Below are 57,671 nucleotides of genomic sequence, written 5' to 3'. Positions count from 1 at the left end.
CATTACGATAAGGACGATGCATCCCGCGGCCGCAGCGGCCCGCGCCGGCATGCACGACCCTCAACCGGAACTCCCCGATGACGATCACGACCCGCCTGCTCGACGCGGCCGACGCCGCCCGTTTCCAGACCGTTCGCCTGCGTGCAGTCGACACCGCGCCCACCTCTTTCCTGCCGACGCTCGACGAAGAATCGCAGGTGCCGGTCGACGAATTCGCGACGCGCATCACGCCGACCCATGAACGTGCCGTGTTCGGCGCGTTCGACGGCGACACGCTCGTCGGCATCACCGGCGTGCGCCGCGATGCGCGCGTGAAGATCGCGCACAAGGCGACGATCTGGGGCGTGTTCGTCGATCCCGCGTATCGCGGGCAAGGCATCGCGCAAACGCTGCTCGAAAGCGCGACCGCGCATGCGGCGCAAGCGTGGCAATGCAAGCAGCTGATGCTGTGCGTGAACGAGGTCAACGCCACCGCGGAGCGGCTGTATGCGTCGCAAGGGTTCGTCCGGTTCGGTACGGAGCCGCGCTCGATGTTCTTCGATGGCCGCTTTTATGACGAGCACCACATGGTCAAGACGCTCGGGTAACGCTAACCAGCGGCGAACGGGCATCGTGAGACGCAGCCAGACGCGTCCTTGTGCCCGCTTCGTCCGCACCGGATCCGATGCCAACGATGTGAGCGCCCACCAACTTTTCATGCAATAAAACAGGCCGGGCCGACCCTCGCCGGTTTATGCGCAAAAACTTTTAGAAAAAATATCTGCGCGTCGGCCCCGCCCCACGTTGCCGCACCCACGCCAACCCGCCTCCGTAATTCCGCCCCTGTTCATCCCCCCTGCGCCCGCGCTATCGTTTCCGTACCTTCACAGCCCAGGAGCTGCCTTTGCCTTCCCGCCACGGAGTCGACCTCATCCGCGCCCGCGCGCTGTTCGATCGCGAGCGCCGCGCATTCAGCGAAGCGATGCCTGAATCCCGCGCGCTGTCCGCGGAAGCATCCGAGCACTTGCTGTTCGGCGTGCCGTTGCACTGGATGCAGGACTGGTCGACGCCGTTCTCGCTGTATGTGAAAGAGGCGCGCGGCGCGACGTTCACCGACGTCGACGGCCACCGCTACGCCGACTTCTGCCTCGGCGACACCGGTGCGATGTTCGGCCATGCGCCTGAACCCGTCGCGCGGGCACTCATCGAGCAGGCCACCCGCGGCTACACGACGATGCTGCCGAGCGAGGATGCCGCGTGGGTGTCGCGCGAACTTGCGCGCCGCTTCCGGTTGCCGGTCTGGCAGTTCGCGCTGAGCGCGAGCGACGCGAACCGCTTCGTGCTGCGCTGGGCGCGCGCGGCCACCGGCCGCAACGCGATCGTCGTGTTCAACGGCTGCTATCACGGCACGGTCGATGACGTATTCGTCGATCTCGTCGACGGCCGCCCGGTGCAGCGCGACAGCCTGCTTGGGCAGTCCTACGACCTGCTCGCGAACACCCGCGTCGTCGAATTCAACGACCTGGCCGCGCTCGAAGCGGCGCTGAAAGGCGGCGACGTCGCCTGCGTGCTCGCGGAACCGGCGATGACGAACATCGGGATGGTGCTGCCCGATCCGGGCTTCTGGGAAGCAGCGCGCGAACTGACGCGCCGCTACGGCACGCTGCTCGTGATCGACGAAACGCACACGATCAGCAGCGGCCCGGGCGGTTACGCGGTCGCGCACGATCTCGAGCCGGACATGCTGGTGGTCGGCAAGCCGATCGCAGGCGGCGTGCCGTGCGCGGTGTACGGATTCAGCGCCGAATTCGCGGAACGCGCGAAGCAGGCGAAGCTGAACGCGCCGCCCGGCCATTCGGGAATCGGCACGACGCTCACCGCGAACATGCTCGCGATGCATGCAATGCGCGCGACGCTGGCCGAAGTCGCGACCGACGCGGCCTACGCGCACATGTTCGAACTCGCCGCGCGGCTCGCCGGCGGGCTCGAACAGGCGATCGCGAAACGCGGGTTGCCGTGGTGCGTGACGCGCATCGGCGCGCGCACCGAGTTCCAGTTCGCGCCCACGCCGCCGCGCAACGGCACGCTCGCCGGCGCGCAGCTCGACAGCGAACTCGAGCACATCGTGCACCTGTACCTGCTGAATCGTGGCGTGCTGATCACGCCGTTCCACAACATGATGCTCGTGTGCCCGCAGACGACGGCCGACGACGTCGATCGCCTCGTCGCGCAGTTCGACGCGTGCCTGGGCGAACTGGTCTGACGCCACACGCGCCCGGCTCGCGATCGCGCGGGCCGGGCGCATTCGCCGCCAAGCACCACCTCCCGCCTGCTTTGGCAGATCCGTCGGATCGATCTCCGTACCCGGCACGCCTTCGGCGCGCGCGCTCAACGCGAGTTCGCCATGCAGCACTGAGCGCGTCTCGATGGAAGCCCACACGGACGCACCACCATCCAGCCTACTTCGGCAGATCGGTCGGATCGACCTGCGTGCCCGGCACGCCTTCGGTTCGCGCGCTCAGCGCCAGTTCGTCGTGCAGCACCGCGCGCGTTTCGACGGTAGCCGGCCCCGCCGCGCCGCCGTCGAGCGCCGGCAGGATATAGCCATTCACCATCCGGCGGAACAGCTTCACGTTCTCCGCGTCGCGCAGGCCGCCGTCCACCGGCAGCACGCCCGTCATCACGATCACCGTATTGCGCTTGGGCAGCACCGTGATGAACTGCCCCTTGAAGCCCATCGCGTCGAACTCGGGCTCGCTGTCGACGATGTTGTTGATCCACCAGTAGTAGCCGAAATGCGGCGACACGGCTGGCTGCGTCATCTGCGCGATCCATGCGCGCGGCACGACTTGCCGCCCCTGCCAGCGGCCGCCGTCCAGCACGAGCATGCCGATCTTCGCCATGTCGATCGCGCGCAGCCGCAGCCCCCAGCCGGCCGACACGAGCCCCGTGCGGTCCGCGCGCTCCCACGCCGCGTGCTTCATGCCCAGCGGGCCGAACAGCCGCGCCTGCGCCACGCGCTCGACCGGCTCCCCCGCGGCCGCGCTCAACATCGCAGACGCCAGGATCGGATTGACGTCGGTGTACTCGAACTCGGTGCCCGGCGCGACCTTCGGCTGCGCCGACGCGGCGAGCTTCAGCCGGTCCGGCGCGGTGTAGTAGATCGGATCGTCCTTCGGGCTGAAGTCGTAGTGCAATCCACTCGACATCGACAGCACATGCTTCAGCTGGATATCGCGCTTGTCCGCGAGCGCGCCGCCGAGGTCGGGACGCCACGCGGCAAGCCGCGCGGCGACCGGATCGTCGAGATGCACCGCGCGCTGATCGACGAGGATGCCCGCGACGAGCGACGTCACGGCCTTCGTGACCGAGTACAGCTCGTAGGTCGCGTCACGCGACGCATTGGCGCCGTAGCGCTCGAAGATCAGCTTGCCGTCCTTCACGATCAGCAGGCTGTACACGTCGAGCTTCTGCTCGCGGATCCAGCGCGACAGATCGACGAGCCGCCGCGAATCGACGCCGACCTCCTCCGGCGCGGCGGCGGCGATGCCGGTTTCATGCAGCGGCAGCGACGCATCGGCCGCCTGTGCGGCAGAAAGCGCGGGCGCGAACGCACCGCCGCCGATCAGCAGCGCCGCGAGCCGCGCGAGCAGCCGTCGCATGAAAGGCACGGCGCGCGAGGCGGGCCGCCGCACGTCGGGCCACGCAGCCGAGCCGGCCATCATGTTCGTCATCCTCATCAAATCTCCGGTGCGTCGTTGAACGCGGTGGCGGTACCGGGCACGCCCTTCGTCTGCCGACTGCGCGCGAGTTCGTCGCGCAGCGCCTGCGTCGTCTCGGCACGCTCGACCGGCGGCTGCGCCGGCGTCAGCGCGGGCAGGATGTAGTCGCCGACCATCTTGCGATACAGGTTCAGATAGGTCGCATCGCGCAGCCCGCCGTCGGTCGGCAGCAGGCTCGTCATTACGACGACCGCGCGCTGCGCGGGCAGCACCGTGATGAACTGCCCCTTGAAGCCCATCGCGCCGAACTCGGGCGTGCCGTGCTCGACCACATGGTGAATCCAGCAGTAGTAGCCGTAATCCGCCGCAGCCGGCGACGGCGTGGTCATCTGCCGGACCCAATCGGCCGGCACGACCTGCTGGCCGTTCCAGCGGCCCTGATCGAGCAGCAGCATGCCGAGCTTCGCCATGTCGACGGCACGCAGACGCAAGCCCCAGCCGCCGGCCACCGCGCCCGTGCCATCGGCGCCGCTCCAGCGGTAGTGCGCGAAGCCGAGCGGCTCGAACAGCCGCTTGCGCGCGAATGCGTCCTCGCGCTCGCGCGCGGCGATCGACACGGCCGTGCCGACCAGCACGGGGTTCACGTCGATATAGTCGAACTGCTTGCCGGGCGGCTGCGCCGCGCGGCTCGTCACCGCGACGCGCAACCGGTCCGGCGCGTCGTAGTACAGCGGATCGGTGCCCTCGCGCGTCGTGTAGCGCAGCCCGCTCGACATCGCCATCAGGTGCCGCAGCTCGATGTCCTGCTTGTCCGCGAGTTCAGCCGCGAGATCGGGCCGCGCGGCTGCGATCAACGGCGCGACCTTCGTCGCCGGGCCGAGCTTGCCCTCGCCGTCGAGGATGCCGGCGAGCAGCGCGGTGACCGTCTTCGTCACCGAATACAGCTCATAGTTGTTGTCGCGCGTGAGGCCATCGCCGTAGCGCTCGAACACGATCCTGCCGTCCTTCACGACGACGAGGCTGCGCACGTCCATCCGGTCGCGGCGCAGCCATTCGGACAGCCGCACGAGCGGCGCCGAATCCACGCCGACCGATTCGGGCACGACGCTCGGCATGTCCTGCGGCGCATTGCCGGCGGCCAGCGCCGGGCCGCCGCACGAACCGGCGACGACGGTCGCCGCCACGAGGCGCCGCATTGCGTGGGAAACGCTCATGTCCGCTCCTTCAAAATCGTTTGATACGGATGACGCCCGCGCGTCGCGCGGGCGCTCCTCGTTCCGTCGCATCGAACGTCAATCCAGGCACGGCTTGCCGGCCGGCAGGAAGCGTCCGCGCCCCGGCTCGGCCGAGAGCAGCCGGCCGTCCTCGACGAGCAGCTCGCCGCGCGACAGGCAATGACGCGGCCAGCCCGTCACCTCGATCCCTTCGTACGGCGTGTAGTCGACCGCGTGATGCAGCGACGCGTTCGCGATCCGCACGCGCTTGTCCGGATCCCACACGACGATGTCCGCATCGGCGCCGATCGCGATCGTCCCCTTGCGCGGATACAGCCCGTACAGCTTCGCGGGCCGCAGCGACGTCAGCTCGACGAACTCGTGCAGCGACAGCCGCCCTTCGCGCACGCCGTTGAACAGCAGCGGCAGCCGCGTCTCGAGCCCCGGGATGCCGTTCGGGATATGGTCGAACGACACCGGATGCCCGCCCGGATGCTTGCCGCACGGATCGTCGTAGTTGAACGGCGCGTGATCGGACGAGAACACCGAGAACACGCCCTGCTTCAGCGCCTTCCACACGGCCTGCTGGTTCGCCGGATCGCGCGGCGGCGGGCTGCACACGCACTTCGCGCCTTCGTAGCCGTCGTGGCCATCGTGACCGAGATCGGCGGCGGTCAGATACAGGTATTGCGGGCAGGTTTCGGCGAGGATCGGCAGCCCGCGCGACTGCCCCCAGCGGATCTGCTCGATCGCCTCCGCGCCCGACACGTGCACGATCAGGATCGGCACGTCGACGAGTTCCGCGAACGCGATCGCGCGATGGGTCGCCTCGCGCTCGACCACGGCCGGCCGCGCGTGCGCATGGAAATGCGGCGCGACGTGGCCGTCGCCGAGCAGCCGTTCGGTCAGCCAGCCGATGCAGTCGGAATTCTCCGCATGCACCATCACCAGCGCGCCGTGCTCGCGCGCGACCGACAGCACGTCGAGCATCTGCCGGTCGTTCAGCTTCAGGTCGTCGTAGGTCATGTACACCTTGAACGACGTATAGCCGTTCGCGATCAGCCGCGGCAGCTCTTCCGCCAGCACGTGCGGCGTCGGATCGGCGACGATCAGGTGGAAGCCATAGTCGACCAGCGCGCGCCCTTCCGCACGCCGGTGATAGTCGTCGACGGCCGCCTGCAGCGACTGGCCCTTCGCCTGCGCGGCGAACGGGATCACGGTGGTCGTGCCGCCGCACAGCGCCGAGCGCGTGCCGGACAGGAAGTCGTCGGCCATCCGCAGCCCGTCGGGCATCGGCTGGTCGAGGTGGCAGTGCGCATCGACGCCGCCCGGCATCACGAGCATCCCGCTCGCATCGAGCTCGCGCGGCGCGCGCGGCAGCCCGTGGCCGAGCATGGCCACGCGCCCCGCGCGAACGCCGATGTCGCACGAGAACCGGTCCGCCGCCGTCACGACGTCCGCGTGACGGATCACGAAATCGAGATCGTTCGACATGGCGCGCGCCTCAGATCACGTCGCTGAAGAGCCGCCCCCAGCCCTTCACCTGCCGCGTGTCGTAATCGGCGAGCTGCAGCGATTTCCACACGACGGTCGAGATCGTGTCGTAGATCGGGATGCCCGTCTCCTCTTCGAGCGCCGGCACGAGATGCGCGGCGTTCAGGTTCGTGCAGAAGATCGAGATCGCGCGCGGGCCGGCCTTCGCGACTTCGCGCACCATGTCGCCGATCGTGTCGCCCGCCACTTCGGAGAACGAGAAATTGACCTTCAGGTTCAGGTGGCGCTCGGCGATGCAGTTCAGGCCCGAGCGGCGGTAGTTGTCGACGATCTTCGTCTGCACGTCGTCGAGATACGGCGTGACGAGGCCGAACTCGTGCGCGTTCGTCTTCTTCAGGATCTCGTTGAGCGCGAGCACCGACGTGGTGGCCGGAATGCCGGTCGCCGCGGTGATGCGCTCGCACAGCCGCTCGTCGGCCTCGAAGCCGAGCCAGCCCGACGACGTGCCGTTCCACGCGATCACGTCGACCTTCGCATCGGCGAGCAGCATCGCGGCCTGGATGATCTTGTCGTCGTCGAACTGGCCGAGCGCCTGGCCCGTCAGCGAGATCTCGGTGACCGGGAAGCGCGCGAAGTGCGCGGACACGCCCGGCAGGCCGGCGACCATCGCGCTCGTCAGCGGTTCGAGCGAGGTGTTGGAAGACGGCGTGAGCATGCCGAGCAGCGTACGTTTTTTCATGATGGGTTTCTCTCTACCAGTGAAAAGGGTCGGTCAGACCGGGAGCTTGCTTTCGTAGTCGATCGCGCTGGAGCACACGAGCAGGCCGACGCCGGCCGCCGCGAACACCATCAGCGCAAGGAAATAGGAACCGGTGAACTGCACGATCGCGCCGACGACGATCGGCACGGTGACGCCGCCGATGTTGCCGCCGAGGTTCATCAGGCCGCCGAGGAAGCCGATCTTGTTGCGCGTGCCGAGCGACGACGGGATGCACCAGTACAGCCCGCACCAGCGCAGGAAGAACAGCGTCGACGACAGCAGCGCGACGCACACGATCGGGTCCTTCACGTACGCGACGGAGAAGATCGACACGGTGGCGATCACCGCGGCGATACCGAACAGCGTGCGCATCACGACGTTCGGACGGCCGCCCGCGGCCTTCCACTTGTCGGCGATCCAGCCGCCGAGCAGTTCGCCGACGAAGCCGCTGAAAAAGATGATGAAGGTCGAGCCGCCCATCTGCTTGATGTCGAAGCCGTGCACCTTGTGCAGGTAGTTCGGCATCCACGTAAGCAGCCCGTAGAACACGCTGTTGAAGCACATCCAGCCGAAGAACATGCACCACACCGAGCGGTACTTGAAGAAGTCGCGCGAACGGCCCGACGCGCCGGCCGGCTCCGCCGCGAGATCGCTCGCGTGCGACGCCTCGATGTAGTCGGCTTCGAGATCGTTGACGCCCGGATGCTCGCGCGGCGTGTTGCGGATGTAGTACCACGCGACCACGCCGGCCAGCACCGTGCCGACGCCGGCCACCGCGAACGCGAGCCGCCACGAACCGAGCAGCGCGATCAGCCCGGCGATCAGCACCGCGCCCAGTGCCGCGCCGAGCGGTGCGCCGCCGTCGAGCAGCGTGGCGCCGCGGCCGCGCTCGGTCTGCGTCATCCAGATCGCGTTGAGCTTGCCGCCGGCCGGATAGATCGGCGCTTCGGCCGCGCCGAGGCCGAGGCGCGTGAGCAGCAGCGACGGCGCGTTCGTGCACAGCGCCGCGATCGCCTGGAAGAAGCCCCAGAACACGGTGGCCGTCGCGATCACGATGCGCGGCTTGAAGCGGTCGGCGAGCATCCCGCCCGGGATCTGCATCACCGCGTAGGTCCAGAAGAACGAGCTGAGGATCAGACCCTCCATCGCAGGCCCGATGTTGAACTCCTGCGAGATGTAAGGCATGGCGACGGACAGCGACGCGCGATCGACGTAGTTGATCGCGATCAGGCTCAGCATGACGACGAATATCTTCCAGCGGACGGCGGACTTGCCGACCGTCAAGGCGGCGACACCGGAGGTTGAAGACATGGACGGACTCCAGGATTGAACGAGGATGGTCGGAACGTCGCGCAACGTGGAGCCGAGTATAGGATTAGAAATTTATAATTACACATGGTGTAAACGATTGGTTTTATTGGAATTGTGTTTACGTTATCGGCGAGCTTGGCCTGCACCGGGATCGTGATAAGCTTGCACCATCATGAGCCAGACACCCCGCAATCCCCTGCTTCTGCGCACCCGCGGCATGGCCGCGGAGATCGCCGCGCGCCTGCGCGTGATGATCGACGAGGGCGAGCTGCCGCCCGGCGCGCGGATCGACGAGAAGGAGCTCAGCCTCGCGTTCGACGTGTCGAAGACGCCGCTGCGCGAAGCGCTGAAGGTGCTCGTCGCGGAAGGGGCCGTCACGCACCGCCAGTACATCGGCTATCGCGTCGCGTCGATCGACCTCGACGACCTGATCTCGACCTTCGAGCTGCTGCACGGCCTGGAAGCGATGGCCGGCGAGCTGTTGCGCCGGCGGATCGGCGCGGCGACGCTCGCCGCGCTGCAGGCGAAGCACCGGCGGATGGTCGAATGCCACGAGGCCGGCAAGCGCGTCGAGTATTTCCGGCTGAACCAGCAGATTCATCAGATGATCGTCGACGCGGCCGGCAACCCCGTGCTGTCGGGCATCTACGCGTCGTTGATGTCGAAGGTGCATCGCGCGCGCGGCGCGGCGAACGCGGATACCTTGCGCTGGGCCGAGTCGCTGCACGAGCACGACGAAATCATGGCCGCGCTCGCCGACCCCGACCATGCGGTGCTGCCGCAGGTACTGCGCAGCCATTCGGAGAACACCGCGCGCGAAGTGCTCGCCATCCTCGACCGGACGACGGGCACGGCCGACCCGCAGGGCAAGCGCGCGGCCGAAGCATGACGGCCTCGCCACGCGAGCGCGTGGCGGCCTGAATTGTCGCCCGTTACGCGGCGCGCAGCGCCCGCCGCGCCACTTCCGCGAAATACCGCGCGCCCACCGGCAGGATCTCGTCGTTGAAATCGTAGCCCGCGTTGTGCAGCGGCACGCCGCCGCGCCCGGCCGCCTCGCCGTTGCCGATGAACACGAAATTGCCGGGCACGGCCTGCAGGAACGCGCCGAAATCCTCCGAGATCATCATCGGCTGCACGTCGGCGTTCACCGCGTCCGCGCCCGCGACCTGCGCCGCGGCCTGCACGGCCGTGTCGACCCATTCCGGGGAATTCACCGTCGGCGCGAACTCGTGCGTGTAGTCGAACGTGCACGCCGCGCCGTGCGTGCGGCAGATCCCTTCGCTGATCTCGCGCATCCGCGTGGCCAGCAGCGCCTGCACGTCGCGCGAATAGCTGCGCGTGTCGCCCTTGATCGTCACGGTCGACGGCAGCACGTTGCGCAGCCCGTCGGTGATGAACTCCGTACACGAGATCACGGCCTGCTGGCCCGGATCGAGATTGCGCGACACGATCGTCTGCAGCGCGAGCACGACCTGCGCGCCGATCACGATCGGATCGATGCCCATGTGCGGGCGCGCCGCATGCGTGCCGCGTCCGTCGATCCGGATCACGAAGTTGTCTTCGCTCGCCATGATGCCGCCCGCGCGCGTCGAGAAGGTGCCCGCACGCATCCCCGGCATGTTGTGCGCGCCGAAGATCGCATCGACCGGAAAGCGCTCGAACAGCCCGTCGGCCATCATCGCCTTCGCGCCGCGGCCATGCTCCTCGGCCGGCTGGAAAATGAAACGCACGGTGCCGTCGAAATCCTTGCGCTCGGCCAGCAGCTGCGCGGCGCCGAGCACCATCGACATGTGGCCGTCGTGCCCGCACGCATGCATCTTGCCGGCCGTGCACGATGCGTATTCGCGGCCCGGCGCGTGCTCGGCGATGTTCAGCGCATCCATGTCCGCGCGGATGCCGATCGCGCGTTTGCCGGTGCCGGCCGTCAGGTTCGCGACGAGCCCCGTGCCGCCGATCCCGCGATGCACGTCGAGCCCGAGCGTCGTCAGGATGCGCGCGACGTAGTCCGACGTGTTCACTTCTTCGAAACCCGTCTCCGGATGCTGGTGCAGATGGCGGCGCCAGGTCTTCAATTGCCCCTGCAGCGTGCTTTCTTCGATTGCGTCCATGGCGTTTGCCTCGTCAGTCGTAGTCGGTCGGAATCGGTCGGGATGTCGTTCAGGCCGCGACCGCCGCGCGGTCCAGCCAGGCGCGCTGCCGCGCGAGCACCGCGTCGGCCGTCTCGCCGACGCACTGCCGATACACGGACGGCGCCGTCGCGCCTTCCGTATTGATCGCCAGCACGCGCGAATGCGCGTCGAGCCCCACCTGCCGCGCGAGCACCGGGTCGCGCATCAGCACCTCGAGCCCCGCGACGCCGGCCGCGCCCGATTCGCCGGCCACGAGCGGCACGTCGCGTTCGCTGCCGGCCGCGAGGCCGCGCATCGCCTGCACTGCGTCCTCGTCGTCGATCAGCATGAAGTAGTCGACGCACATCTCGAGGAAATCCCACGCAAGCGGCGACGCCTCGCCGCACGCGAGCCCGGCCATCACCGAATCGACGCTGCCGCTCGCCTTGGTCGCGCGCCCGGCCAGTGCGCTCTGGTACAGGCAGTCGGCCTGGCGCGGCTCGACCACGATGAAGTGCGGCCGCTGCACGCCGTCGCGCTCCCACAGATAACTCGCGACGCCCGCGGCGAGGCCGCCCACGCCGCCCTGCAGCAGCACATGCGTGAACGGCCGCCCGTCGTCCTGCGCCGCCTGCGCGGCGGCCTCGGCCGCGATCACGCCATAGCCCTGCATCACGTCGCGCGGAATCGCTTCGTAGCCGTCGTACGACGTATCCGATACGACATACCAGCCATTCTCCTGCGCGAGCTGCGCCGCGCAGATGACCGACTCGTCGTAGTTCCCCTCGATGCGCACGATCCGCGCGCCGTACGCCGAGATCGCGCGCTCGCGCTCGGCTTCGACGTTTGCGTGCAGCACGATCACGCACGCGCAGCCGATCGCGCGCGCGGCGGCGGCGAGCGCACGGCCGTGATTGCCGTCGGTCGCGCTGATCACCGTCAGGTCGGCCAGTTCCGCCGCGTAGCGGCCGGTGACGAGCCCTTGCGGATCGAGATCCTGCGTGCGCCGCAGGCGCTTCACGAGCCGCACCAGCGCGATCGGCGCGCCGAGCGCCTTGAAGCTGCCGAGCGGCGAGCGGCACGACTCGTCCTTCACGCTGACGCTCGCGACGCCGAGCCGCGCAGCGAGATCCGACAGCGCGCGCAGCGGCGTGCGCGCGTTGCCGACGAGCGGCCAGTGCGACAGCCACGCGCCGCTTTCGTCGGCCGAGGCGATGTTCATCACGCGGCGCAGCGCGTGGGGATAGGCGGCGCGCGATGCGCGGGGGTTGGCGATCAGCATGGCGGGCAGCACTCCGTGAGTCGGTTCGGGTCGGGCGCGCACGGGTTGCACGCGCCGCCGGTTCGAAAAATAATATTGCGCACGCGGGTCAATAAAATCGCCAATTCGGCGGCCGTCACGCAAAAAATTCTCATTCTTTCGAGGCTTCACGCGCCATCATGACCACCCCACTCGATGCGTTCGATCGCAAGCTGCTGATGGAACTCCAGCGCGACGCGCAGACGCCGCAAAGCGAACTCGGCGCGCGCGTCAACCTGTCGACCGCCGCCGTGAACCGGCGCCTGAAGCGTCTCGCGGACGACGGCGTGATCGAGCGCTACACGGCCATCGTCGCACCGGACAAGGTCGATCATCCGCTGACGATCGTCGTCAACGTCGAAGTCGAAAGCGAGCAGATCGACCAGCTCGACGCGATGAAGCGGACCTTCGAGCGCTGCCCGCAGATCCAGCAGTGCTACTACGTGACCGGGGAATGGGATTTCGTGCTGATCCTCGCCGTGCGCAACATGGATCAGTACAACGCGCTCACGCGTGAACTGTTCTTCGCGAACAACAACGTGAAGCGGTTCAAGACGCTGGTGAGCATGAGCCGCGTGAAGGTCGGGCTCGAGGTGCCGGTCGAACCGGGCGAGTAAGTGAGCGGTTGCACACATGAGGCGACCGGCGCTTGCATGCGCCGGTCGCCTCCCATCGACGGCTACGTCAGCGACAGCTGAAGCTGGCCGCCGAATTCACGTCGCCCGACCCGTTGTAGCGCGCCACCTGCGGATACGGGCACAACGGCCGCGTGCGTCCCGCGCCCCAGGACGCGGGCACGTCCGCATTCGGCACCGCGTTCGTCGCATCGCGCGCGGTAGCGACCACCGCGCCGGGCGCCTGCCCCTGCTCGACCCACGCGACGAGCGGCGTCAGCAGGTCGAACTGGTCGGCTGCCGGCCCGCCCGAGCAGTGGTTCATCCCCGGCACCGGATAGAAGCGCGCGAAATCCGACGCATCGCCGCCGTTCGCCTGCGCGACCCGCGCGTACCAGTCGCGCGTGTCGTCGAACGAGAACACCGGGTCGCCGGTGCCGTGATAGACGAGCAGCTTCGCTCCGCGCGCCTTCAGCGCGGACAGGTTGGTCTCGTCGGGCGGCGTCATGAACGACCACGCGGATTCCGTGTACACGCCGCTGGTCGCGAAGATCGCCGGCGCGTCGTTGTCCATGTCGAAGGCGAGCGCGAAACCGGGCAGGTTCGCGAGCGTCGCGGCGGTTTTCGGCGGCGTCATGAACGTGAACGCCATCGCGGCCGGGTCGAGCGTGATCGAATTCGACTGCTTCCACGCAGCCCAGCCGCTGCCGGCGATGCCCGGATCGTACGGAAAGCCCGCGTAGAGCGCCGTGCCCGCGCTGTTGCGTGCGCCCGTGAACACGTTCTCGAGCGCAGTCTTTTGCGCGGTCGTCAGGCAGGCACCGGTGCGCGTGCCGTTCGCGCAGGTCGGGATGTCCGACTCGACGCTGAAGTGCGCCTGGCACGCGGCGACGTCCTGCACCATCCCGTCGGCCGCGCCGTCGAGCGCATCGCATTTCTCGAGGATCTTCGCGCCGACGAACTGCCGCTCCGCGTCGGTGAAGCCGCTGCGGATATCGGGCAGCCCGTTCGATCCGGTCGCCGATGCGATCTTCGCGAACTGCTGCGCACCAACCATCTCGCCGATCGCCGCCTTCGGCAGATGAAAGCCCGGATCGCCCGCGATGATGCCGTCGTAGTCGGCCGGGTTACGCACCGCCGTGACCATCGCGTGACGGCCGCCGTTCGAGCAGCCGTCGAAATAGCTGCGGTCGGGCGCCTTGCCGTACGCGAGCCGGATCACCTGCTTCGCCATCGGCGTCAGCGCATCGACCGCGCCGTAGCCGTAGTCGATGCGCGCCTGCGGATCGATGCCGAACAGCGGATTCTGCGCGGCGCTGTGCCCGGAATCCGAGCTGATCACCGCGAAGCCCTGGTTCAGCGCGTCGGTCAGCGGCCCGCCGCCGCCGATCTCGCCGGTCGCGGTCACGACGTTGCCGTCGAGCCCGCCGTTCGCCTGGTAGAAGAAGCGGCCGTTCCACGCCTTCGGCAAGCGCATCTCGAAGCCGATCGCATAGGTCTTGCCGTCGACCGCGCTCACGCGCTCGTTCATCTTCCCTTCGATCACGCAGTGCTCGGCGATCGGCTTGCCGGCCACCGTGAGCGCGCCGGCGGCCGCGGTCGTCACCGACGTGAACGACGTGTTCGCATACGCGAGCGTCGCGGCGAGCACGTCGCAGGTCTGCGCCATCGCGGCCGGTGTCGCAGCGCTCAGGTGCGTCGGGGCGGCATTCACCGAATCGTCGCCGCCGCAACCAGCGAGCATCGCAGCGGCGATTGGCGCAATGCAGAGGAATGCAGAATGTCTGTTCAAGATAGCTCCCGTTCGTCAGGCAGTCGACTCAGAACATGTGCTTGATGCCGACCATCGCGCCGAGCTGCCCCATTCCTTCGCCGGGCGTCGTACCCGCGCCGCCGCCGCTGACCGCGTAGCGTGCATGCGCGCTGTTCCACAGATACGAGCTTTGCGCGTAGACGGACGTGCGCTTCGTCAGCAGATAAGTCGCGCGCAGCGTGGCCATCGTCGCGCGTGTGTCGTGTGCGCTGTTGACGATCCGGTAGCCTTCGCCGTCGACGACGAAATCCGGCTTGACCGCATACGACGCCCCGACGAAGAACAGGTCGGAATGCGCACCGGCCGCGGCCGGCGAACCGGTCGATACGCGCCGCCCGATCCAGCCCGCGCCGATCCGCGCGCCGGCCGCCTGCGCGTACGCGCTCACGTGCGTGCGCGCGTCCTTGCCGCCGCTGCTGGTGAAAGCGACCGGCGCGATGCCGTCGAAAAAGTTCGCGGCCGCGCCGGTGCCGCCGCGCTGTTCCTCGTACGAGGCCGCCGCACCGAAATACGCGCTGTCGTACTTGAGCATCACCGACCAGTTGCGACACTGGACGGCGTCGCCCGGCACTTGCCCCGCGCACGTGCCCTGCCCCGGAGAGTTGCCGGTGCCCGCGCCGTCGCGGCCGAACGAATACGCCGCGCCGAGCGTCACGCCGCGGTACGTGCCTATGTAGGTCACTGCGTTGTCGGCGCGCCCGTTCGGCACGTACGCATCGAGCGAACCAAGCCCGTAGATGTCGGGGCCGATGATGTCCGCGCCCTGCAGCGCGAGGTAGGTCATCGTGTACTGGCGGCCGAACGCGAGCGTGCCAAAGCCGCCCTTCAGCCCGACGAACGCCTGCCGCCCGAACAACCGCCCGCCCTGGCCGAGATCGCCGCCGCGCACGTTGAAGCCGCTTTCCAGCGTGAATACCGCCTGATAGCCGCCGCCGAGATCCTCCGCGCCGCGCAGCCCCCAGCGCGACGGCAACTCGCCCGTCACGGCCGGCATGCGCACCACGTGGTCGCCCGCCGCGTTCGCGTGCGACACGAATTCGACGCCCGTATCGATGATGCCGTACAGCGTCACGCTCGACTGCGCGTGTGCCGCCGGCGCGGCCAGCGCGCAGCAGGCGCCGGCGGCCAGCAGGCCGTTCCTGGTGCTCTTGTTCATGTCGTTGTGTCTCCAGACCTTGAGTAATCGCGCGCTCTGACGGCACGCATTGAAAAAACGGAAAACGATGTCAGTCGCCGGCCCGCGGGCGGCGGATCAGCAGCAGCGCGGCGACGGCCGCGACGAGCGTGACGGGGATGCTCGCGCCGATCACGACCGGCGCGCTGCGGCCGGCGGCCAGCAGTGTCGCGGCCGCGAGCGGCCCGACGACGGAACCGAGCCGGCCGACGGCCACCGCCGCGCCGACACCCGTGCCGCGCATCGCGGTCGGGTAGTAGATCGCCGCGAGCGCATACAGCACCGACTGCCCGCCGACCACGAACATCCCGGCCGCGAACGCGGCCGCCGCGAGCGATGCGAAACCGGGCGCGGCCGCCAGCGCGGCCAGCGACAGCACGATCCCGACGTACATGCCGCCGACCACGCGCGACGCGCGCATCCGGTCGAGTGCCGCGCCGATACCGAGCGCGCCGAGCCCGCCGCCGACGTTGAATGCGATCTGCACGAAACCGACATGCTCGCGATCGAGCCCGCGCGCGGCCATCAGCGACGGCAGCCAGTTCAGCAGGAAGTACAGGACGATCAGCGTGCAGAAATAGCTGATCCACAGTGCGAGCGTTGAAATCGTGCGGCCGTCGCCGAACAGCGTGCGGGCGACGCTCGTACGCGCGGCCGACGTGCCGGCGATGTCGAGATACGCGCGCGATTCCGGCAGCAGCATCGCCAGCAGCGGCACGAGCAGCAGCGGCCCCGCGCCGCCGACGTAGAAGATGTGGCGCCACTCGGTATCGCCGGCGAGCAGCACGCCGATCAGCGACGCGATCACGCCGCCGAACGGGATGCCGCAATACATCGTCGCCACCGCGCTGCTGCGCGAGCGCGGCTCGACCGCTTCCGACGACAACGCGATCAGGTTCGGCATCGCGCCGCCGAGGCCGATGCCGGTCAGCACGCGCACGACGACGAGCATCGCGAAGCTCGACGCCTGCGCGGTGGCGATCGACAGCAGCCCGAACAGCGCGACCGACGCGATCAGCACGCGCTTGCGCCCGATCCGGTCGGCGAGCCGCCCGCCGAGCATCGCGCCCGGCAGCAGCCCGAAGGTGCCCGCGCTGAACGCAATCCCCATTTGCGACACGCTCAGCCCGAATTCGCGTGCCATGCGCGGCGCGGCCACGCCGACCGACTGCAGGTCGAGCCCTTCGAGCAACGCGATCGCGAAGCACAGCGCGAGTGTCGTCGCGACCGCCGGTCTTTCGGCAACGTAGGTGTTCATCGTGTCTCCAATCCTTGTCGTGTTGTCGTCGGCGTGCCTCGCAGGGCCGCTCGCAGCGCGCGCCGCCGCCGGCCAGGGGCGGGCAGGCGCGCAATGGGTCGGTCGAACGGCCGCCCTTTTTATCAGGCAGCCTGATTCACTGGCCGTAAAAAAGCCTGCCGGTCGCGTGGCCGGCAGGTCGTTACGTGTACCGATGCATATCGCTAGGCCGATGCGTGAATCACGTCGGGATCGCGGCGCGCCGGGTCATACAGCGCGTCGATCGTCGCCGCGCGATGCTGCTGCACGGCCGCCTGGTTCAGCGAACCCTTGTCGGTCGCTTCGCCGAGATCGAGCGACGGCGGCGTGTCCATCAACCGGATACGCGCGACGAACGTCGAGCCGCCGCTCGCATGCCGGTTCAGCGCGGCGAGCCAGGTCTCGAACACCGTGCGCACGGCCGGCGCACGCAGCACGTCGGCCACCGAGGCCTCGGCGGCAAGCGCCGCCAACGCACGGCACGCGTCGACGCGCGGAAACACCAGCAGCCCGATGTCGTCTCGATTGATCCCGGTGACGACCACGTCCTGCACGTACGGCGCGCCACTCGACACCGCGTTCGCGCGCAGCGGCCCGACGCTGACGAAGGTGCCGCTGCTCAGCTTGAAATCCTCGGTCAGCCGCCCGTCGAACAGCAGCCCGAGCTCCGGCCGCTCCGGATCGGCAAAGACGCCCGCGTCGCCGCTGCGGTAATACCCTTCGTCGTCGAACACGTCGCGCGGATCGACGTCCGCGTGCCAGTAGCCGCGCATCACGTTCGGCCCCTTGAAACGCAATTCGAGCTTGCCGCCGCTCGGCACGAGCTTCGCGTCGCAGCCGGGTGCGGGCAACCCGATATAGCCGGCGCGCATCAGCGGCCCCGTCGTGAACAGGCACGACGGCGACGCCTCCGTCATCCCGAGGCCGGCCATGATCCGGATGCGCTCGCCGCAATGCGCATGGGTCACGCGGTCGAGCCGGTCCCACGCGGCTTGCGACAAGCCCGCGCCGCCGAAGAAATACAGCTTCACGCGCGAGAAGAACGTGTCGCGCAGCACGGCATCGCGTTCGAGCGCGGCCGTCAGTTCCTCCCAGCCCTTCGGCACATTGAAGTAGATCGTCGGCGCGATCTCGCGCAGGTTGCGCACGGTTTCGTCGAAGCGGCCCGGCACCGGACGGCCGTCGTCGATATAAAGCGTGCCGCCGTTGTACAGCGCGATGCCGAGGTTGTGACTGCCGCCGAACGTGTGATTCCACGGCAGCCAGTCGACCAGCACCGGCGGTTCGCGCGTCAGTTCGGGCATCGTCTGGCGCAGCATCTGCTGGTTGCTGCACAGCATCCGGTGCGTGGTCGGCACGGCCTTCGGCTGCTTCGTCGAGCCGGACGTGAACAGGATCTTCGCGAGATGGTCGGGGCCGACCGCCGCATGGATCGCGTCGATCGTGCGCGGGACGGCGGCGAGCAAGTGCGAGAGCGGCACCACCCGGCCCTGCGCATCGGCATCGCGCGCGACGATCAGGGTCGTATCGGCCGGCAACACGGCGTCGAGCGCACGCGCAAACGGCGCGCGCTCGGCGACGAATACGGCACCCGGCCGCAGCACGCCGAGCGTGTGACGCAGCTTGCCGTAGTCGGTCGACACCAGCGAATACGCAGGCGAGATCGGCGAATACGGCACGCCGGCCAGCATCGCCGCGAACATCAGTTGCAGATGCTCGAGATCGTTGCCGGACAGCACCGCGAGCGGACGCTCGACCGACAGCCCGAGATCGACGAGGCCCTGGCCGAGCGCGCGGGCGCGTTCGAGCATCTGCGCGTAAGTGACCTCGATCCAGCGGCCATCGGCGCCGCGCTTCGCGGCCAGCACGCGATCGGGATGCGCTTGCGCACCGTTCACGAGGCAGTCGGTCAGGCGCGTCGGGTAGTCGCCGAGCGGCTCGCGCGAGCGCAGGTACCACGCACCGTTTTCCACGCGACGAATCTCGGCCGCGCCTACGGCGACGGCCGCCGCGCGATAACGCACGCCGTCCGTGTCGTTCACCGGCCCGCTGGCGAGCGTTGCATCATTCATCGTCGGCTCGCTCATATCGGGTAGTGACGCGGCGTGGTCTGCACGGTAATCCAGCGCAGCTCAGTGAATTCGGCGATCGACGCACGGCTGCCGAAGCGGCCATAGCCGCTCGCCTTCGTGCCGCCGAACGGCATCTGCGCCTCGTCGTGCACGGTCGGCCCGTTGATGTGGCAGATCCCCGATTCGATCCGTCGCGCAACCGCCATCGCACGCGCGACATCGCGGCTGAACACGCTCGCCGACAGCCCGAACTCGCTGTCGTTCGCGAGCGCGACTGCTTCGTCGTCGCTGTCCGCACGCAGGATCGCAACGACCGGCGCGAACGATTCCTCGCGATACAGGCGCATGTCGCGCGTGACGCCATCGACGATCGCCGGCTGCATCGTCGCGCCTTCGATGCGGCAGCCGAGCGGCAGCTGCGCGCCGTGCGCACGCGCATCCTCGACGAGCGACGCCGCACGCGCGGCAGCCGCCGCGTCGACCATCGTGCCGAGCGGATGGCCGGCCAGCGGATCGCCCGCGACCAGCGTGCGCGCCTTCGCGGCGAGGCGTTCGACGAGCGCATCGGCAAGCGGCCGCGCGACGATCACGCGCTCGGTCGACATGCAGATCTGCCCCTGGTTGAAGAACGCGCCGAACGCGATCGCGTCGACGGCCGCATCGAGATCGGCATCGTCCAGCACGAGCACGGGCGCCTTGCCGCCGAGTTCGAGCAGCACCGGTTTCAGGTGGGCGGCCGCGTGGCGCGCGATGATGCGCCCGACATGCGTCGATCCGGTGAAGTTGATGCGCTTCACATGCGGATGCGCGATCAGCCGCTCGACGAGTTCGGGTGCGTCGGCCGCCGCGTGCGTGATCACGTTGACCACACCCGCGCCGAGCCCCGCTTCGTCCAGCACCGCGCCGATCAGCACATGCACGCCAGGGCACGCCTCGGACGCCTTCAACACGACCGTGTTGCCGCACGCGAGCGGCATCGCCAGCGCCCGCGTGCCGAGGATCACCGGCGCGTTCCACGGCGCGATGCCGAGCACGACGCCGCACGGCACGCGCATCGCGAGTGCGAGGTTGCCGGGCACGTCGGACGGGATCACGTCGCCGGCGATCTGCGTCGTCATCGACGCGGCTTCGCGCAGCATGTTCGCCGCAAGCGTCACGTTGAAGCCGATCCAGCCCGGCGTCGCGCCGGTTTCGGCCACGCCGGTCGCGATGAACGCGTCGATCCGCGCGTCCATCAGGTCGGCCGCCTTCAGCAGCAGCCGGCGGCGCTCGGTCGGCGCCAGTGCCGACCATGCGGGAAACGCGCGGTGCGCGGCATCGATCGCTGCGTCGGCGTCGCCCAGGCCGGCCGCCGGCGCGCGCGACGCCAGCGCGCCCGTCGCGGGATTGAATCGGTCGAAGGTGCGCCCGTCGCGGGCGACGCACCACTCGCCGGCGATCAGCATCCGTCTATCGGTCATGTTGTCTCCTGCCATGCGTGTCTCTCGTCCGGTTGCGTCAGCGCTTGTAGGCCTGCAGGCCCGGCTTGATCGTCTTGTCGTCGAGGAACTGCTTGAGCCCTTGTTCGCGGCCGTGTTCCGGATCGCGCAGCTGCGCCTGGTCGAGCTTCGCGTACAGATAATCCTCGCACTGCTCCCACGTGAGCTCGCGCGAGCGCTTGAAGCCGTGCTTCGCCGCGCGCAGCACGACCGGGTTCTTGTCCATCAGCCGCGCGGCGAGCGCGATCGTTGCGTCGCGCAGCCCGGCGAGCGGCACGCTGCTGTTCACGAGGCCCATCTCGGCGGCTTCCACGCCGGTGAACGTGTCGCCGGTCATGATGTAGTGCAGCGCGCGGCGGTGCCCGACCGTGTCCGCCATCGCCTTGCTGACGAGGTTGCCGGGCGGGATGCCCCAGTTGATCTCCGACAGCCCGAACACCGCCTCTTCAGCCGCGATCGCGAGGTCGCACGCGACGAGCGGCGAGAAACCGCCGCCGAAGCACCAGCCGTTCACCATTGCGATGGTCGGCTTGTTGTACATCCGAAGCCGGCGCCACTGCCATTCGGACGCATCGCGCCGCACTTTTTCCTGCATCGCGTCGGAGCCGCCGTCGATCTCGCGGAAGTATTCCTTCAGGTCCATGCCGGCCGTCCACGCGGCGCCCGCACCGGTGAGGACGAGCACCTTCGCCTCGTCGTCGAACTCGACCGCGTCGAGCACCTGCAGCATCTCCCGGTTGAGCGTCGGGCTCATCGCATTGCGCTTGTCCGGACGGTTCAGCGTGACCCACGCGATGCCTGCCTCCACCTTCACTTCAACGGTCTGCCAGCGGTTGTCGTACTTGCTCATATCGGTTCCTGTCGTTCGTTCCTGTGCGATTTGGTGCGCAGCATCCCTGCTGCGGACGGCTTCATTTAATATCAGGCTACCTGATATTGCAAGCGGCACGAGCGCCGGTGTAAACCCGGATCGGAAAGCGGCGGAAACGACGGAATCAGGGAACGGTCAGGCGACCGGCAAAGCGAACGCGGGCCGCACGGGCCCGCGTGATGATGGGTCCGGAAGGCGATCAGCCGCGCAGGTTGCGCGAGAACAGTTCGAGCGCGCGCTGCACGTCCGCGGCGGTGTCGGCGGAGACGTCGCCGAGCATGCGCGTCTCGAGCGGGCGCAGGACGGCTTCGCATTCACGCAGCATCGCCGCGCCTTCGTCGGTCAGCGTCAGCAGGATGATGCGGCCGTGCGACGGGTCGGCTTCACGCGTGACGAAACCGCGGGCGGCCATCACGCTCATCACTTCGTTCGCCGATTGCGGCGTGATCCACGAGCGCTCGGCCAGTTGCGCGTTCGACGACGCGCCGCGCGCCTCGAGCACCGACAACGCCGTGTATTGCGCGAGCGTGATGCCAAGCGGTGCGAGCGCGTCGGTCATGTGGCGGCGCAGCAGCCGGTCGAGGCCGCCGATCACGTAGGTCAGGCGCTGCTGCACGCGCGCCTTCGGCTTGTCGCCCGTCGCGCGGGCGGCGTTCTTCGTGGCGTTTTTCGGGTTCGCGGGTTTGGTCGGTGCGGAACTCATGGTGCGGGCGGGATGGAATTGCGGGCCATCTTACCAGCACGTCAGGAGGCAAACGGGGCGTTCCAGTAATGCCGGACAGCCGCCGCGCGCTCACGCATGCGCGGCGGACTGCTGACCTGACCGCGAAACCCGCTGCGTCAGCGACATCCCATGAACGGCATCCCGTACGCGATCAGCTACGCGGCGTCCCCGCAAACCGCGCCGTCGGCAGCCCCGCGTGCCGCGTCTGCGCGACGAACACGCCGCCCGCATGCGGGTCGCCGGCCAGCGCGTCGTCGCTCAACCCGATGCGCGCGCTCGTCACGTACAGGCGGCCTGCGCCGTCGAGCGTCACGCAGCTCGGCTGCGCGGTCGGCACCGCGATGCGATCCGTCTCGACGCCGTCCGCAGCGTAGCGCACCACCCGCCGGCCGCCCCACTGCGCGTTCCACAAGCCGCCGTCGCGGTCCATCGTCGAGCCGTCCGGGTCGCCGTCCGCATCGGTCAGCCGTGCGAACGGCCGCACGCCGGCCACACCGGCGCGGCTGTAATCGCACACGAGGATTTCTCGCACGAGCGAATCGCAGAAGACCATCTTCGACCCGTCCGGCGAAAACGCGATGCTGTTCGCGATCGCCGCCCGCGGCAACGCGAGCCGTTCGAGCGTGAGGTCGGCATTGAGCCGGTAAAACCCGCCGACCGCTTGCGGCGGCTCGCTACCCTCGTCCTTCATCCCGAACACGAACGCGCCGGACGGATCGCAACGCCCGTCGTTCAGCCGCGTCGGCAGATCGGGCTCGACGTCGACGATTCGCGTGAACACGCCACTGCGCAGGTCGAAGAACGCGAGATGCGTCGCGAGCCCGACGAGCAGCACGTCCGGATCGTGCGTCAGTGCGAAACACGCGAGCCGTTCGGGCATCGGCCAGTGTGCAAGGTCCGAACCATCCGCGCGGCAGCGCCACAGTTGCGCGCCTTCGATATCCACCCAGTACAGCGCGTGCGTCCTGTCGCACCACGTCGCGCCTTCCCCGAGCGTGTTGCGGGTGTCCGCCAGCAGCGTCGCAGACGCGGCCGGATCAATCTGTTGCATGCCGTCTCCCGATATTTTTCGCATTCGCGGGCCGCCGCGCTTTCGTCAGATCTTCATCGTGCGGCGCTGGTTGCGACGATACTGGTCGAACAGCACCGCGAGCAACAGAATTCCGCCGCGTATCAGATATTGGTAAAACGTCGGCACGTTCAAGAGGCTCATCGCGTCCTGCACCGCGCCCATGATCAGCACGCCGACCAATACGCCGGAGATCGTCGCGACGCCGCCCGTCAGCGACACGCCGCCGAGCACGCATGCAGAGATCACGCCGAGCTCGAGCCCGACCGACGTCTTCGGATCGCCGAGGCTCATCCGCGACGCGAGCATCACGCCCGCGAAACCGGTCACGAGCCCCTGCAGTACGAACACGGTGATCTTGATGCGGATCACCGGCAGCCCCGCGAGCAGCGCGGCCTCGCCGTTGCCGCCGACGGCCAGCACGTTCTTGCCGAATACCGTCTTGCGCAACAGGAAGCCGAACACGACGAAGCCGACGATGTTGCTCCAGATCGGATACGAGATGCCGAGGAACGAGCCCGATCCGAGCTCGAAAAAGCGCTCCTCGGAGATCATCACCGCGTCGCCGTTCGACGTGATGAACGCGAGCCCGCGCACGACTTCCATCATCGCAAGCGTGACGATCAGCGAATTGATCCGCCAGCGCGCGATCAGCACGCCGTTGACGAGCCCGACCGCGCCGCCCGCCAGTATGCCGGCCGCGATGCCGAGCGCCACGCTGTGCGTCGCGGTGATCAGCGTCGATGCGACGACGCCCGAGAACGCGACGATCGACGCAACCGACAGGTCGACCTCGCCGAGCGCGAGCACGAACATCATCGTCACCGCGATCGAGCCGATCAGCGTGACCGACAGCAGCAGGCCCTGGATGTTGCGCGGCGTGAGGAAGTCCGGCACGGTCAGCGACAGCGTCGCGAACAGCACGAGAAACACCATCACGATGCCGGAGCGGTTGATCAGCTGCCACATGCCGCCGCGTGCGCGTGCGGGCACGGCGGCGGCATCGGGGGACGGGGAAGTGCGTTGGGGTTGCATGGCCTGGCTCATGTCATTGGCATTCCGGTTGATCGTTGCGGGGGGCTAGCGCGGCAGTGCGAGCTTGATCAGCGCGTCGGGCGTCGCCTGCGCCTTCGCGACCTCGCCCGCGATCCGTCCTTCCTTCATCACGACGATCCGGTCCGACACGCCGATCACCTCGGCCAGGTCGCTCGACACGAGGATCACCGTGCGGCCCGCTTCCGCGAGTTCGTAGAACAGGTTGTAGATTTCCGCGCGCGCGCCGACGTCGATGCCGCGCGTCGGCTCGTCCATCAAGAACACGTCGATCCGCTCGGCCAGCCAGCGCGCGAGCACGACCTTCTGCTGGTTGCCGCCGGACAGCGCGCCGATCGGCGTGTCGCCGTCGCGGGTCTTGATCGCGAGCCGTTCGATGTAGCGTTGCGCGAGTTCGCGCTCGCGCCGTGCATCGAGCAGCATCCGCGCCGGGCTGAAATGCCGGCGCGCGCTGATGTTCAGGTTGTCGGCCACCGACGCGATCGCGACGATGCCCTCCTGCTTGCGGTCTTCCGGGCACAGCGCGAGGCCGGCGCGCACCGCGTCGCGCGGGCTGCCGAATGCGACGCGCCGCCCGTGCAGCTCGACATGCCCCGCGCTCGGGCGCGCGGCGCCGTACAGCAGCTTCATCAGCTCGGAGCGACCCGCGCCGACCAGCCCGAAGAAGCCGACGATCTCGCCGCGCCGCGCGGTGAACGACACGGGCTCGGACAAGCCGGGCCCCACGAGCCCCTTCGCCTCGATCAGCACGTCGCCGGCTGCGCGCGGCCGGTAGCCGTACACGTCCTCGATCGAACGGCCGACCATGCAGCCGATCAACCGGTCGCGGTCGAGATCGGTCACGGAATCGAACGTGTCGATGCGGCGGCCATCGCGAAACACGGTCACGCGGTCGCACAGTTCATACACCTCTTCCATCCGGTGCGTGACGTAGATGATCGCGCGGCCTTCCGCGCGCAGCGCGCGGATGATCCGGAACAGTTGCGTGGTCTCGCGCGCAGACAGCGAACTCGTCGGCTCGTCGAATGCGATCACGCGCGCGTCGCGCATCAGCGCCTTGCCGATCTCGATCATCTGGCGCTGGCCGATCGACAGATACTTCACCGGAATACCCGGGTCGATGTGCTCGCCGAGCCGCTCCAGCGCATCGAGCGCGCGCGCGGCGAGCGTGCGTTCGTCGACCACGCCGAGCCGGCTCGGCAACTGCCCGAGCATCAGGTTCTCGGCGACCGTCAGCTCGGGCACCAGATGCAGCTCCTGGTAGATGATCGCGATGCCGGCCTCCAGCGCCGCGCGCGTCGACGCGAAGCGCTGCACCGTGCCGTTCAGCGTCAGCGTGCCGGCCTGCGGCTGGTTCACGCCGGACAGCACCTTCAGCAGCGTCGACTTGCCCGCACCGTTCTCGCCCATCAACCCGTGCACTTCGCCCGCGCGCACCGACAGCGACACGGTGTCGAGCGCGCGCACGCCCGGGAACGTCACCGTGATGCCGTCGAGCGCGAGCAGCGCGCCGCCAGGCGTCGGTGTGCCGTCGTCGCTGCTGTCGTTGCCGGATACGGCCGTCATCGTCTGCGTCGTCATCGCGTTCTCGCGTCGCGCGCTCAGATGCCGAGCTCGGTGCGCACGGCCTGCCAGTTCGCGCGCGTCATCAGCTTGCCGCTCGTCTGCGTGTCGGCCGGCGGCGCCTTGCCGTTGCGGATCCAGTCGACGAGGTTCTGCGTGCTGTCCTTGCCGTGGTTCGTCGAGCTGACCGCGATCGTCCCGTAGAAACCGGTCGGCTCCTTCTTCTGGAATTCGGCGAACGCCTCACCCGCACCGTTGATGCCGACGCCGATCACGTCGGTCGCCGGGATATGCAGCTGTTCGGTCGCGCGCACCGCGCCGAGCACGGTTTCCTCGTTCAGCGCGTAGACCACCCACTTCTTCACGTTCGGATGCCGCGCGAGCACCGGCGCGGCCGCACTGAAGCCGCCTTCGTCGTCGGTCGTCTTCTGCGGCGCGTCGAAGATGTTCTCCTTGCGGAAGCCGTTCGCGAGCAACGCCTGCGTCGCGCCGTCGGTGCGCAGCTTCGCGGTCGGCAGCTCGTAGTTCGTGATCCGCAGCGCGCCGACTTCCTCGGGCTTCCAGCCACGCCGCTTCATCTCGTCGGCGATCGCCTGGCCGACCTGGTTGCCGATCTTGGTCGCCGACATCCCGAGGTGCGGCACGTTCGGCAGCGGCTTGCCGGTCGAATCGACGAGCTGGTCGTCGACGGTCACGAACTTCATGTTGTAGCGCTTCGCGCGCGCGGCGATCGCCGGGCCGAGGCGCACGTCCGGCGCGCAGATCACGAAGCCCTGTGCGCCCTGCGAGCCGAGGTTGTCGATCGCGGCGAGCACCTTCTCGCCGTCGGGCGTGCCGATCTTCACGACCGAGAAATTCTCCTTCTGGCCCAGCGCGGACGCCGCGTTCTGCTCGTTGATGAACCAGGCCTGCTCCGGCATCTTCACCAGGAAGCCGATCTTCAGCGGCGCGTCGGCGCGCGCGGCGCCCTGCATGCCGAGCGGTGCGATGCATAGCGCGGCCAGCAACGCGCGCAACGTCTGGCGGCGAATCGTGTGAATCGTGCGGTTCATGCGGTGTCTCCTTGGTGTCGGCTCGTGCCGTAGTGATTCGTCGTGCGTGATCGCGCCGCAGCGCGCTGCGCACGGTCAGCGGCCGAACGCGTCGGTCTGCACGCGCCGGCCGAACAGGAATGCGTCGGCGACGAGCCGCAGCGGCCGCACGTCGACGTCGCTTTCGCCGCGCGCGATCAGCGCGCGGAACTGCGCATACAGCGCCGGGTACTCGCGCTCGGGGCCGATCTCGACCGGCTCGCCGTTGATCGACAACTGCGCGCCGCCGCGGCTGATCGCGAGCACGCCGTCGGCCGTGTCGACCGCGATCTCCCATTGCTCGACCGGGCCATGCCGCCAGTCGAATTCCGCGCGCACCGGCACGCCGTCGGTATCCGCGCAATCGAGTTCGGCCGCGATCGGTGTCTGCACGTCGCTCGGCACGATGAGCGTCGCCTCGCGCAGCACCAGCTCGCGCGGCAGGATCCGCGTGACGATCGACAGCGCATTGATGCCCGGATCGAACACGCCGAGGCCGCCCGGCTCCCAGATCCACTGTTGCCCCGGATGCCAGCGCCGCACGTCTTCTTTCCAGCGCACCTGCACCGCGCGGATCGCGCGCGTCGCGAGCCATGCGCGGGCGGGCTCCACCGCGCTCGCGCAGCGCGAATGCCAGGTCGCGAACAGCGTGAGGCCGTGCTCGCGCGCGAGCGCCTCCAGCGCAGCCACTTCGCCGAGCGTCGCGCCCGGCGGCTTCTCGAGCATCACGTGCTTGCCGGCTTCGAGCGCGGCTCGGGCCTGCGCGTAGCGCACCTGCGGCGGCGCGCACAGCGACACGGCATCGAGACCGGGCTCGGCCGCGAGCAGCGCGCCGAGATCCGGGTAGTTGCGCACGCCGGCAACTTCCGCGTGACGGCTCGCGCACGCGGTCAACCTGAAGCCCGGTTCGGCATCGATCGCCGGCAGATGCTGGTCGCGCGCGATCTTGCCGATCCCGACCACGCCCAGCGAAATTGCGTCGCTCATCGTGCGTTCCTCCTGCGTCGCTCAGTGCGCCCAGCGCAACACGAGCGGATCGAGCCGGCGCGCGATCGCGATCAGCTCCGCACGCGTGTCCGGATGCAGTTCCGGCATCGGATGCCGCGGCCGCTCGCACGCGATCACGCCGCCTTCGCGCATCAGCGCCTTCGCGGTCAGGATCCCGGACTGGCGGTTCTCGTGGTTGATCAGCGGCAGCCACGCCTGGTAATGCGCGAATGCGTCGTCGTGCCGGCCTGCGCGGAAGGCTGCGAGGATCGGTCGGATGCCGTCCGGGTATGCGCCGCCCGTCATCGCGCCGGTCGCGCCCGCATGCAGGTCGGCCAGCAACGTGATCGCCTCCTCGCCGTCCCACGGCCCCTCGACCGCGTCGCCGCCCAGGCGGATCAGCTCGCGCAGCTTGTTCGCGGCGCCCGGCGTCTCGATCTTGAAGTAAGCGACCTGCTCGATCTCGCGCGCCATCCGCGCGAGGAGCTGGGCGGAGAGCGCGGTGCCGCTCGCGGGCGCGTCCTGGATCATGATCGGGATGTCGATCGCGTCGGACACGCGCGCATAGAAATCGACGATCTGCGCTTCCGGCACGCGGAACGTCGCACCGTGATACGGCGGCATCGTCATCACCATCGCGGCGCCGAGCTGCTGCGCGCGCAGGCTGCGCGCCGCGCACACCTGCGTGCTGTAGTGCGACGTCGTGACGATCACCGGCACGCGCCCCGCGACGTGGTCGAGGATCGTGCGCGTGAGCACGTCGCGTTCGTCGTCGGTGATCGCGAACTGCTCGGAGAAGTTCGCGAGGAGGCACAGCCCGTCCGAGCCCGCGTCGATCATGAAATCGACCGCGCGCTTCTGGCTCGCGAGATCGAGTTCGCCGGTGTCGGTAAACGTCGTCGGTACGACGGGGAAGATGCCGCGGTAGCGCGGCGTGCTGCTCGATGTCATGGTTCGGGTCCTGCGTCAGTCAAGACGATGCGTCGCCGCAAGGCATCACGATTCGCGGGCGAGCGCGCCGTCGATGGGTTGCGGTGTGCGCAGCGCCGCGCGGACCACGAACGTGATCAGCACCGCGAACAGCAGCGTCGCCGCGAGAAAATACAGGCCGGCCGCGAGGCTGCCGGTCGCCTGCTTGATCAGGCCGATTCCGTACGGCCCGACATAGCCGCCGAGATTCGCGAGCGAATTGATCGCGGCGATGCCGACCGCCGCGCTCGTACCGGTCAGGAACTCGCCGGGCAGTGCCCACACGACGGCCTGGATCGAATAGAGCGAAAACGCCGTGAGGCAGATGAACAGGAACTGCAGCGCCGGCTGCCGCACCCACGCGCTCGCGGCCATCGTCAACGCGGCCGCGGCCGATACGACGACGATGTGCCAGTAGCGTTCGCGCGTGCGGTCCGAATGGCGCGGCACGACCAGCAGGCCGACCACCGCGAACAGGTACGGCACGGCCGACAGCAGGCCCGTCGCCGCATCGCCCGTGCCGAACGCCTTGATGATCGTCGGCAGCCACAGCGACAGCCCGTAGATGCACAGCGGAAACGGCAGGAACAGCGCGGCGAGCAGCAGCACGCGCCGGTCGCGCAGCGCCGCGAGCGGATTGCGGTGCGTGTCGGGGCGATAGGTATCGCGATCGGCGGCAAGCTGGCGGGCGATCCAGCGGCGTTCCGCATCGTTCAGCCAGCGGGCGCGATCGGGCGACTCGGGCAGCAGCCGCAGCGTCGGCCACACGAGCAGCACGGCCGGCAGGCCGCTGACGACGAACAGCGTCTGCCAGTTCGACAGGCCGAACAGCCCGTGCGTCGACAACAGCCACCCTGCAAGCGGGCCCGTCACGATGCCGGCGACCGGCTGCGCGAGCACGAGCAGCCCGATCACCCGCGCGCGATCGCGCATCGGGAACCACTGCGTGAGGAAATAGAGAATGCCCGGATACAGGCCGGCCTCGGCTGCCCCCAGCAGGAAGCGCAGTACGTAGAAACTGGTCGGCCCCTGCACGAACGCCATGGCCATCGTGATCACGCCCCACGTCGCGAGGATGCGCGCGAACCACACGCGCGCGCCGAAGCGGCCCAACGCGAGATTGCTCGGCACCTCGCACAGGAAGTAGCCGATGAAGAACAGGCCCGCACCGAGCCCGTACGCCGCGTCGCTCAGACCGATCGCCGCGTTCATGTGCAGCTTCGCGAAGCCGACGACCGTGCGATCGACGTACGCGACCACATAGATCAGCGCGAGAAACGGCACCAGCTTGCGTGTGAGCACGCGCATCAGATGCCGCTCGTCGATGGCGGCCGGCATGCCGGGCCGAGGCGTGGCCGAGGTCGCGGACGGTTGTTGCGTCGTCATGCTGTCTCCAAGGGTGGGCTGCGCCGGCGTCGTCACCGGTCTGTCCTGCTGCGCCTGTTCATCGCCGCGCGCGTGCCGTGCCGGCTCGCGCGGCGCTTCGTCACGCTCAATGCGAATGGCTCGGCACGTCCGCGCCGCGCATGCCGACCAGGAAGTCGAGGTCGCACCCCTCGTCGGCCTGCAGCACGTGATCGATGTACAGCCGTGCGTAGCCGCCCTTGCCGAGCTGGCCGGCCACGCCCGGCGCCGCGGTCGGATCGACGTCCGACAGGCGGCGCTGCAGTTCGTCATCCGTAATGTCGAGATGCAGCGTGCCGGCCTCGCAGTCGAGCGCGATCCAGTCGCCGTTGCGCACGGCCGCGAGCGGCCCGCCGGCGGCGGCCTCCGGCGCGACGTGCAGCACGACCGTGCCGTACGCGGTGCCGCTCATCCGCGCGTCGGAGATCCGCACCATGTCCTTCACGCCCTGGCGCAGCAGCTTCGGCGGCAGCCCCATGTTGCCAACCTCGGCCATCCCCGGATACCCGCGCGGCCCGCAGTTCTTCAGCACGAGCACCGAGCTGGCGTCGACGTCGAGCGCCTCGTCGTTGATCGTCGCCTTGTAGTGTTCGAAGTTCTCGAACACGACCGCGCGGCCGCGATGCCTGAGCAGTTCGGGGCTCGCCGCCGACGGCTTCAGCACCGCGCCGCGCGGCGCGAGATTGCCGCGCAGGATGCGGATGCCGCCGTCGGCGATCAGCGGCCGGTCGAGCGGACGGATCACCTCGTCGTCATGGTTCGGCGCTTCGCGCACGTTGTCCCACAGCGACTTGCCGTTCACGGTAAGCGCGTCCGGGTTCGGCAGCAGCCCGCCTTCGCCGAGCCGGCGCAGCACGGCCGGCAGCCCGCCCGCGTAATAGAACTCTTCCATCAGGAAGCGCCCCGACGGCATCAGGTCGACGATCGTCGGCGTGTCGCGGCCGATGCGCATCCAGTCTTCCAGTTCGAGCGGCACGCCGATGCGGCCCGCGATCGCTTTCAGGTGGATCACCGCATTGGTCGAACCGCCGATCGCCGCGTTCGCGCGGATCGCGTTCTCGAACGCCGCGCGTGTGAGGATCTTCGATAGCACGAGCCCTTCCAGCGCCATCTCGACGATGCGGATGCCGGACATGTGCGCGAGCACGTAGCGGCGCGAATCGACGGCCGGAATCGCCGCGTTGTGCGGCAGCGCGACGCCGAGCGCCTCGGCCATGCACGCCATCGTCGACGCGGTGCCCATCGTGTTGCAGGTGCCGGCCGAACGCGACATCCCGGCTTCGGCCGACAGGAAGTGATGCAGGTCGATCTCGCCGGCCTTCAGCGCTTCGTGCAGTTGCCACACGGCCGTGCCCGAGCCGATGTTCCGGCCTTCCAGCTTGCCGTTCAGCATCGGGCCGCCCGACACGACGATCGCCGGTACGTCGCAGCTCGCGGCGCCCATCAGCAGCGCGGGCGTGGTCTTGTCGCAGCCGGCGAGCAGCACGACCGCGTCGATCGGATTGCCGCGGATCGCTTCCTCGACGTCCATCGACGCGAGATTGCGCGTCAGCATCGCCGACGGGCGCAGGTTCGATTCGCCGTTCGAGAACACCGGGAATTCGACCGGGAAGCCGCCCGCCTCGGAGATCCCGCGCTTCACGTGCTCGGCGAGCTTGCGGAAGTGCGCGTTGCACGGCGTCAGTTCGGACCACGTATTGCAGATGCCGATGACCGGCCGGCCATCGAACTCGTGATCGGGGATGCCCTGGTTCTTCATCCAGCTCCGGTACATGAAGCCGTTCTTGTCGTTCGTGCCGAACCATTGGGCGGAGCGCAGCCTGGGTTTTGTTGCCGACATCGTCAGTCCTGTGGTGACGGGTACCGGCGCAGTCTAGGCAGAATTTTGATAACTCGCTAATGACGTTTTGGGCGATTACGATACCGATTTCGATATCGATATAAACCCGTACGATGCCCGATGCCAGCCCGTGGGGAAACCGTGGCCGCCTGAAGACGCGCCAGCTTTTGCTGGTCGTCGCGCTCGCCGACGAAGGCAGCATTCACCGCGCGGCGGCCGCGCTGAACATGACGCAGCCGGCCGCATCGAAGCTGCTGCGCGAACTCGAGGAATCGATCGGCGCGGTGCTGTTCGAGCGCCTGCCGCGCGGGATGCGGCCGACGCTGTACGGCGACGCGCTGATCCGCCACGCGCGCGCGGCGCTCGGCAGCCTCGACCAGGCGCACGAGGAACTGGCCGCGCTGAAGGCCGGCCATCTCGGGCACGTGGCGGTGGGCGCGATCACGTCGCCGGGCCTGCGGCTCGTGCCGCCGGCCGTCGCCGCCGTGAAGGGCACGCATGCCGGCCTGCACGTGTCGGTCGAGATCGACACCAGCAACGTGCTGCTCGAACATCTCGCGCAGGAGAAGATCGACATCGTGCTCGGCCGGCTCTCCGCCGAACACGACAAGCTGCACCTGCGCTACGAACCGCTGACCGGCGAGCCGGTGGCCGCGGTCGTGCGGCCGGGCCATCCGCTGCTCGCGCAGGCGCCGCTGTCGCTCGCGGACGTGCAGCGCGCCGCGTGGGTCGTACCGCCCGCCGGCAGCGTGCTGCGCCACCGCTTCGAACTCGTGTTCCAGCGCGCGAGCCTCGCGCCGCCGGCGAACCTCGTCGAGACGTCCGCGCTGCTGTTCATCACGCAACTGCTCGAACAGAGCGACATGATCGCGGTGCTCGCCGAGGACGTCGCGCGCTACTACGCGCGGCACGGGATCGTCACGGTGCTGCCGCTGCAGATGGATTGCCGGATGGACGATTTCGGGATCATCACGCGCACCGACCGGCTGCATTCGCCGGCCGTCGCGGTGATGGCCGATGCGATCCGCGCGGCCGCGCGGGAAGTGTATGGCGTCGAGCTGTGACGCTGACGCCGAGTTCGCGACGTCGTGGCCGCTGCCGGTTCCGGATCGCCCGTCAGCATGCGCATCGGGTGACGCGCATGCTGACGCCATGACGCGTCACACCCAGGGCTGCGCGAGCCCTTCGGTCTGCAACGCCCGCTGGATCGCCGGGCGCGCGAGCACGCGCTGCAGATAGCCGCCCAGTACCGGCCGCTGCCGCGCCGGCTCGGCAAAGCCGCGCGTCCAGCGGCACAGCATCAGCGCGTACGGATCGAGCACCGTGTAGCGCGCGCCGAGCAGCCACGGGCCGCCGCTCGTTTCCAGTTGACGGTCGAGCTGATCCAGCAGCGCCGCGATTTTCGCCTCCGCGTGCGCCTTCACCTGCGCGGCGCCCGCCGCGTTGCCCACATCGACCCAGCGCTCCGGATAGAAGTACGCGAGCAGCGTCGTCTGAAGCGTATTGGTGAGCCACATCAGCCATTTGTAGCACTGCGCGCGCTCCGGCGTGCCGAGTTCGGGCGCAAGCCGCTGCTCCGGATGCGTATCGGCGAGATGCAGGCAAATGGCGGCGGCTTCGTACAGCACCAGATCGCCATCGATCAGCACCGGAATGAGCCCGTTCGGATTGAGCGCGAGGTAGTCCGGCGACTTGTGCTGGTCGTGCGTGCGGTCGACGAATTCGAGTTCGAACGGCTTGCCGATTTCTTCCAGCACGAAGTGCGGCGCCACGCTGGCATTGCTGGGGTAGTAGAAGAGCTTCATCGTCGATTTCGTTCGGCGGGTGTCGGCATCACGCGGCGGCGAACACGACGACCGGTTCGCAGCGGATCGGAAAATTGACCGAGTTCGCGATATAGCACTGCGCGTGCGCGTCATGATGCAGATGTTCCGCCCGCTCAAGATCGTCGCCGGCCTGGATCGTCACGTGCGGGCGCAGCACGATTTCCGTGAAGCGGCCCGCATCGGGGCTGTCGATCATCGTGCCTTCCGCGTCGTCGACATAGGCGAGCACGCGGATCCCCGCGTCGGAGCACAGATGCAGGTACCAGAGCTTGTGGCACGCCGATGCCGACGCCAGCAGCAGGTCTTCCGGATTCCAGCGCGCGGCATCGCCCCGAAACGCCGGGTCCGACGAACCGGGAATGTCCGGCTTGGAACCGGCCCGGATCACGTGATCCCGCCCGTACTCGCGATACCCCGACGTGCCGGTGCCGCGATTGCCCGTCCACTCGACTGCGACGCGATATGTGTGTTCGCCAGATGCCATCTCGCTCTCCATTGATGTGGGTTGCTTCGACCGGGCCGGATTGCGTTGTGCGTAGCCCGCCTGTGCCCGCCATTTTGGCACTGGATTCCCGTTTGGTATACCATTATTCCAAATTGACGGAACACGCAGGCATGGAAGCCAAACTCGATTCCACGGCGGACGCCGTGGCCGCCTCGTTGCGGGACATGATCATCAACGGCGAACTGGAAGCCGGCGAGCGGCTGGTCGAGCGCGACCTGGCCGACCGGTTCGGCATCAGCCGGATTCCGATGCGCGAGGCGATCCAGCGCCTGGAGCGCGATGGATTGCTGGACATCTTCAGGAATCGCGGCGCTGTCGTGCGCATGCTGACCGCGTCCGACGTGCAGGAAATCTACGACCTGCGCACGCTGCTCGAAGGGGATGCGATCTACCGGAGCGTGAAGCGGCTCGACGACGAGACGCTTGCGCGCGCCGAACTCGTCCATCGCCTGCTCGGCGATGCGGCCGTGGCGCGCCGGCAGGGCGAACTGAACCGCGAATTCCACGCGCTGCTGTATTCGTGCTGCGGCAACGCGCGGCAGTTGAAGACGATCGCGGAACTGCGCAGCCAGGTCGAACGGTACGAGCGCCTGCAAGCCACGCTGCTCGCGGATACGCCTTCGTTCCAGGTCGAGCACGAGGAGATCCTGCAGGCGTGCCGCGACCGCAATGCGCGTGCGGCTCGCTCGATGACGGTCGCGCATCTCGAATCCGCCAGGCGCATCGTGATGCGGCTCGTCGAAGGCGGGTGAGGCCGACGGTACGTTTGCCGCTTGCACCATGCGGCGCGGCTGCATCGCCGAAGTTCTGCACCGTGCGGCACGACAACGTAGTCTGGCTCGCGCGCGGCATGCGTGCGCCGATCGCCGGGCACGGCATCCCGGTGCGCTCGACCGAAGAGCGGGTCGAGGGTCACTCCGGGGGCTGGCCGCGATCGTTCGCGAACGTCAACACCCTCCGCCCGCCCTCAACGCACCGTTGCCTTGACACACACGTCCCGGTCAACACCCTGGCGCTCGGTCGCCAGAATCGCGGCCGTAGCACGCGCGCCCGGCACCCGGAATACGGCGACCCTGCGGATCAAATACAGCGTGACAAAACTGACCACGACCGCGATCCACTTCGCGGCAATATTGCCGAGCAGTGTCGCCGCGACGTGCACAATGCCGCCGGTCAGCAGCGAACCCAGCCCGCAGCTCGCCGCGAACAGCAGCGCCTCGCCGATCTGCCGGCGGCCGGTCGCGTCCGAGTGGAACACGAAGCGGCGCGAAAGCACGTAATTTACGATGCCCCCGATCAGGTACGCCATCCATGCCGAAATCCCGGCATCGATCTGCATGGCCGAGCTCAGTGTGAGGAAGAGCGACCAGTCGGCGACGAGCGACAAGGCACTCACGAAGAAATAGGCGGAAAACATCATTTCTGCCCCCACTGAACCGTGCGGGTCGGGACAGCGCGCAACCCCGATGTACTGACTTGCGGTTCACTACCGCTCTCGTGATATTCCGCGTCCTCGTTGACGGCCCAGACGTCGCGAAGCTTGTACCCGGCGACGATGTTCTCGACGGTCAGCATCGCGGTCATCATTGCATGGTCCTGATTGTTGTACTTGTGCATGCCATTACGGCCGACGAGATGCAGGTTCGGATAGTGCTCGACCAGATCCGCGCGGACCTGATCGACAATGTCGCGATAATCGTCGTCGTACACGGGGTACGCCTTCGGCTGACGAACGACGCGCGATCCGCGAATCTGATCGCGGGTCGCAAGACCGACTTTCTCGAGTTCATCGATCGCGAGTTCGGTGAGATCGGCATCGCTGCTTTCCCACATCGAATCGCCATCGAAGCAAAAGTACTCGAGCCCGAGGCAGCCGCCGGTCGTCGCGTCGGGCACCATCTCAGGCGACCACGACGCGAAATTCTGGATGCGCCCGACCTTGACGGACGGGTCGTGGATGTAGATCCAGTTGTCCGTGAACGTGGCAGGCCGGTCGAGTATCAGCGCGACCGTGATGAAGTCTCGATACTGCAGCCTCGACGCGGCAGCCGCGGATGACGGACGGGGCGAAATCGCGTTGAGCGTTTCGCGCAGCGGCGCGGTGCACACCACGTCACGCGCGCTGATGCGATTGATCTGGCCGTCCTTGCCGACGGTTTCGACGAGCCAGCGCCGCGCGCGACTGTCGTATTGCATCGCGCCGGCCGCTTGTCCCATCATCAGCTGTCCACCCTGATCCTGAAATTTCCGGGCGGCAGCTTCCCACAACATGCCGGGGCCGCGGCGCGGGTAGTGGAAGGATTCGATCAGGGTCTTGACGTCGGTCTTGCTCGACCGGATGCCGAGTGAGCGTTTGACGGCACTGACGATGGCGGTAGACAGGCTCAGGCCCTTGATGCGCTGCGCGGCCCAGTCCGCCGAAATCTCGTCGCACGACATGCCCCAGACCTTTTCCGTGTAGGTCTTGAAGAAGATCGAGAACAGCCGTTCTCCGAATTGATTGGCGACCCACTGATGAAAGGACTTCGGGTGCGGGCACGGCTTGATACGCGCGGCGAGGTACGAAAGCACGCAGCGCGTACTTTCCACGATGCCGAGATTGAGCAAGGCCTCGATTCCGTCGAGCGGGTAGCGGTAGAACTTGTTCCGGTAGAAGATGCGCGAGCTGCGTGGCCGCTCGATGAAGTCGTCCGGGAGCAGTTCGTGCCACAGTGCGACAACGTCCGGGGACTTCGAGAAGAAGCGGTGTCCCCCGATGTCGAAGCAGTGACCGTCGAACTGTTCGGTCCGACTGATGCCGCCGACATAGCGAGGATCTTTCTCGACGAGCGCGACCGAAAGGTCGGTCTGCTTGGTCAGAAGATAGGCGGCGGTGAGGCCGCCCGGGCCCGCGCCGATGATGAGTACGTCAACCGACTGATCCATGTTGTCACCCCGAGTCTCAAGTCGCTGGTCCATTGACTGTTGTATCGGCCGCTCCAGCCAGGCGGCAAACGCGCTGTTGAATCGATGCTTTGTATTTCCCGTTCAAACGTCGTGCACTTGCGCATGGCGAGGCCGAGAGGCCCCGCCACGGAAAGCAGTCGGCGGTCGTGCAGGCACCACGGTCTTCTGGCTGGCTGGTGGCGCGTGCACCAATGACGCTTCCTGACCGGCGGCCGTCGTCCTGATGCTGCGGCAGTCGTACAGCCAGACCGTGCTGTTGGGTTCGGGCGACCAGGCGTAGCGTGTCGCCAACTCCGGGTAGCGCTGATGCGACACGATGAAATCCAGCACCGGGTCTGCACAGATGTGCCGGATGCCCGCTCGGGTCAGCGGAAGGTATTCATACTTGGACACGAATACGGTCGACTTTGGGCCCGCGTCGTGGTTGCCGCGAGGCCGGGCCGCGTACGGGTCCTGCTTGATCAATTCGAGCCGCCGTAGCGCCTCGAAGGTCGTCCGGCGGTGGAAGATCAGACCCGCGGCCTGAGCCGGCGAGTAATAGCTCGATGTCCTCATCATCAGCCACGGATAGACGACTTCGTCTGCCGGGCCGTCCCAATAGACGATGTTGCCGCGCGCGACCGTACCTTCGAACGGCGCAAAGTCCGCACGGTCGGCGCCGGCTTCCATGATCTTGGTGGGCTCCGAGCGCTGGTCGATATTGACGAGTCCGTATGCGGCGAAAGCGGCCAATATCACCGGCAGCCCGACGACCGCGATTCGCTTGTGCGACAGATTGAGCACCGCGAGCAACGCGACCAGCGTGACGACGAGGTGCGTGTGAATCAGTGTTTCGAGCCACGGGAGGTCGAGCATCACGCTACCGGTTGGATACTCGATGCGACAGACCTGATACGCGCCCTGGAAGACGATCCAGACGATCGCGGCAACGAGCGTCACCCCGATCCGCGTATAGCGAAGCGCCGGGGCGAAGTCGCCAGGCAGCGCCCTCGGGGCGCGGAGCGCCGGCCAACGGGCTGCCGCGTGGAGCGCCGCGGCAATGGCCAGCGCGACGATCCCGCCGCCGACGTCGATCAGTAGCCAGCAGATCGCCAGCAGCCAGATCAGCGTCGGCCGCGCGTGGCGCTCGCGTCGCACGAGCAAAATGGCCGCAGGCCATTGCATCAGCGTCAGCAGCCACAGCACGCGCCAGGGCTGCAGCTGTATCCAGACCGCGTCCTGTCCAGTCAAGTCCGCGATCGTGGTCAGTGCGACGCCGGCCACACCGATCAGCGTGAGCGTCGACCACTGGGTTCGGTGATCCTGCACTCGCGTTGCACAGAGCATCGCGGGCATGGCGATCGCCCAGCACGCTTTGCTCCATGCATTGACCGACCACAAGGTCGGGAACAGGAAGGGCACGTTGTATTGCGCAATCGACCGCCATGCCGGATCGAACGGATACAGGTGCATTGCCTTGAACGCCGGCATCTCGACGACGGCGAAAGCGATCAGCGCGAGCGGCAATAGCCGCCACCACTTCACGCGCGGCATCCGGTCGAGTACGACGAAGACCAGTGAAACGCCGCCGATCAGCGGGTGAACGGCCGTTGCGACGAGTGCCAGTGCAATGGCCATGCGATACCGGCGATCGAGCATCAACGCAATCGCCCACAGGCCCAGGGCTTCAGCGGGAAGCCGGGCGGTGAGAAAGCCTTCGTCGTACGAGAAGATCAGCCCGGCGCCGTAATCGGACGGCATGCAGGCAATCAGGCACAACGAGAGCCAGTGCCACGGTTCTGGCAGCAGTCTCTTCGTCAGGCGCCAGATGCCGCTCCACCAGAGTGCCTGAGCGACGATCAGGCCCGCGAGATTGCTCGTTCGGAGTCCGAATGCCGAGACGATCTTCGCGAAGATCCGGCCGTAAATCGTCCACCGATCCTGGGAACCGTATTCAAAGAACAGGTCGTGCGAAAAATTCTCGGGATGCGCGTTATAAAGCGCCTGCGCGGTGTACAGGATCGCATCGTGCCGAATGCCCGTATAAGGATGCGTGATCAGGAACAGTACGGCCAGCGAAAGAGCAAGCGCGATGACCGAACAAGGGCGGTTCTCAGTCCGATTCATGATCGAATGAAAGACTTGTATCGACGATATTTCGTGAGCCGGCCATCCGCACGCGGCAGAACGAACCGCGTGGTTCCGGCGTCGCTGACCGCGGCGCGGTGCATCTGACGGCCCGAGCGCCGTTCAGGTGAAATGCCGGAGGGTGCTCAGGGCACTCGTTTCGGCCTGCAGTCCAGAGTCAGCGGTACGCAGACACGCATGCCGGTGAAGTGGGGGGCGGCATGGTGCGCTCGCGCGTGCGCCGGCGCCCGTTGCTTCCGATCGGGCGCGGATGCACGCTGGCATGTCCGGCATCGGGCGGAAGCCGGTTCCGGTGTGATCGTTGCTGCGCCGTTGCCCATCCCCGACGATGTCGCGATCGAGATCGTGATACTTGTTTTCATTGTGTCCCCCGATGCGTCCCCCACCGAAACAGTGCCGTTACCGGGGCGTCGGACGCGAACTTTGTCGAAATATTTGGTTGAGCGCCGGAACGGGAGATCCAGCGCATGTGGCGTGGAAGCATGGAGCGTGCCACGGCCGTCGGGGAGGACGTTTAGTCTGACGAGGGGGCGTCGATGCAAGCCGAGATGCCGGTCGTCGCGGAAAATGTGTCGGTCTTGAAACGGTCGGGAATAGCCGGATCGGCTCGACCATCGATCGCGCCGCTGCTGAATGCCAGCCGCGGGCACTTTCCGATCGGTTTCAGTCCTGAATCGGTGACAGGCAAGCGCGATGGCGAGACCGTGCCGGTGCAAGCCTCGCATCGGTGCCGGAGCTGGCCGCCAGGCGGCACCCGTGACGGGGATGACGGTAATCGGCGGTTTCGTCGGACCGTGTGCGCATGGGGCGCGACCGGACAACCGGAAAGAGCTTTATGTTGCAGAGTTGAAACGTCGTGGCCGGTCGGTCGGCCGGTCAGCGCTTCGGTCGGAGGGGCGAGCGCCCCAGGTATGGAACGAAGCCGCCCTACGAAACCAGGCGACGGTTTCGACGGACGCAGGTTTTGCCAATGGCCGATGACCTTGGGATCCCGCCGGGCCCAAAGTCCGCAATGGGTTGAATCCTCAGTCGACAAGCAACATCGACGTCAATCGGCGAGGAACCTTTCTCCGGCCCGCCGCAGCTACACCGTCCCCGGCTCGCCGCCCTTGATCCGCAACTGCACATCAACCGACCCGATGTTCTTCTCGTGCGACACGAGCATCTGCGTAAGCGCATGGTGCATGTCCGGCTGCGCGAGCGTCGGCAGCAACGCCTGCAACTTCCGCACGACCCACCGCTGGCCGCGATTCAAGAACGCCAACCGCTCCGGCAAATCGTCGATCGCCATCGCCTTCTCATAGAACGCACCCGTGGCATGCGTCGGCGTCGCATCGAGCGACCGAATCGCATCGACCAGTACTGCACACCAGTGCGCCTCATCCTGCCGAATACCGGCCACCAGCCGATGAAGTTCGGGATCGCCGATTTCCGCCGCCGTCTCCGACGCAACCCGCGCGCCGGCGCGCTCGGCTTCCAGCAGTTCGTTCAGCAACGCAAGCAACGCGTCGCGCTGCGCATCGGCGGATTGGTCTGCCGCGTGGGCGGGACGGGCGTCGTGCCCGTCGTCGTGGGTCCGGTTCGACATGCGATGTCCTCCGTTTCGGGAAGGGTGGCGCACCGGTTCGTCCTGCGTGATGCCGTCAGGCACTGCTCACGCGACGGCGTCCACGCATCGTGGCGGACGACAGCGGGCCACACGAAGAATGGCTCACAGTCTGACATAGCCATGTGACACGCGTCGCGAGACGGCCCGCTGTGCGTGACGCGCATCAAGACACAGCGCAACGCGCGGCCGACCTCACGTCCATCCTTCAAGCCTCAACGTCGACCGCACGAGCCGCTGCTCTTCCTGTTCGATCTCCCGCAGATACTCGACGCACTGACGAATATGTTCGCTCGCGGCTTTGCGCGCCTGATCGGGCAACCGCCCGGTCACCGCGTTATAAAGCCGCGCATGCTGGCGGTCGATCTGCTTCTTCAACGGCTCACGGTGATAGAGATTGTTCACCGACGCGAACACCGAACTGAGCAGCAGATCCGTCAACGACTGCAGCGTATTCACCAGCACCGGGTTATGCGACGCCTCGCAGATCGCGAGATGAAACGCATGATCGAGCTTCGCGCGCGCAGCCGGGTCGAGATCCTGTGCGTCGGCCGCCGTCATCTCCTCGTAGCGACGCTTGATCAGGATGAAATCGGCCGGCGTGCCGCGCAGCGCCGCGAGCCGCGCGGCCTCCGTCTCCAGCATCCCGCGCACCTCGAACAGGTCGTACAGCGTGCGCGGCTGCGAGCCGAGCAGATGCATCATCGGCGTGATCTCGCGTTGCGGGGTCAGGCTCGCAACGAACGAGCCCTTGCCGTGCGTGGTGTCGATGATCCCGCGCGCGCGCAGCAGCTTCATCCCTTCGCGCACGGCCGTGCGCGACACGCCGAGCTTCTCGGTCAGCCGCCGCTCGGACGGCAGCGCCTGTCCGGCCTTCAGCACGCCGTCGACGATCAGTTTCTCGATGCGCTCGGCAACGACGTCGGCCACGTTCCGCGCCGGGCCCGCTCGATCCTGCATTTCCATACTGGTATGACCACTTCGGAAAGATATCGGAGATTTTCCCACAAACCCTTGTCGTCATTCAGTTTCATGGCAATCGATCCAGCCGCTTCGCGGCCCCTCGATAAAAACTGGTATGACCACATTCGCGACGTCTGGACACACGCGCGCCGCCCGCCAAGAATCCATCCCTTCCGGCGTGCCGCGCGTCGCGCAGCCGCCTGCATGGTGGAGACAACCCCGATGAGTTTCACCTACGACGAACGGATCGACGGCCCGCTGGCGACCGTCGACCGCAACACGCTCGTTGCCGCGCTGCACGCGGCGGCGCCCGGCCTCGACGTGCTGCACGAACGCGAGGCGCTCAAGCCGTTCGAATGCGACGGCCTCGCCGCGTACCGCACGGTACCGCTCGCGGTCGTGCTGCCCGACACGGTCGAGCAGGTGCGCGCGGTGCTGCGCGTCGCGGCCACGCTCGGCGTGCCGGTGGTCGCGCGCGGCGCGGGCACCGGGCTGTCGGGTGGCGCCATGCCGCTCGAGAAGGGCATCCTGCTCGTGATGGCGAAGTTCAACAAGATTCTCGAGATCGACCCCGATGCCGGCATCGCGCGCGTGCAGCCCGGCGTGCGCAACCTCGCGATCTCGCAGGCGGCCGCGCCGTACGGCCTCTACTACGCGCCCGATCCGTCGTCGCAGATCGCGTGCTCGATCGGCGGCAACGTCGCCGAAAACGCGGGCGGCGTGCACTGCCTGAAATACGGGCTCACCGTGCACAACATCCTGAAGATCGAGATCCTGACGATCGACGGCGATACGCTCACGCTCGGCGCCGACGCGCTCGACGCCCCCGGCTTCGACCTGCTCGCCTTGTTCACCGGCTCGGAAGGGATGCTCGGCATCGTCACGGAAGTCACCGTGAAGCTGCTGCCGAAGCCGCCCGGCGTGAAGGTGCTGATGGCGAGCTTCGACGACGTCGCGGAAGCGGGCGCCGCGGTCGCGAAAATTATCGGCGCGGGGGTGATCCCCGGCGGCCTCGAGATGATGGACAACCTCGCGATCCGCGCGGCCGAAGATTTCATCCACGCGGGCTACCCGGTCGACGCGCAGGCGATCCTGCTGTGCGAACTCGACGGCTCGCCGACCGACGTCGAAGAAGACGCCGAACGCGTCGCCGCGCTGCTGCGCGACGCGGGCGCAACCGAGATCCGCGTCGCACGCGACGAAGCCGAGCGCCAGCGCTTCTGGGCCGGCCGCAAGAACGCGTTCCCGGCGGTCGGCCGCATGTCGCCCGACTATTACTGCATGGACGGCACGATCCCGCGCCGCGAGCTGCCGCGCGTGCTCGAAGGCGTCGCCGCGCTGTCCGCCGAATTCGGGCTGCCGGTCGCGAACGTATTCCACGCGGGCGACGGCAACATGCACCCGCTGATCCTGTTCGATGCGAACCGGCCCGGCGAACTCGACCGCGCGGAAGCGCTCGGCGGCAAGATCCTCGAGCTGTGCGTCGCGGCGGGCGGCAGCATCACCGGCGAGCACGGCGTCGGGCGCGAGAAGATCAACCAGATGTGCGTGCAGTTCAACGCCGACGAAATCACGTTCTTCCACGCAGTGAAGGCCGCGTTCGATCCGCAGGGCCTGCTCAATCCCGGCAAGAACATCCCGACGCTGCACCGCTGCGCCGAATTCGGCGCGATGCACGTCCATCACGGCAAGCTGCCGTTTCCCGAACTGGAACGCTTCTGATGCGACGCGAAATCGAATCGATCGACGACAGCGCGGCGCTCGTCGCCCAGGTCGACGCCGCGATCCACGACCGCCAGCCGCTGCACATCCGCGGCGCCGGCACGAAGGCGTTCCTCGGCCGCCCGGTCGAAGGCCGCGCGCTCGACGTGCGCACGCATCGCGGCGTCGTCGCGTACGACCCGACCGAACTCGTCGTCACCGCGCGCGCGGGCACGCCGCTCGCCGAACTCGAAGCGATGCTCGACGCGGCCGGCCAGATGCTGCCGTGCGAGCCGCCGTCGTTCGGCGGCGCGGCAACGGTCGGCGGCATGTTCGCGGCGGCGCTGTCGGGCCCGCGCCGCCCGTGGGCCGGTGCGGTGCGCGACTTCGTGCTCGGCTGCCGCGTGATTACCGGCCACGCAAAGCACCTGCGCTTCGGCGGCGAGGTGATGAAGAACGTCGCGGGCTACGACGTGTCGCGCCTGCTCGCGGGCAGCTTCGGCTGTCTCGGGGTCGTGACCGAGGTGTCGCTGAAGGTACTGCCGAAGCCGCGCGCGACCGGCGATCTCGCGTTGCCGCTTGCCGTGGACGAAGCTGTGCAGCGTGTCGCCGCATGGCGGCGCGCGGGGCTGCCGCTCGCGGGCGCATGCCACACGGACGGCGTGCTGCGGGTGCGAATCGAAGGCGGCGAGGGCTCGGTGAAGGCCGCGCGCGACACGATCGGCGGCGAGCGCATGGACGACCGCGACGATGCGTTCTGGGCACGGCTGCGCGACCTTGCGCTGCCGTTCTTCGACGATCCGCGCCCGCTGTGGCGCGTGTCGGTGCCGGCCGCCGCGCCGCTCGACGCATTGCCCGGCGCGCTGCTTGCCGACTGGGGCGGCGCACAGCGCTGGCTGAAGAGCGACGCCGCACCGGCCGACGTGCAGCGGTTCGCCGCGCAATGGGGCGGCCACGCGACCTGCTTCACGCCGGGCACGACACGCGAGCCGTTCCAGCCGCTGGCGCCCGCGTTGTTGCGCGTGCACCGGCAGCTCAAGGCGCAGCTCGACCCGCATGCGATTTTCAATCCCGGCCGCCTGTACGCCGATTTCTGACGCGAACCCGATCCCGACCGCCGATGCAAACCAATCTCAGCGAAGCAAGCAAGGCCCTCGCCCGGGCCGACGAAGCGGAAGCGATCCTGCGCGCGTGCGTGCACTGCGGCTTCTGCAATGCGACCTGCCCGACCTACCAGGTGCTCGGCAACGAGCTCGACGGGCCGCGCGGCCGCATCTACCTGATCAAGCAGCTGCTCGAAGGCGAACCGTGCGGCGAACGCACGCAGCAGCACCTCGACCGCTGCCTGACGTGCCGCAACTGCGAGACGACCTGCCCGTCCGGCGTGCGCTATCACACGCTGCTCGACATCGGCCGCGCGGAAGCCGAGAAACGCGCGCAGCGGCCGGCACGCGAGCGCCTGCTGCGCGCGGGGCTGCGTCACGTCGTGCCGCGCCCGGCGACGTTCGCCGCGTTGCTGAAGGCCGGCCGCGCGCTGCGCCCGCTGCTGCCCGGCACGTTGCAGGACAAGATCCCGGCCGCGATCCCCGCCGCCGCACCGCGCCCGCCCGTGCGCCATGCACGACGCGTGCTGATGCTCGAGGGCTGCGTGCAGCCGTCGCTGTCGCCGAACACCAATGCGGCCGCCGCGCGCGTGCTCGACCGGCTCGGCATCAGCGTGAGCCCGGCACGTGAAGCCGGCTGCTGCGGCGCGACCGAATATCACCTGAACGCGCAGGATGCGGGCCTCGCCCGCGCACGCCGCAACATCGACGCATGGTGGCCCGCGATCGAAGCGGGTGCGGAAGCGATCGTGCTGACGGCGAGCGGCTGCGGCGCATTCGTCAAGGAATACGGCGACCTGCTGCGCTCCGACCCCATCTATGCGGAGAAAGCACGTCGCGTCAGCGCGCTCGCGCGCGATCTCGCCGAGGTGATCGCGGCCGAGCCGCTCGACGCGCTGGCCGGTTCGACGCCACGCCGCATCGCGGTGCACTGCCCGTGCACGCTGCAGCACGCGCAGCGCCTCGGCGGCACCGTCGAACGCATCCTGACGCAGCTCGGCTTCGATCTGACGAATGTCGCCGATGGTCATCTGTGCTGCGGCTCGGCCGGCACGTATTCGCTGACGCAGCCCGAGCTCGCGACGCAACTGCGCGACAACCGGCTCGACGCGCTCGAAGCCGCGCGGCCGGACCTGATTGTCACGGCCAACGTCGGCTGCCAGACTCACCTGAACGGCGCGGGCCGCACGCCCGTGCGCCACTGGATCGAGCTCGTCGACAACCACCTCGTCAACTGACCTGATTCCGGAGGATTGCCATGCAGACGAAACCCGAACTCGAACTCGCCGATGCCGACCGCATGCTTGCCGCCGCCCGCGCGGAAGCGGAACGCCACGGCTGGGCCGTGTCGATCGCCATCGTCGACGACGGTGGCCACCTGCTCGCGTTTGCGCGCCTGGACGGCGCATCGCCGGCCACCACCTATATCGCGCAGGACAAGGCGCGCGCGGCGGCGCTCGGCCGGCGCGAGACGAAGGCGTATGAGGATATGATCAACGGTGGCCGCACCGCGTTTCTCAGCGTGCCGCTGACGGGGTTGCTCGAAGGCGGCGTGCCGGTCACGGTCGGCGGCCGGATCGCGGGCGCGATCGGCGTGTCTGGCGTAAAGTCCGAACAGGACGCGCAGATCGCCCGCGCCGGCACACAAAGCGTCGCGGCATAACCAGCCCAAGCCGCGCGCGAATCTTTATTCCCCGGGAGGATTGACGATGATCGACCAAGCAGGACTGCAAGTCGCGCCAGCGCTGAGCCAGTTCATTGAAAACGAAGCGCTGCCGGGCACCGGCATCGACAAGGCCGCGTTCTGGAGCGGTTTCTCGGCCCTGGTGCACGACCTGGCGCCGCGCAACCGCGAACTGCTCGCGGAACGCGACCGCCTGCAGCAGGAACTCGACACCTGGCACCGCGCGCACCCCGGCCCCGTGCGCGACCACGCCGCGTATCGCGCGTTCCTCGAACAGATCGGCTACCTCGTGCCGGTTCCGTCGAACGTCGCGGCAGCCACCGCGAACGTCGACAGCGAGATCGCCACGCAAGCCGGCCCGCAGCTCGTCGTGCCGCTGTCGAACGCGCGCTACGCGCTGAACGCCGCGAACGCGCGCTGGGGCAGCCTGTACGACGCGCTGTACGGCACCGATGCGCTGCCGGAAGACGGCGGCGCCGAACGCACCGCGACCTACAACCCGACGCGCGGCCAGCACGTGATCGACTACGCGCGCAACGTGCTCGACAACGCGGCGCCGCTCGCCGGCGCGTCGCACCGCGACGCGCTGCGCTACCGCGTGCAGGACGGCCAGCTCGCCGTCGAAACCGCGAAGGGCGTCGTGCATCTCGCGCAGCCGGCGCAGTTCGTCGGCTACCAGGGCACGGCCGACGCGCCGTCCGCGATCCTGCTGAAGCACAACGGCCTGCACCTCGAGATCCAGATCGACGCGTCGACGCCGATCGGCCGCGCCGATCTCGCGAACGTGAAGGACGTCGTGCTCGAAGCCGCGGTCAGCACGATCATCGACTGCGAGGATTCGGTCGCGGCGGTGGACGCCGACGACAAGGTCCAGCTCTACCGCAACTGGCTCGGGCTGATGCAGGGCACGCTGGTCGAGGAAGTCGCGAAGGGCGGCAAGACCTTCACGCGCCGCCTGAACGCCGACCGCGAATACACCACGCCCGACGGCGGCACGCTGTCGCTGCACGGCCGCTCGCTGCTGTTCGTGCGCAACGTCGGCCACCTGATGACCAACGGCGCGGTGCTCGATCGCGACGGCAACGAGATTCCGGAAGGGATCCTCGACGGCGTCGTCACGGTGCTGTGCTCGCTGCACGACCTGAAGGCGAAGCGCAACTCGCGCACGGGCTCGATCTACATCGTGAAGCCGAAGATGCACGGCCCGGTCGAAGTCGCGTTCGCCGATACGCTGTTCGCACGCATCGAGGATCTGTACAACCTGCCGCGCAACACGCTGAAGATGGGCATCATGGACGAGGAGCGCCGCACCAGCGTGAACCTCGCCGCGTGTATCGCCGCAGCCGCCGCGCGCGTGGCGTTCATCAACACCGGCTTCCTCGATCGCACCGGCGACGAGATGCACACCGCGATGGAAGCGGGCCCGATGATCCGCAAGGGCGACATGAAGTCGTCGGCATGGATCCAGTCGTACGAGCGCAACAACGTGCTCGCCGGCCTGTCGGCCGGCCTGCGCGGCCGCGCGCAGATCGGCAAGGGCATGTGGGCGATGCCGGACCTGATGCACGCGATGCTCGAACAGAAGATCGCGCATCCGCGCGCCGGCGCGAACACCGCCTGGGTGCCGTCGCCGACCGCCGCGACGCTGCACGCGCTGCACTACCACCTGGTCGACGTGCAGGCCGTCCAGCAGGAACTCGAGAAGACGCCGTACGCGAGCGAACGCGACACGCTGCTCGAAGGCCTGCTGACCGTGCCGGTCGTCGAGCGTGCCGCGTGGAGCGAGGCCGAGATCCTGAGCGAAGTCGAGAACAACGCGCAGGGCATCCTCGGTTACGTCGTGCGCTGGGTCGAACAGGGCGTCGGCTGCTCGAAGGTGCCCGACATCCACGACGTCGGCCTGATGGAAGACCGCGCGACGCTGCGCATCTCGAGCCAGCACATCGCGAACTGGCTGCGCCATGGCGTGATCACCGAGGCGTTCGTGCTCGACGTGTTCAAGCGGATGGCGCGCGTCGTCGACCAGCAGAACGCCGGCGACCCGAACTATCGCCCGATGGCGCCCGGCTACGACCAGTCGACCGCGTTCAAGGCCGCATGCGCGCTCGCGCTGCAGGGCACGTCGCAGCCGAGCGGCTATACCGAGCCGCTGCTGCATCGGTTCCGGCTCGCGTTCAAGGCGGAACAGCAGGGCGCGTAAGTATCGGCGTGCTGCGGGCTTCCGGCATGCCGGGTGCCCGTATGCCGGGTGCCCGTACCTGCTTCACGAAACGGGCGGCCGTCATGGCCGCCCGTTTTCATTTTCGCGCGCGCCCGGCGGTTGAAACGAATAATCGGCGTATATCGCATCCCTTCATTTTTCGCGTTCGAGTGCCGTTAACCGGATGGAAACGGCAGCGGCATGCCGCGCGCCACGGCCGCTCTTGCCGCAAAGCCTTGTGCCGGAACGCTCTGCCCGATATTCGCAAGCCCGGCATTTCACTGTAATTTGATCCGGATCAACGATCCGCAACATTTTTCGCGCGTACGGACGCGCGCGCTATACTCCGATGGATTCGCGCTGCCCGATTCGCCGGATCGCCGAATCGGCGCAGATGTCACCTGTGAATACTTGATTTACCGGTATATCTGGCCGCGATTACCGATAATCGGTGTCCATTTTCTCCGCCGGCCGGCAGGAAGGCGTCGGAATGGCCGCGTAACGGATCGCCGCCGGCACGTCATACGAACCATCGCATCGGCCCGCCTCCCGGCGGCAATGCCCATCGATCCACGGACCATGGCAGAAACCGACTACGCAATGCCCAGCGAATCCGGCCTGACGAGCCGTGTCGCCGCTCATCTGCGCCGGTTCCTGCTGCCGCACCTGATCTTCTATACCGGGCTGCTGATCGCGCTGATCCTGCTGCTCCTGTGCGGGATCGTGCTGTACCAGGGCCGCATCGACGCACGCGACCGCTCGGCCGCGATGCAGCAGAATCTCGCGCTGATGGCGTCGTGGGACATCGAGCGCAACATCGAGATCTATTCGCTGTCGCTGCAGGCCGTCGTCGAAGGCGAGAACGACCCCGATGTCGTCAAGCTGCCGATGCCGCTGCGCCGCCAGGTGCTGTTCGACCGTGCGACGACGGCCAAGTACCTCGGCGGCATCTACGTGCTCGACGCAAAGGGCGACATCGAGGTCGACGGCAAGAGCGACGTGCCGCGCAAGGCCAACTTCGGCAACGAACCGTACTTCAAGGTGCACCGCGACCGCCCCGACGTCGGCCTGTACGTCAGCCCCCCGTATCATTCGCGGCTGCGCGGCGGCTCGCCGAGCATCGCGCTCAGCCGGCGCATCACGCGGCCCGACGGCTCGTTCGGCGGCGTCGCGGTGATGTCGATCCGGCTCGAATATTTCCAGAACCTGTTCTCGCGCCTGTCGCTGGGCGATCGCGGCTCGATCGCGCTGATCAACACCGATGGCCAGATGCTCGCGCGCGAGCCGTACGATCCCAAGATCGTCGGCCGCGACATCAGCCGCGCCAGCACGTTCCGGCGCTTCATGACCGCCAGCGAAGGCAGCTTCGCCGATACCGCGTCGATCGACGGCGTGCGGCGCCTGTACGTGTTCCGGCACCTCGACCACCTGCCGCTCATCATCATGATCGCGCGCTCGGAAGCGGACACCTACGCCGCGTGGTACGACCGTGCGATTCCGATCGGCACGGTGATGGTCGTGCTCGCGATCGGCTTCGTCGGCCTGTCGCTGCTGCTCGACGTGCAGCTGCGCAGACGCCACCGCGCGGAAACCGAGCTGCAGGCGCTCGCGCGCACCGACGGCCTCACGGGCCTCGACAACCGCCGGATGCTCGACGTCACGCTCGCGCGCGAATGGCGCCGCGCCGCGCGCTCGCAGCACGCGCTGTCGCTGCTGTTCATCGACGTCGATTACTTCAAGCGCTACAACGACACGCAGGGGCACCAGGCCGGCGACGACGCACTCGCCGCGGTCGGCCACTGCATCGCCGGCTGCCTGCGCCGCCCGGCCGACTATGCGGCGCGCTACGGCGGCGAGGAGTTCGTCGTGGTGCTGCCCGACATCGACACGGCCGGCGCGGTGACGATCGCCGAGGCGATCCGCACGGGGATCCTCGATCTCGGCATCCGGCACGACGCCGGCACGTCCGGCCGCCTGACGGTGAGCATCGGCGTGACCACCAGCTATCCCGAACGCGACGACGACATGCAGGGTGCGCTGAAGCTGGCCGACGACGCGCTGTATCGCGCGAAGGAAGGCGGGCGCAACCGCATCGTCGTGCACGCAGCCGCGGCCGGCGGCCTCGCGACGCGGCAGGCCTGAACGGGCAGCCGTCGAGCGGCGGCGGGGCGGCCTCTGGGCCGCCGTCGCCTCCCGTGCGCAAAATCGCCGACAATGTCGCCTCGACACGCCGCCGCGCGACTGACGCGCCCGGCCGGCCCGCGCAGGTGCGCGGCCGCTTCGCACCACCATGAGACTCAAGGCAAAGATCTTCCTTCTGGCCATCGTGCCGTTCCTGCTCGCGATCGCCGGCATCGGCTTCGGCGTGCGCCAGCAGGCGACGTCCCTCGCGCGCACGCAGCACGCGACGATCCAGGCCGCGTACCTGTCGAGCAAGGAAGTCGAGCTGAAGCACTACGTCGAGCTCGCGACGAGCGCGATCATGCCGCTCTACGACGCGAGCGGCCGCAACGCGCGCGACGACGCGATGCTGCGCACGCAGGCGCTCGCGATGCTGCAGAAGATGGATTTCGGCCCCGACGGCTATTTCTTCGTGTACGACCTGCACGGCAATGCGCTGATGCATCCGCGCGAGCCCGAGCGCGTCGGCCACAACTACTGGTCGATGCGCGACCCGCAGGGCGCGCTGACGATCCAGAAGCTGATCGGCACCGCGTCGAGCGGCGGCGGCTACGTGCGCTACACCTGGCAGCGGCCGTCGACGGGCCGCGTCGCGCCGAAGCTCGGCTACGTCGTCGCGCTCGAACGCTGGGGCTGGATGGTCGGCACCGGCATCTATCTCGACGACGTCGACACCGCGCTGCAGCGCATCGACGCGCGTGCGTCCGCGAACATCGAACGCACGATGAGCTGGCTCACCGCGATCGCGCTCACGGGCGCGGCGGCGATCGTCGTGTGCGCGCTGGTGCTGAACGTCAGCGAGTCGCGCAGTGCCGACGCGAAGCTCAAGCTGCTCGCGCAGCGCGTCGTCGAGTCGCAGGAGCAGGAGCGGGCGCGGCTGTCGCGCGAGCTGCATGACGGCATCAGCCAGATGATGGTGTCCGCGAAGCTGATGCTCGAATCCGCGCTCGCACGCTTCGAACGCGGCTCGGCACGCATGCCCGAGGCCGAGCAGGCGCTGGCATCGGGCGTCGTGCGGCTCGGCGACACGCTGCGCGAAGTGCGGCGCATCTCGCATGCGCTGCGTCCCGCAATGCTGGACGATCTCGGCCTCGCGGCGGCGCTCGAGCAGCTGGTGCGCGAGCTCGGCGCCGAAAGCGGCATCGACATCGGCTATACGCAGGTCGCGCACAGCGGCGCCCGGCCGCTGCCCGCGGCGGTCAACACCGCGCTGTTCCGGATCGCGCAGGAAGCGCTCAGCAACATCGTGCATCATGCGCAGGCGTCGCGCGCGGCCGTCACGCTCGACGTCGGCGCGCAATCCGTCACGCTGACCATCGCCGACAACGGCTGCGGCTTCGACGCCGAACGCTCGCAGGCCGACGCGCGCCGCGGCATCGGCCTGCGCAACATGCGCGAGCGCCTCGATGCGCTCGGCGGCATGCTGACGATCACGTCGCAGGTCGGCCACACGATCGTCGCCGCGCGCGTGCCGCTGCCCGGCACCGCGTCATGACGCGCCCCATCACAGGAGACCTTTCACGCATGAGCGCCCCCGACACCGCCCGGCCCGTCGCCCGACTGCTGCTCGTCGACGATCACCCGCTCGTGCGCGACGGCTTGCGGATGCGGCTCGAAGCGGCCGACCTGTCCGTCGTCGGCGAAGCCGGCAACGCCGACGAGGCGCTCGCGCTCGCCGCGTCGCTCGAACCCGATCTCGCGCTGATGGACGTCGGCATGAACGGGATGAACGGCATCACGCTCGCGGGCGTGTTTCACGAGCGCTTTCCGGGCATCCGCGTGCTGATGCTGTCGATGCACGACAACATCGAATACGTGACGCAGGCCGTGCGCGCCGGCGCGAGCGGCTACCTGCTGAAGGATTCGCCCGCGAGCGAGATCGTGCGCGCGATCGGCGCGGTGCTGGCCGGCCAGACGTTCTTCAGCGAAGGGCTCGCCGCGCGGATGATCCACGCGAGCGCGACCGCGTCACCGCTCGACCGGCTCACGCCGCGCGAACGCGACATCCTCGATGCGCTGGCGGAAGGGCTGTCGAGCAAGCAGATCGCGCAGCAGACCGGGCTGTCGGTGCGCACGGTCGAGACGCACCGGCTCAATTTGAAGCGCAAGCTGGAGATCGAAGGGCAGGCCGAGCTGATCAAGTTCGCGGTGGAGCATCGGCGAAGGTAGGCGAGCCCGACGCGGCGATCCGCGGCGAAAGGCCCGACCTGCCGCACGCCGGATCATTCCGGCAGTGAAGACGTCACGCACGCCGCCGCGCGCCCCGATTGCTTCTCCGATTCACGCCGCACCATCAGCATCGCCACAATCGCCATACTGAGGATTCCAGAACACAAAACCGCGATCGAAAACCCGTGCGCCATCGCCTCCCGATACGCACCGAGCAATTCCGGCCGGCCGGCAGCGAACACATGCTCCATCACGGCCTGCCGCGCGATCGTATCCGCTTGCGCACTCCCGGCCGCCTGCATCGCGGCCGTCATCCGGTGCAGCGCACCGATGCTCATCATGCTGCCGAGCACCGCGATGCCCATGCTCATCCCGGTCTGACGCAACGCGTTCATCGTCGCCGACGCCATGCCCGCGCGTTCAGCCGGCGCCAGTTCCATCACGGTCATGCCGGTCGCGGGCACCGCGAGCCCCATGCCGACCCCGAGCACCGCCAGCGCGACACCGACCGGCACATACGGCGTTCCCGCGCCGAAACCGGCCATGACCGAGAGCATCGCGCCGATCAGGCCATACCCGGCCACCATCAGCGTGTGCAACGGAATGCGCGCCGCGATGCGCCCGAACAGCATCGACGTGATCGCCGTCATCACGAACTGCGGCATCAGTTGCCAGCCGGCCTCAGCCGGCGTGCGCCCCTGCGCCTGCTGCAGGAACAGCGACAGGAAAAACAGGCTGCTGTACCCCGAGAACCCGAGCACGAACGACGCGAGATTGGCGCGCACCAGCCGCCGGTCGCGAAACAGCCAGACCGGCAGCAGCGGCCGCTCGACGCGCGTTTCGACCCGCACGAACACGACGAACGCCACCGCGGCGCCCGCCAGCGGCGCGAGCACCTTCGCGTGCGACACGCCGGCTTCGCCGATGCCGATCAGCCCGTACGTGAGCAACCCGAGCCACACCACGCTCAGCACCTGGCCGAGCGGATCGAACGCCGCATGCTGCGGATGCCGGCGCTCCGGAATGCCCCATGCGCCGAGCAGCACGGTCACGATGCCGATCGGCACGTTGACGAGGAAGATGTTCTGCCATCCGCCGTGCTCGACGAGCAGGCCGCCCACCAGCGGCCCGAGGATCAGCGCGAGCGCGCTGAACGCGGACCATCCGCCGATCGCGCGGGCGCGCTCGCGCGTGTCGGGAAACGCATGCGTGAGGATCGGCATCGCGCCCGGTATCAGCAATGCGCCGGCAAGCCCCTGGATCGCGCGCCCGATCAGCAGCGGCTCGATGCTGCCCGCACATGCGCAGACCACCGACCCGGCCGTGAACAGGATCACGCTGGCGAGCCACACGCGCTTGTGTCCGTAGCGATCCCCGAGCGGCCCGGCCGACAGCATGAACGCGGACAGCGCGAGCGCATACGCGTTGACGACCCACTGGAGGCCGCCGATATCGGTATCGAGCGCCGTCTGCAGCGTCGGCAACGCGACATTGACGATGCTGATGTCGAGCGTGGCGAGAAAGGTGCCGAGGCAGGCGGCCAGGACGAGTGCGGCGCGACGGTAGCGAGGCATGGCGGGCGGCCCTTCACGGGCATCGGGATGAGAATGATTCTCATCATATATATCGACTGACCGTCGGTCAATGGATTGCGTTGGCCGCGAGCGGGGGTGCTGGCCTAAACTGCGGGCTTTGCACGAACGGGCGTCGAGCCGCGCGATGACGGACAGGACAAAGGCAGGGACCACGACAGTGAAGGACGACGCGCCGGCAGGCAAGCCGCGCACGAAGCCGGCGGAAGTGCGCCTCGAGGAACTGATGGCGGCGGCCGAGACGCTGTTCCTCGCGCAGGGTGTGGAAGCGACGACCATCAGCGAGATCGTCGAGCACGCGCAGGTCGCGAAAGGCACGTTCTATCACTACTTCGAATCGAAGTCCGACATGCTCGCCGCGCTCGCGCAGCGCTACACGTCGTCGTTCCTCGACCGGCTGCGGCACGCGGTGGACGCGTGCGACGCCGACGACTGGCTCGCGCGCCTGCGCGCGTGGATCCGCGCCAACATCGAAACCTATGCGGCGACCTACCGCACGCACGACATCGTCTACGCGAACCACCATCACCACGATCGCGCGAATGCCGACAAGAACGCGATCCTCGAGCAGCTCGGCGCGATTCTCGACGGCGGCGCTCGGGCCGGCACCTGGCGGCTCGCGCATCCGCAGGTCACCGCGCTGCTGATCTATGCGGGCGTGCACGGCGCGACCGATCACATCATCGCGGCCCCGGAAACGGATCGTGCCGCGTTCGTCGATGCCGTGGTCGACGATTGCCTGCGGATGCTCGGCATCGGCGCGTGACGCGCAGCCAGCGCACAGTGTCAAGTCCTGGAATAGGTTGACAGTATTCACCCGCTAAACGCCCGATGCACCGCATCGGGCGTTTTGTATTTGAGGGCGGCATGGGGCCGCTCGCAGTTGTAGATGTTCACCGACTGTTCGACCATCTTTGCGGCCTGCTTGAGATCGGCCGGGCGATGCAGTAAGAACTCGCCTTTAAGGATGCCGTTGATCCGCTCTGCCAGTGCATTCTGATAGCAGTCGTAGCCATCGGTCATCGAGCAGCGCAGACCATGGCGTCGATGGATGTCCTGGTAATACGTCGAGCAGTACTGGATTCCGCGATCGGAATGATGGATCAACGGCTGGCGGCTTCGGCGCGTACGCAACGCCTTCTTGAGCGCCTGACTGACTTGCTCGGTCTGCAGGCTGTCATGGACGTGGTAGCCGACGATCTTGCGCGAGAACGCGTCGGTCACAAGGCTCAGGTACACGAACGGACCAGCGGTCGGCAGATAGGTGATGTCGGCAACCCAAACCTGCTCGGGGGCTTTCGGCACGATTTGCTCCGGGCCGGCTTTCAATAGGTTCGGATGGCGCCGGAAGCGGTGATGGCTATGGGTGGTCTTGTGATATGCGCGGTGTGGTGCGACCAGTAGGTGCGCGGTGCGCAGCACGTCGAACAGCCGGTCCCGCCCCAGCTTGATACCACGCTCGACCAGCGTTGGTCCGAGCAGATGATGCAGCTTGCGCGTGCCCAGCCTCGGTTGTCGCAGGCGGATGTTCTGTACCAGTGAGGTGACGGTCTCGGCTTGCGAGCAGCGATGAGCCTCGCTCTGGCAACGCTTGTAATACGCTTGGCGGCTGATGCCCATGTATCGGCAGGCCCGCTCGACGCTCAGCTTTTCGACCCGCCTTTGCGCGACGACCTGCCCGAAGGCTTTTTTACGGTGATCCCGTAGTCCTTGCGCATCACGTCGATCACCGCCTCGAACAGCGCGGCTTTCTCCTGCGCTTCTCGCAACTGCGTCTCCAACTCCTTGATGCGCTGCTCCGGCGTGAGCGGCTTCGAATCTTGCTTCGGCATGGTGGAACCTGATCGCGCACGACCGGATGGATCGGCCCAATCCTGCAAGCCGTGCTTACGTAACCATACCAGCACCGTCGAGCGGCCCTGAATGCCGTAGCGTCGCTGCGCCTCTTTGTAAGTCAGATCGCCTTTTTCGACTTGCACCACCACCGACAGCTTAAAAGCCAGGCTGTAGTCCCGCTGCGTCCGCTTGATCCCTTGCTCCATCTGGCACCTCCTCGCCTCAGCGAAAAAGTGTCAACCTATTTCAGGATGGGTCACAGCCATGAAAAAGGGCGCCCGAGGGCGCCCTTCGTCGATCCGGACTGCGGCCTGACAACGGCCGTCAGTTCGTCCGCGAATTGTGCTTCTGCAGATACGCGATCAGCCCGTCGATCCCGCCCGACGCGAGCTGGCTCTTGAACTGCCCCTGGTAGACCTGGATCAGCCACGCGCCCGACATGTCGATGTCGTAGATCTTCCAGTCGTTGCCGACCTTGCCGAGACGATAGCCGACCGACTGGCTGTCGCCCGGCGTCGTGACCGTCGACTGCACGAGCGCGTCGGCGCCCGACGCGCCGCCGGCCTTGAACGAGAACTTCGCGTCCTGGCTGCCGAGCTGCGCGAGCGACGCGGCATAGGTGCGCGTCATCAGCAGCTTGAACTGCTTGTACAGCTCCTGCTGCTGTTGCGGCGTGGCCTGCTTCCACGCGTCGCCGACCGCGATGCGGGTCGTGCGCTCGAAGTTGGTCGCGGGCAGGAAGCGCTGCTCGACGACTTGCGTGACTTTCGCCATGTCACCGCCGCGGGCGGCCGGATCGGCCTTCATCGCGGTAACGGTGCCCTCGACCGCATTGCGGACGATATCGACCGGCGCGCTCTGCGCGAAAGCGGAAACCGACACGGCGGCCGCCGCGACGAAAGCAAACAGATGACGTTTCATACGAATATCGCTCGATGAGAAAAAACGACCGGTTCATTGCACCGGCCGACGAAGCAAAGTATACCGGGCCTGACGCCTCGGTGTGCCGCCGTGACCGACTGTTACCTTTCAGCTTCGTTTGTCACAGGCGTGTAGCGGCACGTCGAAGCAGCGCGGCGGCGATTATGTAAATATCCCCTTACAAACCAGCCGGCCATCGGTATCGATTCCGCCGCTGTGAACAAATCTCCTTCCCTCCCCGAAACCCCCAACGTCACGACCGCCGCCACGCTGCGCCGGTATACTTGGCTACTTTGCCCTTGCCAGCCGCTCCCCACCGCCACATGGTGACATCTCTCATCGTCCGACTCGTTGCATGGTCGGTGCGACGCCCCGTCTGGGTCGTCGTCCTGTCGCTCGTCATCGCCGCGCTCAGCGGCGTCTATGTCGCGCAGCATTTCAAGATC

General features: G+C 67.8%; 47 protein-coding genes and 1 pseudogene (1 of these 48 running past the window's edge). 16 read left to right on the top strand and 32 right to left on the bottom strand.

The features are described from left to right. Positions 1 to 77: 77 nt before the first annotated feature. Positions 78 to 587: a GNAT family N-acetyltransferase gene (locus ACN8ZM_RS31125; RefSeq protein ID WP_301768245.1), complete on the top strand. Its 510-nt coding sequence runs from the start codon at positions 78 to 80 to the stop codon at positions 585 to 587. A 296-nt stretch (positions 588 to 883) separates the two neighbouring features. Beyond that, complete coding sequence (locus ACN8ZM_RS31120; protein WP_420211706.1) at positions 884 to 2,242, top strand: aspartate aminotransferase family protein; 1,359 nt, start codon at positions 884 to 886, stop codon at positions 2,240 to 2,242. 196 nt (positions 2,243 to 2,438) lie between these two features. Here ACN8ZM_RS31120 and ACN8ZM_RS31115 read toward each other — a convergent pair whose 3' ends face one another. From ACN8ZM_RS31115 to ACN8ZM_RS31095, 5 genes are all read right to left on the bottom strand, one after another. Further along, positions 2,439 to 3,641 (bottom strand): serine hydrolase domain-containing protein, encoded by a 1,203-nt coding sequence (locus tag ACN8ZM_RS31115; protein WP_420212694.1) that lies wholly within the window; start codon positions 3,639 to 3,641, stop codon positions 2,439 to 2,441. A gap of 77 nt (positions 3,642 to 3,718) precedes the next feature. Beyond that, positions 3,719 to 4,915: a serine hydrolase domain-containing protein gene (locus ACN8ZM_RS31110; RefSeq protein ID WP_420211705.1), complete on the bottom strand. Its 1,197-nt coding sequence runs from the start codon at positions 4,913 to 4,915 to the stop codon at positions 3,719 to 3,721. Between the two features lie 78 nt (positions 4,916 to 4,993). Continuing rightward, positions 4,994 to 6,409, bottom strand: coding sequence for a dihydropyrimidinase (gene hydA / locus ACN8ZM_RS31105; protein WP_420211704.1), 1,416 nt, complete (start codon positions 6,407 to 6,409; stop codon positions 4,994 to 4,996). Positions 6,410 to 6,419: 10 nt separating this feature from the next. Then, positions 6,420 to 7,148, bottom strand: coding sequence for a maleate cis-trans isomerase family protein (locus ACN8ZM_RS31100; protein WP_043186387.1), 729 nt, complete (start codon positions 7,146 to 7,148; stop codon positions 6,420 to 6,422). A gap of 33 nt (positions 7,149 to 7,181) precedes the next feature. Next, a complete protein-coding gene (locus ACN8ZM_RS31095) occupies positions 7,182 to 8,480 on the bottom strand; it encodes an MFS transporter (RefSeq protein WP_043186384.1) in 1,299 nt (432 codons plus the stop codon). A gap of 172 nt (positions 8,481 to 8,652) precedes the next feature. On the opposite strand from ACN8ZM_RS31095, the gene ACN8ZM_RS31090 reads away from it, so the two are divergent. Continuing rightward, positions 8,653 to 9,369 carry a GntR family transcriptional regulator gene (locus ACN8ZM_RS31090; RefSeq protein WP_420211703.1) on the top strand — a complete coding sequence of 239 codons (717 nt, stop codon included), beginning with the start codon at positions 8,653 to 8,655 and terminating at the stop codon, positions 9,367 to 9,369. Positions 9,370 to 9,412: 43 nt separating this feature from the next. On the opposite strand, the gene ACN8ZM_RS31085 is transcribed toward ACN8ZM_RS31090, so the two are convergent. Continuing rightward, a complete protein-coding gene (locus ACN8ZM_RS31085) occupies positions 9,413 to 10,588 on the bottom strand; it encodes a M20 aminoacylase family protein (protein WP_420211702.1) in 1,176 nt (391 codons plus the stop codon). 49 nt (positions 10,589 to 10,637) lie between these two features. Beyond that, positions 10,638 to 11,870 (bottom strand): diaminopropionate ammonia-lyase, encoded by a 1,233-nt coding sequence (locus ACN8ZM_RS31080; RefSeq protein ID WP_420211701.1) that lies wholly within the window; start codon positions 11,868 to 11,870, stop codon positions 10,638 to 10,640. A gap of 158 nt (positions 11,871 to 12,028) precedes the next feature. On the opposite strand from ACN8ZM_RS31080, the gene ACN8ZM_RS31075 reads away from it, so the two are divergent. Then, complete coding sequence (locus tag ACN8ZM_RS31075) at positions 12,029 to 12,505, top strand: Lrp/AsnC family transcriptional regulator (RefSeq protein ID WP_043186374.1); 477 nt, start codon at positions 12,029 to 12,031, stop codon at positions 12,503 to 12,505. Positions 12,506 to 12,572: 67 nt separating this feature from the next. Here ACN8ZM_RS31075 and ACN8ZM_RS31070 read toward each other — a convergent pair whose 3' ends face one another. The 15 genes from ACN8ZM_RS31070 to ACN8ZM_RS31000 form a co-directional block, all read right to left on the bottom strand. Then, complete coding sequence (locus ACN8ZM_RS31070) at positions 12,573 to 14,294, bottom strand: tannase/feruloyl esterase family alpha/beta hydrolase (protein ID WP_420211700.1); 1,722 nt, start codon at positions 14,292 to 14,294, stop codon at positions 12,573 to 12,575. Positions 14,295 to 14,322: 28 nt separating this feature from the next. Continuing rightward, positions 14,323 to 15,471 (bottom strand): porin, encoded by a 1,149-nt coding sequence (locus ACN8ZM_RS31065; RefSeq protein ID WP_301768237.1) that lies wholly within the window; start codon positions 15,469 to 15,471, stop codon positions 14,323 to 14,325. A 70-nt stretch (positions 15,472 to 15,541) separates the two neighbouring features. After that, positions 15,542 to 16,747, bottom strand: a complete 1,206-nt coding sequence (mhpT, locus tag ACN8ZM_RS31060; protein ID WP_205822207.1) for a 3-(3-hydroxy-phenyl)propionate transporter MhpT — start codon at positions 16,745 to 16,747, stop codon at positions 15,542 to 15,544. A gap of 203 nt (positions 16,748 to 16,950) precedes the next feature. Next, positions 16,951 to 18,852 carry a feruloyl-CoA synthase gene (locus tag ACN8ZM_RS31055; RefSeq protein WP_420211699.1) on the bottom strand — a complete coding sequence of 634 codons (1,902 nt, stop codon included), beginning with the start codon at positions 18,850 to 18,852 and terminating at the stop codon, positions 16,951 to 16,953. Then, positions 18,849 to 20,297, bottom strand: a complete 1,449-nt coding sequence (locus tag ACN8ZM_RS31050) for an aldehyde dehydrogenase (protein ID WP_420211698.1) — start codon at positions 20,295 to 20,297, stop codon at positions 18,849 to 18,851. Before ACN8ZM_RS31050 ends, ACN8ZM_RS31055 begins: the two co-directional genes overlap by 4 nt. Positions 20,298 to 20,334: 37 nt before the next feature. Further along, the gene (locus ACN8ZM_RS31045; protein ID WP_043186359.1) at positions 20,335 to 21,165 is read right to left on the bottom strand and encodes a p-hydroxycinnamoyl CoA hydratase/lyase; all 831 of its coding nucleotides are present in this window, start codon (positions 21,163 to 21,165) and stop codon (positions 20,335 to 20,337) included. Positions 21,166 to 21,385: 220 nt separating this feature from the next. Further along, the gene (locus ACN8ZM_RS31040; RefSeq protein WP_301802346.1) at positions 21,386 to 21,889 is read right to left on the bottom strand and encodes a MarR family winged helix-turn-helix transcriptional regulator; all 504 of its coding nucleotides are present in this window, start codon (positions 21,887 to 21,889) and stop codon (positions 21,386 to 21,388) included. A gap of 172 nt (positions 21,890 to 22,061) precedes the next feature. Further along, positions 22,062 to 22,961 carry an SMP-30/gluconolactonase/LRE family protein gene (locus ACN8ZM_RS31035; RefSeq protein WP_420211697.1) on the bottom strand — a complete coding sequence of 300 codons (900 nt, stop codon included), beginning with the start codon at positions 22,959 to 22,961 and terminating at the stop codon, positions 22,062 to 22,064. A 45-nt stretch (positions 22,962 to 23,006) separates the two neighbouring features. Continuing rightward, positions 23,007 to 24,026, bottom strand: coding sequence for an L-arabinose ABC transporter permease AraH (araH, locus tag ACN8ZM_RS31030; protein WP_420211696.1), 1,020 nt, complete (start codon positions 24,024 to 24,026; stop codon positions 23,007 to 23,009). Between the two features lie 33 nt (positions 24,027 to 24,059). After that, complete coding sequence (gene araG / locus ACN8ZM_RS31025; protein ID WP_420211695.1) at positions 24,060 to 25,613, bottom strand: L-arabinose ABC transporter ATP-binding protein AraG; 1,554 nt, start codon at positions 25,611 to 25,613, stop codon at positions 24,060 to 24,062. A 20-nt stretch (positions 25,614 to 25,633) separates the two neighbouring features. Then, positions 25,634 to 26,647 (bottom strand): arabinose ABC transporter substrate-binding protein, encoded by a 1,014-nt coding sequence (locus ACN8ZM_RS31020; RefSeq protein ID WP_420211694.1) that lies wholly within the window; start codon positions 26,645 to 26,647, stop codon positions 25,634 to 25,636. Positions 26,648 to 26,722: 75 nt separating this feature from the next. Then, a complete protein-coding gene (locus tag ACN8ZM_RS31015; RefSeq protein WP_175023740.1) occupies positions 26,723 to 27,652 on the bottom strand; it encodes a Gfo/Idh/MocA family protein in 930 nt (309 codons plus the stop codon). A gap of 21 nt (positions 27,653 to 27,673) precedes the next feature. Continuing rightward, on the bottom strand, positions 27,674 to 28,603 hold the full coding sequence (locus tag ACN8ZM_RS31010) for a dihydrodipicolinate synthase family protein (protein ID WP_089451563.1): 930 nt from the start codon (positions 28,601 to 28,603) through the stop codon (positions 27,674 to 27,676). A 45-nt stretch (positions 28,604 to 28,648) separates the two neighbouring features. Continuing rightward, positions 28,649 to 30,007 carry an MFS transporter gene (locus ACN8ZM_RS31005; RefSeq protein ID WP_043186344.1) on the bottom strand — a complete coding sequence of 453 codons (1,359 nt, stop codon included), beginning with the start codon at positions 30,005 to 30,007 and terminating at the stop codon, positions 28,649 to 28,651. Positions 30,008 to 30,113: 106 nt separating this feature from the next. Further along, positions 30,114 to 31,865 carry an IlvD/Edd family dehydratase gene (locus ACN8ZM_RS31000; protein WP_043186342.1) on the bottom strand — a complete coding sequence of 584 codons (1,752 nt, stop codon included), beginning with the start codon at positions 31,863 to 31,865 and terminating at the stop codon, positions 30,114 to 30,116. Between the two features lie 113 nt (positions 31,866 to 31,978). Between ACN8ZM_RS31000 and ACN8ZM_RS30995 the strand changes: the two genes are divergently transcribed. Then, the gene (locus tag ACN8ZM_RS30995) at positions 31,979 to 32,929 is read left to right on the top strand and encodes a LysR family transcriptional regulator (protein ID WP_089451560.1); all 951 of its coding nucleotides are present in this window, start codon (positions 31,979 to 31,981) and stop codon (positions 32,927 to 32,929) included. A 96-nt stretch (positions 32,930 to 33,025) separates the two neighbouring features. Here the strand turns inward: ACN8ZM_RS30995 and ACN8ZM_RS30990 are convergent, their stop codons facing one another. Together ACN8ZM_RS30990 and ACN8ZM_RS30985 are read right to left on the bottom strand one after the other, a co-directional pair. Beyond that, a complete protein-coding gene (locus ACN8ZM_RS30990; RefSeq protein ID WP_420211693.1) occupies positions 33,026 to 33,670 on the bottom strand; it encodes a glutathione S-transferase family protein in 645 nt (214 codons plus the stop codon). A 28-nt stretch (positions 33,671 to 33,698) separates the two neighbouring features. Then, entirely contained in the window at positions 33,699 to 34,175 is a 477-nt protein-coding gene (locus tag ACN8ZM_RS30985) for an OsmC family protein (protein ID WP_420211692.1), read from the bottom strand. Between the two features lie 131 nt (positions 34,176 to 34,306). Here ACN8ZM_RS30985 and ACN8ZM_RS30980 point away from each other — a divergent pair, with 131 nt between their 5' ends. Beyond that, positions 34,307 to 34,948: a GntR family transcriptional regulator gene (locus ACN8ZM_RS30980; RefSeq protein WP_420211691.1), complete on the top strand. Its 642-nt coding sequence runs from the start codon at positions 34,307 to 34,309 to the stop codon at positions 34,946 to 34,948. 215 nt (positions 34,949 to 35,163) lie between these two features. Here ACN8ZM_RS30980 and ACN8ZM_RS30975 read toward each other — a convergent pair whose 3' ends face one another. From ACN8ZM_RS30975 to glcC, 5 genes and pseudogenes are all read right to left on the bottom strand, one after another. Then, positions 35,164 to 35,616 (bottom strand): GtrA family protein, encoded by a 453-nt coding sequence (locus tag ACN8ZM_RS30975; RefSeq protein WP_420211690.1) that lies wholly within the window; start codon positions 35,614 to 35,616, stop codon positions 35,164 to 35,166. Beyond that, the gene (locus ACN8ZM_RS30970; RefSeq protein ID WP_089451556.1) at positions 35,613 to 37,121 is read right to left on the bottom strand and encodes an NAD(P)/FAD-dependent oxidoreductase; all 1,509 of its coding nucleotides are present in this window, start codon (positions 37,119 to 37,121) and stop codon (positions 35,613 to 35,615) included. Before ACN8ZM_RS30970 ends, ACN8ZM_RS30975 begins: the two co-directional genes overlap by 4 nt. 102 nt (positions 37,122 to 37,223) lie before the next feature. Further along, the gene (locus ACN8ZM_RS30965; protein ID WP_420211689.1) at positions 37,224 to 39,248 is read right to left on the bottom strand and encodes a hypothetical protein; all 2,025 of its coding nucleotides are present in this window, start codon (positions 39,246 to 39,248) and stop codon (positions 37,224 to 37,226) included. Positions 39,249 to 40,353: 1,105 nt separating this feature from the next. Then, positions 40,354 to 40,797 (bottom strand): annotated as a pseudogene (locus tag ACN8ZM_RS30960) (DUF6306 domain-containing protein); the annotation flags it as partial. Positions 40,798 to 41,070: 273 nt separating this feature from the next. Next, entirely contained in the window at positions 41,071 to 41,841 is a 771-nt protein-coding gene (gene glcC, locus ACN8ZM_RS30955) for a transcriptional regulator GlcC (RefSeq protein ID WP_043186328.1), read from the bottom strand. Positions 41,842 to 42,060: 219 nt separating this feature from the next. Here glcC and glcD point away from each other — a divergent pair, with 219 nt between their 5' ends. The 8 genes from glcD to ACN8ZM_RS30915 all read left to right on the top strand — a co-directional run bounded on the left by glcD (position 42,061) and on the right by ACN8ZM_RS30915 (position 52,876). Then, a complete protein-coding gene (gene glcD, locus ACN8ZM_RS30950) occupies positions 42,061 to 43,560 on the top strand; it encodes a glycolate oxidase subunit GlcD (protein ID WP_420211688.1) in 1,500 nt (499 codons plus the stop codon). Then, the gene (glcE, locus tag ACN8ZM_RS30945) at positions 43,560 to 44,636 is read left to right on the top strand and encodes a glycolate oxidase subunit GlcE (RefSeq protein ID WP_420211687.1); all 1,077 of its coding nucleotides are present in this window, start codon (positions 43,560 to 43,562) and stop codon (positions 44,634 to 44,636) included. The genes glcD and glcE overlap by 1 nt, the downstream gene beginning before the upstream one ends. Before the next feature lie 23 nt (positions 44,637 to 44,659). Beyond that, positions 44,660 to 45,880 carry a glycolate oxidase subunit GlcF gene (glcF, locus tag ACN8ZM_RS30940; protein WP_420211686.1) on the top strand — a complete coding sequence of 407 codons (1,221 nt, stop codon included), beginning with the start codon at positions 44,660 to 44,662 and terminating at the stop codon, positions 45,878 to 45,880. A gap of 20 nt (positions 45,881 to 45,900) precedes the next feature. Continuing rightward, the gene (locus ACN8ZM_RS30935) at positions 45,901 to 46,305 is read left to right on the top strand and encodes a GlcG/HbpS family heme-binding protein (protein ID WP_175023729.1); all 405 of its coding nucleotides are present in this window, start codon (positions 45,901 to 45,903) and stop codon (positions 46,303 to 46,305) included. 46 nt (positions 46,306 to 46,351) lie between these two features. Beyond that, positions 46,352 to 48,526 carry a malate synthase G gene (locus ACN8ZM_RS30930; protein ID WP_420211685.1) on the top strand — a complete coding sequence of 725 codons (2,175 nt, stop codon included), beginning with the start codon at positions 46,352 to 46,354 and terminating at the stop codon, positions 48,524 to 48,526. Between the two features lie 579 nt (positions 48,527 to 49,105). Then, positions 49,106 to 50,668, top strand: a complete 1,563-nt coding sequence (locus ACN8ZM_RS30925) for a sensor domain-containing diguanylate cyclase (RefSeq protein WP_420211684.1) — start codon at positions 49,106 to 49,108, stop codon at positions 50,666 to 50,668. Positions 50,669 to 50,816: 148 nt separating this feature from the next. Then, the gene (locus ACN8ZM_RS30920; protein ID WP_175023726.1) at positions 50,817 to 52,202 is read left to right on the top strand and encodes a cache domain-containing protein; all 1,386 of its coding nucleotides are present in this window, start codon (positions 50,817 to 50,819) and stop codon (positions 52,200 to 52,202) included. Positions 52,203 to 52,231: 29 nt separating this feature from the next. Beyond that, complete coding sequence (locus ACN8ZM_RS30915; protein WP_043186307.1) at positions 52,232 to 52,876, top strand: response regulator; 645 nt, start codon at positions 52,232 to 52,234, stop codon at positions 52,874 to 52,876. 53 nt (positions 52,877 to 52,929) lie between these two features. Here the strand turns inward: ACN8ZM_RS30915 and ACN8ZM_RS30910 are convergent, their stop codons facing one another. Next, the gene (locus ACN8ZM_RS30910) at positions 52,930 to 54,450 is read right to left on the bottom strand and encodes an MFS transporter (protein WP_420211683.1); all 1,521 of its coding nucleotides are present in this window, start codon (positions 54,448 to 54,450) and stop codon (positions 52,930 to 52,932) included. Positions 54,451 to 54,595: 145 nt separating this feature from the next. On the opposite strand from ACN8ZM_RS30910, the gene ACN8ZM_RS30905 reads away from it, so the two are divergent. Further along, positions 54,596 to 55,234, top strand: coding sequence for a TetR/AcrR family transcriptional regulator (locus ACN8ZM_RS30905; RefSeq protein WP_420211682.1), 639 nt, complete (start codon positions 54,596 to 54,598; stop codon positions 55,232 to 55,234). A 47-nt stretch (positions 55,235 to 55,281) separates the two neighbouring features. Here the strand turns inward: ACN8ZM_RS30905 and ACN8ZM_RS30900 are convergent. Both ACN8ZM_RS30900 and ACN8ZM_RS30895 read right to left on the bottom strand, forming a co-directional pair. Beyond that, positions 55,282 to 56,510, bottom strand: a protein-coding gene (locus tag ACN8ZM_RS30900; RefSeq protein WP_089449955.1) for an IS3 family transposase whose coding sequence is annotated in 2 segments (ribosomal slippage) — positions 55,282 to 56,142 and positions 56,145 to 56,510 — 1,227 coding nt in all. Because the reading frame shifts where the segments join, the coding sequence is not laid out codon by codon here. A gap of 118 nt (positions 56,511 to 56,628) precedes the next feature. After that, complete coding sequence (locus ACN8ZM_RS30895) at positions 56,629 to 57,225, bottom strand: MlaC/ttg2D family ABC transporter substrate-binding protein (RefSeq protein WP_011353639.1); 597 nt, start codon at positions 57,223 to 57,225, stop codon at positions 56,629 to 56,631. Between the two features lie 323 nt (positions 57,226 to 57,548). Between ACN8ZM_RS30895 and ACN8ZM_RS30890 the strand changes: the two genes are divergently transcribed. Next, on the top strand, positions 57,549 to 57,671 hold the beginning of the coding sequence (locus tag ACN8ZM_RS30890; RefSeq protein ID WP_420211681.1) for an MMPL family transporter. The gene runs 2,511 nt beyond the window's last position; only the first 123 of its 2,634 coding nucleotides appear in the window; its start codon is at positions 57,549 to 57,551; its stop codon lies off the right edge, out of view.

The organism is Burkholderia aenigmatica, from assembly GCF_048627025.1.
Lineage (GTDB): Bacteria > Pseudomonadota > Gammaproteobacteria > Burkholderiales > Burkholderiaceae > Burkholderia > Burkholderia aenigmatica.
This window is presented reverse-complemented; position numbering and strand designations above follow the sequence as displayed.

Coding starts and splice junctions, on each gene's coding strand:
- ACN8ZM_RS31125 (WP_301768245.1), top strand. CDS start 78: ATGACGATCACGACCCGCCTGCTCGACGCGGCCGACGCCGCCCGTTTC.
- ACN8ZM_RS31115 (WP_420212694.1), bottom strand. CDS start 3,641: ATGCGACGGCTGCTCGCGCGGCTCGCGGCGCTGCTGATCGGCGGCGGT.
- ACN8ZM_RS31110 (WP_420211705.1), bottom strand. CDS start 4,915: ATGAGCGTTTCCCACGCAATGCGGCGCCTCGTGGCGGCGACCGTCGTC.
- hydA (WP_420211704.1), bottom strand. CDS start 6,409: ATGTCGAACGATCTCGATTTCGTGATCCGTCACGCGGACGTCGTGACG.
- ACN8ZM_RS31100 (WP_043186387.1), bottom strand. CDS start 7,148: ATGAAAAAACGTACGCTGCTCGGCATGCTCACGCCGTCTTCCAACACC.
- ACN8ZM_RS31095 (WP_043186384.1), bottom strand. CDS start 8,480: ATGTCTTCAACCTCCGGTGTCGCCGCCTTGACGGTCGGCAAGTCCGCC.
- ACN8ZM_RS31090 (WP_420211703.1), top strand. CDS start 8,653: ATGAGCCAGACACCCCGCAATCCCCTGCTTCTGCGCACCCGCGGCATG.
- ACN8ZM_RS31085 (WP_420211702.1), bottom strand. CDS start 10,588: ATGGACGCAATCGAAGAAAGCACGCTGCAGGGGCAATTGAAGACCTGG.
- ACN8ZM_RS31080 (WP_420211701.1), bottom strand. CDS start 11,870: ATGCTGATCGCCAACCCCCGCGCATCGCGCGCCGCCTATCCCCACGCG.
- ACN8ZM_RS31075 (WP_043186374.1), top strand. CDS start 12,029: ATGACCACCCCACTCGATGCGTTCGATCGCAAGCTGCTGATGGAACTC.
- ACN8ZM_RS31065 (WP_301768237.1), bottom strand. CDS start 15,471: ATGAACAAGAGCACCAGGAACGGCCTGCTGGCCGCCGGCGCCTGCTGC.
- mhpT (WP_205822207.1), bottom strand. CDS start 16,747: ATGAACACCTACGTTGCCGAAAGACCGGCGGTCGCGACGACACTCGCG.
- ACN8ZM_RS31055 (WP_420211699.1), bottom strand. CDS start 18,852: ATGAGCGAGCCGACGATGAATGATGCAACGCTCGCCAGCGGGCCGGTG.
- ACN8ZM_RS31050 (WP_420211698.1), bottom strand. CDS start 20,297: ATGACCGATAGACGGATGCTGATCGCCGGCGAGTGGTGCGTCGCCCGC.
- ACN8ZM_RS31045 (WP_043186359.1), bottom strand. CDS start 21,165: ATGAGCAAGTACGACAACCGCTGGCAGACCGTTGAAGTGAAGGTGGAG.
- ACN8ZM_RS31040 (WP_301802346.1), bottom strand. CDS start 21,889: ATGAGTTCCGCACCGACCAAACCCGCGAACCCGAAAAACGCCACGAAG.
- ACN8ZM_RS31035 (WP_420211697.1), bottom strand. CDS start 22,961: ATGCAACAGATTGATCCGGCCGCGTCTGCGACGCTGCTGGCGGACACC.
- araH (WP_420211696.1), bottom strand. CDS start 24,026: ATGAGCCAGGCCATGCAACCCCAACGCACTTCCCCGTCCCCCGATGCC.
- araG (WP_420211695.1), bottom strand. CDS start 25,613: ATGACGACGCAGACGATGACGGCCGTATCCGGCAACGACAGCAGCGAC.
- ACN8ZM_RS31020 (WP_420211694.1), bottom strand. CDS start 26,647: ATGAACCGCACGATTCACACGATTCGCCGCCAGACGTTGCGCGCGTTG.
- ACN8ZM_RS31015 (WP_175023740.1), bottom strand. CDS start 27,652: ATGAGCGACGCAATTTCGCTGGGCGTGGTCGGGATCGGCAAGATCGCG.
- ACN8ZM_RS31010 (WP_089451563.1), bottom strand. CDS start 28,603: ATGACATCGAGCAGCACGCCGCGCTACCGCGGCATCTTCCCCGTCGTA.
- ACN8ZM_RS31005 (WP_043186344.1), bottom strand. CDS start 30,007: ATGACGACGCAACAACCGTCCGCGACCTCGGCCACGCCTCGGCCCGGC.
- ACN8ZM_RS31000 (WP_043186342.1), bottom strand. CDS start 31,865: ATGTCGGCAACAAAACCCAGGCTGCGCTCCGCCCAATGGTTCGGCACG.
- ACN8ZM_RS30995 (WP_089451560.1), top strand. CDS start 31,979: ATGCCCGATGCCAGCCCGTGGGGAAACCGTGGCCGCCTGAAGACGCGC.
- ACN8ZM_RS30990 (WP_420211693.1), bottom strand. CDS start 33,670: ATGAAGCTCTTCTACTACCCCAGCAATGCCAGCGTGGCGCCGCACTTC.
- ACN8ZM_RS30985 (WP_420211692.1), bottom strand. CDS start 34,175: ATGGCATCTGGCGAACACACATATCGCGTCGCAGTCGAGTGGACGGGC.
- ACN8ZM_RS30980 (WP_420211691.1), top strand. CDS start 34,307: ATGGAAGCCAAACTCGATTCCACGGCGGACGCCGTGGCCGCCTCGTTG.
- ACN8ZM_RS30975 (WP_420211690.1), bottom strand. CDS start 35,616: ATGATGTTTTCCGCCTATTTCTTCGTGAGTGCCTTGTCGCTCGTCGCC.
- ACN8ZM_RS30970 (WP_089451556.1), bottom strand. CDS start 37,121: ATGGATCAGTCGGTTGACGTACTCATCATCGGCGCGGGCCCGGGCGGC.
- ACN8ZM_RS30965 (WP_420211689.1), bottom strand. CDS start 39,248: ATGAATCGGACTGAGAACCGCCCTTGTTCGGTCATCGCGCTTGCTCTT.
- glcC (WP_043186328.1), bottom strand. CDS start 41,841: ATGGAAATGCAGGATCGAGCGGGCCCGGCGCGGAACGTGGCCGACGTC.
- glcD (WP_420211688.1), top strand. CDS start 42,061: ATGAGTTTCACCTACGACGAACGGATCGACGGCCCGCTGGCGACCGTC.
- glcE (WP_420211687.1), top strand. CDS start 43,560: ATGCGACGCGAAATCGAATCGATCGACGACAGCGCGGCGCTCGTCGCC.
- glcF (WP_420211686.1), top strand. CDS start 44,660: ATGCAAACCAATCTCAGCGAAGCAAGCAAGGCCCTCGCCCGGGCCGAC.
- ACN8ZM_RS30935 (WP_175023729.1), top strand. CDS start 45,901: ATGCAGACGAAACCCGAACTCGAACTCGCCGATGCCGACCGCATGCTT.
- ACN8ZM_RS30930 (WP_420211685.1), top strand. CDS start 46,352: ATGATCGACCAAGCAGGACTGCAAGTCGCGCCAGCGCTGAGCCAGTTC.
- ACN8ZM_RS30925 (WP_420211684.1), top strand. CDS start 49,106: ATGGCAGAAACCGACTACGCAATGCCCAGCGAATCCGGCCTGACGAGC.
- ACN8ZM_RS30920 (WP_175023726.1), top strand. CDS start 50,817: ATGAGACTCAAGGCAAAGATCTTCCTTCTGGCCATCGTGCCGTTCCTG.
- ACN8ZM_RS30915 (WP_043186307.1), top strand. CDS start 52,232: ATGAGCGCCCCCGACACCGCCCGGCCCGTCGCCCGACTGCTGCTCGTC.
- ACN8ZM_RS30910 (WP_420211683.1), bottom strand. CDS start 54,450: ATGCCTCGCTACCGTCGCGCCGCACTCGTCCTGGCCGCCTGCCTCGGC.
- ACN8ZM_RS30905 (WP_420211682.1), top strand. CDS start 54,596: ATGACGGACAGGACAAAGGCAGGGACCACGACAGTGAAGGACGACGCG.
- ACN8ZM_RS30895 (WP_011353639.1), bottom strand. CDS start 57,225: ATGAAACGTCATCTGTTTGCTTTCGTCGCGGCGGCCGCCGTGTCGGTT.